General features: G+C 36.9%; 54 protein-coding genes, 1 tRNA gene and 1 riboswitch (1 of these 56 running past the window's edge). Of the genes, 28 read left to right on the plus strand and 27 right to left on the minus strand.

Annotation, left to right across the window (positions count from 1 at the left end; genetic code table 11):
- Nucleotides 1–535: 535 nt before the first annotated feature.
- From BLR27_RS13865 to BLR27_RS13890, 6 genes are all read right to left on the minus strand, one after another.
- A tRNA-Ser gene (locus BLR27_RS13865) sits at nucleotides 536–625 on the minus strand.
- Between the two features lie 111 nt (nucleotides 626–736).
- Nucleotides 737–1,726, minus strand: a complete 990-nt coding sequence (locus tag BLR27_RS13870) for a YihY/virulence factor BrkB family protein (protein WP_090705848.1) — start codon at nucleotides 1,724–1,726, stop codon at nucleotides 737–739.
- 9 nt (nucleotides 1,727–1,735) lie between these two features.
- Nucleotides 1,736–2,143 (minus strand): acyl-CoA thioesterase, encoded by a 408-nt coding sequence (locus tag BLR27_RS13875; protein WP_090705850.1) that lies wholly within the window; start codon nucleotides 2,141–2,143, stop codon nucleotides 1,736–1,738.
- Entirely contained in the window at nucleotides 2,143–3,198 is a 1,056-nt protein-coding gene (gene mltG / locus BLR27_RS13880) for an endolytic transglycosylase MltG (protein ID WP_090705851.1), read from the minus strand. The genes BLR27_RS13875 and mltG overlap by 1 nt, the downstream gene beginning before the upstream one ends.
- A gap of 24 nt (nucleotides 3,199–3,222) precedes the next feature.
- A complete protein-coding gene (locus BLR27_RS13885) occupies nucleotides 3,223–3,495 on the minus strand; it encodes a rhodanese-like domain-containing protein (protein ID WP_245704525.1) in 273 nt (90 codons plus the stop codon).
- Nucleotides 3,496–3,526: 31 nt separating this feature from the next.
- The gene (locus BLR27_RS13890) at nucleotides 3,527–4,291 is read right to left on the minus strand and encodes a PASTA domain-containing protein (protein WP_090705855.1); all 765 of its coding nucleotides are present in this window, start codon (nucleotides 4,289–4,291) and stop codon (nucleotides 3,527–3,529) included.
- Between the two features lie 186 nt (nucleotides 4,292–4,477).
- Between BLR27_RS13890 and BLR27_RS13895 the strand changes: the two genes are divergently transcribed.
- A complete protein-coding gene (locus tag BLR27_RS13895; RefSeq protein ID WP_090705857.1) occupies nucleotides 4,478–5,473 on the plus strand; it encodes a D-alanine--D-alanine ligase in 996 nt (331 codons plus the stop codon).
- A gap of 5 nt (nucleotides 5,474–5,478) precedes the next feature.
- Here the strand turns inward: BLR27_RS13895 and BLR27_RS13900 are convergent, their stop codons facing one another.
- Nucleotides 5,479–5,901, minus strand: a complete 423-nt coding sequence (locus BLR27_RS13900) for an acyl-CoA thioesterase (RefSeq protein ID WP_090705858.1) — start codon at nucleotides 5,899–5,901, stop codon at nucleotides 5,479–5,481.
- Nucleotides 5,902–6,305: 404 nt separating this feature from the next.
- On the opposite strand from BLR27_RS13900, the gene rpsO reads away from it, so the two are divergent.
- The 3 genes from rpsO to BLR27_RS13915 all read left to right on the plus strand — a co-directional run bounded on the left by rpsO (nucleotide 6,306) and on the right by BLR27_RS13915 (nucleotide 9,132).
- Nucleotides 6,306–6,584, plus strand: a complete 279-nt coding sequence (gene rpsO / locus BLR27_RS13905; RefSeq protein WP_090705860.1) for a 30S ribosomal protein S15 — start codon at nucleotides 6,306–6,308, stop codon at nucleotides 6,582–6,584.
- A 122-nt stretch (nucleotides 6,585–6,706) separates the two neighbouring features.
- On the plus strand, nucleotides 6,707–8,854 hold the full coding sequence (gene pnp, locus BLR27_RS13910) for a polyribonucleotide nucleotidyltransferase (RefSeq protein ID WP_090705862.1): 2,148 nt from the start codon (nucleotides 6,707–6,709) through the stop codon (nucleotides 8,852–8,854).
- A 95-nt stretch (nucleotides 8,855–8,949) separates the two neighbouring features.
- A complete protein-coding gene (locus BLR27_RS13915) occupies nucleotides 8,950–9,132 on the plus strand; it encodes a hypothetical protein (protein WP_090705864.1) in 183 nt (60 codons plus the stop codon).
- A gap of 262 nt (nucleotides 9,133–9,394) precedes the next feature.
- On the opposite strand, the gene BLR27_RS13920 is transcribed toward BLR27_RS13915, so the two are convergent.
- On the minus strand, nucleotides 9,395–10,498 hold the full coding sequence (locus BLR27_RS13920; RefSeq protein ID WP_090705866.1) for a Fic family protein: 1,104 nt from the start codon (nucleotides 10,496–10,498) through the stop codon (nucleotides 9,395–9,397).
- Between the two features lie 325 nt (nucleotides 10,499–10,823).
- On the opposite strand from BLR27_RS13920, the gene rpe reads away from it, so the two are divergent.
- From rpe to BLR27_RS13945, 5 genes are all read left to right on the plus strand, one after another.
- Nucleotides 10,824–11,495, plus strand: coding sequence for a ribulose-phosphate 3-epimerase (gene rpe, locus BLR27_RS13925; protein ID WP_090705868.1), 672 nt, complete (start codon nucleotides 10,824–10,826; stop codon nucleotides 11,493–11,495).
- Between the two features lie 13 nt (nucleotides 11,496–11,508).
- Nucleotides 11,509–14,004, plus strand: coding sequence for a TonB-dependent receptor (locus BLR27_RS13930; RefSeq protein ID WP_143007752.1), 2,496 nt, complete (start codon nucleotides 11,509–11,511; stop codon nucleotides 14,002–14,004).
- 87 nt (nucleotides 14,005–14,091) lie between these two features.
- Nucleotides 14,092–15,159, plus strand: a complete 1,068-nt coding sequence (gene serC, locus BLR27_RS13935) for a 3-phosphoserine/phosphohydroxythreonine transaminase (RefSeq protein WP_090705871.1) — start codon at nucleotides 14,092–14,094, stop codon at nucleotides 15,157–15,159.
- A gap of 92 nt (nucleotides 15,160–15,251) precedes the next feature.
- On the plus strand, nucleotides 15,252–16,211 hold the full coding sequence (locus tag BLR27_RS13940) for a D-2-hydroxyacid dehydrogenase (RefSeq protein ID WP_090705872.1): 960 nt from the start codon (nucleotides 15,252–15,254) through the stop codon (nucleotides 16,209–16,211).
- Nucleotides 16,212–16,257: 46 nt separating this feature from the next.
- Complete coding sequence (locus BLR27_RS13945; protein ID WP_090705874.1) at nucleotides 16,258–17,493, plus strand: DUF1015 domain-containing protein; 1,236 nt, start codon at nucleotides 16,258–16,260, stop codon at nucleotides 17,491–17,493.
- Between the two features lie 3 nt (nucleotides 17,494–17,496).
- On the opposite strand, the gene BLR27_RS13950 is transcribed toward BLR27_RS13945, so the two are convergent.
- Genes BLR27_RS13950 through BLR27_RS13970 form a run of 5 tightly spaced genes read right to left on the minus strand, consistent with a single transcriptional unit; the run spans nucleotide 17,497 to nucleotide 22,471 of the window.
- The gene (locus tag BLR27_RS13950) at nucleotides 17,497–18,888 is read right to left on the minus strand and encodes an MBL fold metallo-hydrolase (RefSeq protein WP_090705875.1); all 1,392 of its coding nucleotides are present in this window, start codon (nucleotides 18,886–18,888) and stop codon (nucleotides 17,497–17,499) included.
- A 50-nt stretch (nucleotides 18,889–18,938) separates the two neighbouring features.
- On the minus strand, nucleotides 18,939–20,807 hold the full coding sequence (locus BLR27_RS13955; RefSeq protein WP_090705877.1) for an ABC transporter ATP-binding protein: 1,869 nt from the start codon (nucleotides 20,805–20,807) through the stop codon (nucleotides 18,939–18,941).
- A gap of 53 nt (nucleotides 20,808–20,860) precedes the next feature.
- The gene (locus BLR27_RS13960) at nucleotides 20,861–21,400 is read right to left on the minus strand and encodes a hypothetical protein (protein WP_176767709.1); all 540 of its coding nucleotides are present in this window, start codon (nucleotides 21,398–21,400) and stop codon (nucleotides 20,861–20,863) included.
- A 1-nt stretch (nucleotide 21,401) separates the two neighbouring features.
- Nucleotides 21,402–21,695 carry a putative quinol monooxygenase gene (locus BLR27_RS13965; RefSeq protein ID WP_090705879.1) on the minus strand — a complete coding sequence of 98 codons (294 nt, stop codon included), beginning with the start codon at nucleotides 21,693–21,695 and terminating at the stop codon, nucleotides 21,402–21,404.
- Nucleotides 21,692–22,471, minus strand: a complete 780-nt coding sequence (locus tag BLR27_RS13970; RefSeq protein ID WP_090705881.1) for an SAM hydrolase/SAM-dependent halogenase family protein — start codon at nucleotides 22,469–22,471, stop codon at nucleotides 21,692–21,694. The genes BLR27_RS13965 and BLR27_RS13970 overlap by 4 nt, the downstream gene beginning before the upstream one ends.
- 103 nt (nucleotides 22,472–22,574) lie before the next feature.
- Here BLR27_RS13970 and BLR27_RS13975 point away from each other — a divergent pair, with 103 nt between their 5' ends.
- The 4 genes from BLR27_RS13975 to BLR27_RS13990 all read left to right on the plus strand — a co-directional run bounded on the left by BLR27_RS13975 (nucleotide 22,575) and on the right by BLR27_RS13990 (nucleotide 25,899).
- Nucleotides 22,575–23,534: a PhoH family protein gene (locus BLR27_RS13975; RefSeq protein WP_090705883.1), complete on the plus strand. Its 960-nt coding sequence runs from the start codon at nucleotides 22,575–22,577 to the stop codon at nucleotides 23,532–23,534.
- Between the two features lie 63 nt (nucleotides 23,535–23,597).
- Nucleotides 23,598–24,545, plus strand: coding sequence for a phosphoribosylaminoimidazolesuccinocarboxamide synthase (locus tag BLR27_RS13980; protein ID WP_090705887.1), 948 nt, complete (start codon nucleotides 23,598–23,600; stop codon nucleotides 24,543–24,545).
- A 43-nt stretch (nucleotides 24,546–24,588) separates the two neighbouring features.
- A complete protein-coding gene (locus BLR27_RS13985) occupies nucleotides 24,589–24,966 on the plus strand; it encodes an STAS domain-containing protein (RefSeq protein WP_090705888.1) in 378 nt (125 codons plus the stop codon).
- Nucleotides 24,967–24,987: 21 nt separating this feature from the next.
- Entirely contained in the window at nucleotides 24,988–25,899 is a 912-nt protein-coding gene (locus tag BLR27_RS13990) for a ribonuclease Z (RefSeq protein WP_090705890.1), read from the plus strand.
- A gap of 73 nt (nucleotides 25,900–25,972) precedes the next feature.
- On the opposite strand, the gene BLR27_RS13995 is transcribed toward BLR27_RS13990, so the two are convergent.
- Together BLR27_RS13995 and BLR27_RS14000 are read right to left on the minus strand one after the other, a co-directional pair.
- Entirely contained in the window at nucleotides 25,973–26,917 is a 945-nt protein-coding gene (locus BLR27_RS13995) for an MlaD family protein (RefSeq protein WP_090705891.1), read from the minus strand.
- Nucleotides 26,918–26,997: 80 nt separating this feature from the next.
- Complete coding sequence (locus BLR27_RS14000; RefSeq protein WP_245704526.1) at nucleotides 26,998–27,915, minus strand: N-acetylmuramoyl-L-alanine amidase family protein; 918 nt, start codon at nucleotides 27,913–27,915, stop codon at nucleotides 26,998–27,000.
- 5 nt (nucleotides 27,916–27,920) lie between these two features.
- Between BLR27_RS14000 and BLR27_RS14005 the strand changes: the two genes are divergently transcribed.
- The 4 genes from BLR27_RS14005 to BLR27_RS14020 are packed head-to-tail and all read left to right on the plus strand — an operon-like array spanning nucleotide 27,921 to nucleotide 33,901.
- Entirely contained in the window at nucleotides 27,921–30,539 is a 2,619-nt protein-coding gene (locus tag BLR27_RS14005) for a putative LPS assembly protein LptD (protein WP_245704527.1), read from the plus strand.
- 1 nt (nucleotide 30,540) lies between these two features.
- Nucleotides 30,541–31,788 (plus strand): competence/damage-inducible protein A, encoded by a 1,248-nt coding sequence (locus BLR27_RS14010; RefSeq protein ID WP_090705941.1) that lies wholly within the window; start codon nucleotides 30,541–30,543, stop codon nucleotides 31,786–31,788.
- Nucleotides 31,789–31,839: 51 nt separating this feature from the next.
- Complete coding sequence (locus BLR27_RS14015) at nucleotides 31,840–33,180, plus strand: dihydrolipoamide acetyltransferase family protein (protein ID WP_090705893.1); 1,341 nt, start codon at nucleotides 31,840–31,842, stop codon at nucleotides 33,178–33,180.
- Nucleotides 33,181–33,223: 43 nt separating this feature from the next.
- A complete protein-coding gene (locus BLR27_RS14020; protein WP_090705894.1) occupies nucleotides 33,224–33,901 on the plus strand; it encodes a GDSL-type esterase/lipase family protein in 678 nt (225 codons plus the stop codon).
- A 57-nt stretch (nucleotides 33,902–33,958) separates the two neighbouring features.
- Here BLR27_RS14020 and BLR27_RS14025 read toward each other — a convergent pair whose 3' ends face one another.
- The 4 genes from BLR27_RS14025 to BLR27_RS14040 all read right to left on the minus strand — a co-directional run bounded on the left by BLR27_RS14025 (nucleotide 33,959) and on the right by BLR27_RS14040 (nucleotide 39,237).
- The gene (locus BLR27_RS14025; RefSeq protein WP_090705896.1) at nucleotides 33,959–35,191 is read right to left on the minus strand and encodes a homoserine dehydrogenase; all 1,233 of its coding nucleotides are present in this window, start codon (nucleotides 35,189–35,191) and stop codon (nucleotides 33,959–33,961) included.
- A gap of 1 nt (nucleotide 35,192) precedes the next feature.
- Nucleotides 35,193–36,254 carry a homoserine O-acetyltransferase family protein gene (locus BLR27_RS14030; RefSeq protein WP_090705898.1) on the minus strand — a complete coding sequence of 354 codons (1,062 nt, stop codon included), beginning with the start codon at nucleotides 36,252–36,254 and terminating at the stop codon, nucleotides 35,193–35,195.
- A 63-nt stretch (nucleotides 36,255–36,317) separates the two neighbouring features.
- Nucleotides 36,318–37,622, minus strand: a complete 1,305-nt coding sequence (locus tag BLR27_RS14035; protein WP_090705899.1) for an O-acetylhomoserine aminocarboxypropyltransferase/cysteine synthase family protein — start codon at nucleotides 37,620–37,622, stop codon at nucleotides 36,318–36,320.
- A gap of 251 nt (nucleotides 37,623–37,873) precedes the next feature.
- Nucleotides 37,874–37,980: riboswitch (SAM riboswitch) on the minus strand.
- Between the two features lie 126 nt (nucleotides 37,981–38,106).
- The gene (locus BLR27_RS14040) at nucleotides 38,107–39,237 is read right to left on the minus strand and encodes a trans-sulfuration enzyme family protein (protein WP_090705901.1); all 1,131 of its coding nucleotides are present in this window, start codon (nucleotides 39,235–39,237) and stop codon (nucleotides 38,107–38,109) included.
- Between the two features lie 191 nt (nucleotides 39,238–39,428).
- On the opposite strand from BLR27_RS14040, the gene mqnE reads away from it, so the two are divergent.
- Genes mqnE through BLR27_RS14055 form a run of 3 tightly spaced genes read left to right on the plus strand, consistent with a single transcriptional unit; the run spans nucleotide 39,429 to nucleotide 41,964 of the window.
- Entirely contained in the window at nucleotides 39,429–40,622 is a 1,194-nt protein-coding gene (gene mqnE, locus BLR27_RS14045; protein WP_090705903.1) for an aminofutalosine synthase MqnE, read from the plus strand.
- Nucleotides 40,619–41,248: a histidine phosphatase family protein gene (locus BLR27_RS14050; protein ID WP_090705904.1), complete on the plus strand. Its 630-nt coding sequence runs from the start codon at nucleotides 40,619–40,621 to the stop codon at nucleotides 41,246–41,248. The genes mqnE and BLR27_RS14050 overlap by 4 nt, the downstream gene beginning before the upstream one ends.
- Nucleotides 41,245–41,964, plus strand: a complete 720-nt coding sequence (locus BLR27_RS14055; protein WP_090705906.1) for a menaquinone biosynthetic enzyme MqnA/MqnD family protein — start codon at nucleotides 41,245–41,247, stop codon at nucleotides 41,962–41,964. The genes BLR27_RS14050 and BLR27_RS14055 overlap by 4 nt, the downstream gene beginning before the upstream one ends.
- 10 nt (nucleotides 41,965–41,974) lie before the next feature.
- Here the strand turns inward: BLR27_RS14055 and BLR27_RS14060 are convergent, their stop codons facing one another.
- The 4 genes from BLR27_RS14060 to ribD form a co-directional block, all read right to left on the minus strand.
- Nucleotides 41,975–42,838, minus strand: coding sequence for a nucleoside phosphorylase (locus tag BLR27_RS14060; protein ID WP_090705908.1), 864 nt, complete (start codon nucleotides 42,836–42,838; stop codon nucleotides 41,975–41,977).
- A 118-nt stretch (nucleotides 42,839–42,956) separates the two neighbouring features.
- Complete coding sequence (locus BLR27_RS14065; protein ID WP_176767710.1) at nucleotides 42,957–43,559, minus strand: IMPACT family protein; 603 nt, start codon at nucleotides 43,557–43,559, stop codon at nucleotides 42,957–42,959.
- A gap of 5 nt (nucleotides 43,560–43,564) precedes the next feature.
- The gene (locus BLR27_RS14070) at nucleotides 43,565–44,416 is read right to left on the minus strand and encodes an EamA family transporter (RefSeq protein WP_090705911.1); all 852 of its coding nucleotides are present in this window, start codon (nucleotides 44,414–44,416) and stop codon (nucleotides 43,565–43,567) included.
- A 1-nt stretch (nucleotide 44,417) separates the two neighbouring features.
- Nucleotides 44,418–45,467 carry a bifunctional diaminohydroxyphosphoribosylaminopyrimidine deaminase/5-amino-6-(5-phosphoribosylamino)uracil reductase RibD gene (gene ribD / locus BLR27_RS14075; protein ID WP_090705913.1) on the minus strand — a complete coding sequence of 350 codons (1,050 nt, stop codon included), beginning with the start codon at nucleotides 45,465–45,467 and terminating at the stop codon, nucleotides 44,418–44,420.
- 115 nt (nucleotides 45,468–45,582) lie between these two features.
- Here ribD and prmC point away from each other — a divergent pair, with 115 nt between their 5' ends.
- Together prmC and BLR27_RS14085 are read left to right on the plus strand one after the other, a co-directional pair.
- Nucleotides 45,583–46,449, plus strand: a complete 867-nt coding sequence (gene prmC / locus BLR27_RS14080; RefSeq protein WP_090705914.1) for a peptide chain release factor N(5)-glutamine methyltransferase — start codon at nucleotides 45,583–45,585, stop codon at nucleotides 46,447–46,449.
- A 49-nt stretch (nucleotides 46,450–46,498) separates the two neighbouring features.
- The gene (locus BLR27_RS14085) at nucleotides 46,499–47,551 is read left to right on the plus strand and encodes a nucleoid-associated protein (RefSeq protein ID WP_090705916.1); all 1,053 of its coding nucleotides are present in this window, start codon (nucleotides 46,499–46,501) and stop codon (nucleotides 47,549–47,551) included.
- 2 nt (nucleotides 47,552–47,553) lie between these two features.
- On the opposite strand, the gene xerD is transcribed toward BLR27_RS14085, so the two are convergent.
- Complete coding sequence (xerD, locus tag BLR27_RS14090) at nucleotides 47,554–48,453, minus strand: site-specific tyrosine recombinase XerD (protein WP_090705918.1); 900 nt, start codon at nucleotides 48,451–48,453, stop codon at nucleotides 47,554–47,556.
- Between the two features lie 41 nt (nucleotides 48,454–48,494).
- Here xerD and aroQ point away from each other — a divergent pair, with 41 nt between their 5' ends.
- Entirely contained in the window at nucleotides 48,495–48,908 is a 414-nt protein-coding gene (aroQ, locus tag BLR27_RS14095) for a type II 3-dehydroquinate dehydratase (protein ID WP_090705919.1), read from the plus strand.
- On the opposite strand, the gene BLR27_RS14100 is transcribed toward aroQ, so the two are convergent.
- Together BLR27_RS14100 and BLR27_RS14105 are read right to left on the minus strand one after the other, a co-directional pair.
- Nucleotides 48,891–49,919: a glycosyltransferase family 2 protein gene (locus BLR27_RS14100; RefSeq protein ID WP_090705921.1), complete on the minus strand. Its 1,029-nt coding sequence runs from the start codon at nucleotides 49,917–49,919 to the stop codon at nucleotides 48,891–48,893. The genes aroQ and BLR27_RS14100 overlap by 18 nt on opposite strands.
- Nucleotides 49,912–50,802 carry a lysophospholipid acyltransferase family protein gene (locus BLR27_RS14105; RefSeq protein WP_090705923.1) on the minus strand — a complete coding sequence of 297 codons (891 nt, stop codon included), beginning with the start codon at nucleotides 50,800–50,802 and terminating at the stop codon, nucleotides 49,912–49,914. Before BLR27_RS14105 ends, BLR27_RS14100 begins: the two co-directional genes overlap by 8 nt.
- 106 nt (nucleotides 50,803–50,908) lie before the next feature.
- Here BLR27_RS14105 and BLR27_RS14110 point away from each other — a divergent pair, with 106 nt between their 5' ends.
- The 5 genes from BLR27_RS14110 (at nucleotide 50,909) to BLR27_RS14130 (ending at nucleotide 55,840) form a co-directional block, all read left to right on the plus strand.
- Nucleotides 50,909–51,520: a WbqC family protein gene (locus BLR27_RS14110; protein WP_317040491.1), complete on the plus strand. Its 612-nt coding sequence runs from the start codon at nucleotides 50,909–50,911 to the stop codon at nucleotides 51,518–51,520.
- A gap of 2 nt (nucleotides 51,521–51,522) precedes the next feature.
- Nucleotides 51,523–52,647 carry a magnesium/cobalt transporter CorA gene (gene corA, locus BLR27_RS14115; protein ID WP_090705924.1) on the plus strand — a complete coding sequence of 375 codons (1,125 nt, stop codon included), beginning with the start codon at nucleotides 51,523–51,525 and terminating at the stop codon, nucleotides 52,645–52,647.
- A gap of 98 nt (nucleotides 52,648–52,745) precedes the next feature.
- Entirely contained in the window at nucleotides 52,746–54,095 is a 1,350-nt protein-coding gene (mgtE, locus tag BLR27_RS14120; protein WP_090705926.1) for a magnesium transporter, read from the plus strand.
- 76 nt (nucleotides 54,096–54,171) lie between these two features.
- On the plus strand, nucleotides 54,172–55,167 hold the full coding sequence (gene bioB / locus BLR27_RS14125; RefSeq protein ID WP_090705928.1) for a biotin synthase BioB: 996 nt from the start codon (nucleotides 54,172–54,174) through the stop codon (nucleotides 55,165–55,167).
- A gap of 16 nt (nucleotides 55,168–55,183) precedes the next feature.
- Nucleotides 55,184–55,840: a DsbA family protein gene (locus BLR27_RS14130; protein ID WP_090705929.1), complete on the plus strand. Its 657-nt coding sequence runs from the start codon at nucleotides 55,184–55,186 to the stop codon at nucleotides 55,838–55,840.
- Here BLR27_RS14130 and BLR27_RS14135 read toward each other — a convergent pair.
- Nucleotides 55,837–57,671, minus strand: the 3' portion of a protein-coding gene (locus tag BLR27_RS14135; RefSeq protein WP_090705931.1) for an FUSC family protein. The gene runs 280 nt beyond the window's last position; 1,835 of the gene's 2,115 nt are visible here — the last part of the coding sequence; its start codon lies off the right edge, out of view; the stop codon is at nucleotides 55,837–55,839. The genes BLR27_RS14130 and BLR27_RS14135 overlap by 4 nt on opposite strands.

The following is a 57,671-nucleotide window of genomic DNA, read 5'->3' on the forward strand; positions in this document are numbered from 1 at the left end:
CGAGGGTTTGGTAAGTGTCTTGCAATGTGATGTTCGGTTGAGTAAACACAAAGCAACTCTTTTTTTATTTATCCCCCAAGAATTATGCTTGATCCGGAATCTGATTAATAATTACCGTCATCTCGAATATGCGAAGCATAATTAGTAGTTAAAAACAACTATGACGCATGGAGAGATCTGTTGATCATAAAATTGCTTTTATTAATGAGATTCCTCTTCGTACCTCATTAGGAAAGACATTTGCTCAATAATACCCTTCTGAAACATCGCTGGTGCACGCGTGCCGCTTGTACCTCACTTACAAACAGAAATCCTTAAAACAAAAAAAGCTACCCACTTTACGTGGATAGCATTTTAACTGGCGGAGAGTTAGGGATTTGAAACACAGATCCCAAAAGGGGGAGGCTTCATTTAAAATGCTGAATCCTCCGCGGGAGGATTCTACGCTTTTTTTGTTTTTTGGCTCCCCTGCATCTTTGATGCAGTCGCCTTAAAACAAAAAAAGCTACCCACTTTACGTGGATAGCATTTTATCTGGCGGAGAGTTAGGGATTCGAACCCCAGGAACCTATAACAGTTCAACAGTTTTCAAGACTGCCGCAATCGACCACTCTGCCAACTCTCCGCTGCAAAAGTACAAACTCAGTCTCAAACTGCAAACCAAAATGCTTTTTTTTTGAATTATTCGACCTAACTCACAGAAAGTGAATGAGAAAGAGTTGAAAATATTAAAAAATTAGTGCTTTTGTTCCAGTTTTTCCTCAACTGGAGCTGATTTAAAACTGTTGAACTTAGGCTTTATGATCTTGATGCTCCTTTTAGAAAGGTCTATGCTCGCATTTAATTCAAAGCCAACCAATATGATCAGAGAATTAAGGTAAAGCCAGATCATTAACACGATCAGCGTACCAATGGAGCCATATAGTTTGTTGTAATTACCGAAATTGTTGATGTAATAAGAAAATCCCCAGAAAGTAAAAACTGCAAGAATGGTTGCCATCCATGATCCGGCACTAAAAAACTTCCATTTTTTAGCATTTGCAGGTCCATAGCGATATAATAATGAGATGGTTACAAAATACACCGCGATCAGAATTGTCCACCTTCCGAGATTAATAACATATAACCAGAAGGAATCTTTAAAACGAAGTTCCGTTTTTAAATATTCAAAAACATATTCACCGATCGTCATAATAACCAAACCAAAAATCAGAGCAAAAGAAATCAAAAGCGTTAAATATATTGCGACAAGCCTTTGTTTTACCCAGGAACGGGTCTCAGTGATCAGTGAAGATTTATTGAATGCTTCCATAAGTGTATTAATACCATTAGTCGCAAATATCAGGGCAAAGACAAAACCGAAGGACAACAGCTTTGAATTTTGGTTTTTTACAATATCCAATAAGGTAGTATTCACTGCTGCATATGCCTCAACTGGCAAGATCAAAGCGATCAGGTTCATTAACTGATCCTGAAAATTATCTATCGGCACATATGGAATTAATGTGAACAAAAATATGATGGCCGGAAAAATGGCCAGCATGAAATTGTAGGAAAGTGATGATGCCTTATTGATCAATTCATCCTTGCCGATTTCCTGAAAGAAAAATGAAGCAACTGTAAATAGGGGCAAAGGACTAAACCCAGGCAATATCATCACCTTCGTCCATTCAACGAACAAAAAATATGGCTTAAATCTTAAAAGTACTTTATGAAGCCAGTTCATTTAATAAACTTAATTAAAGTAAGGTCTTAGTTTGTCAAGAAAATCTGTTGAAGGCAGACAGGGTCTGTTCTTAACCTTATCTATAAATACGAGTGTCGTCTCACCGATATGTATTAAATCTTCTTTTTCGTTAAAAAGTTCATAACGGAAGTGAATTCTTACAGATGGCATTTTTTCAATGATCACTTTCACAGTGATCTCTTCATCGTACAAAGCAGGCTTTATATATTTACATTTCATTTCTGTTACTGGCATAATAATACCTGAATCTTCCATTGATTTATAGGTCATATCCAGACTTCTGAGCATTTCAACCCGGCCAACTTCAAAGAATGCAGCATAGTTACCATAATACATATATCCCATCTGGTCGGTTTCAGCATATCGAACCCGTATTTTTGTGGTATTGCTAAACATTATTTTTTAATATTTCGTTCATTTAGAGCCTGCTGAAATTTCTTTGCATTGATCAAATGTTGGGAAAGTGTAGATGCATAGTTATGGTAACCTGAGAAATCTTCTTTAGCGCACATATAAATGTAATCATGCTTCTCATAGCTGAGCACTGCATCAATTGCATTGATGCTTGGCATGGAAATAGGACCTGGAGGAAGGCCGGTATTCAAATAAGTATTGTATGGAGAATTGATTCTTAGATGCTTATTTAAAACCCTTCTTATGGTGAAATCGTTTGCTGCGAAAATAACTGTAGGATCTGCTTCAAGTCGCATTCCTTTTAAAAGCCTGTTCATATATAAACCTGCGATTCTTGGCATTTCTTTATCATTCAAAGCTTCACCATCAACAATTGAAGCAAGGATACTAACTTCAATCGGCGTAAGGTTAATATTTGCAGCCTTCGCCTTTCTATCCGCATTCCAGAATTTAACGTACTCTTCATGCATTCTTATGAAGAATTTCTCTGCATCCGTATTCCAGTAGATCTCATATGAATTAGGGATGAACATGGTATACACATTATCAGTATTGAAGCCATATTTTTGGACAAACTCAGTAGAATCAAGCAATTTTGAAATGGAGACGGAATCAGATTCGATCTTTTTTGAAACCATCCCCGCCAGGGTATGCTTTAACCTGACATTTTGAAAAGATATCTTTACCGCTTCCTGATTTCCTGCTTTCAGCATATTGATAAAAGTCCGATTACCCATTCCCTTAGTAAGGCGATATCTGCCTGCTTTTACCTTTCCAGCATATTCCATATTCTGTGCTGCATTATAAAAGGAAATTGAATCCTTAACTACATTATCTGATTTAATGTTTGCATAAACATCATTAAAGTCAGAGCCTGTTTTAATATATAGATATTCTATACTTCCGGTAACGTTGGGCTTGAAATATTTCAGGTAATAACTAATGCCGGTTCCGGCAAGTATTACAATCAAAAAACCACCAAGTGCCAAAAGCATTTTAGCTTTAAAACTTAACTTATTTGTCTTTTTTTCCACCATTCTATTTTTGCAGATATATTATATTTATAAATCTAATCGTCTGATAGCCAGTATTCCACCGGTTAAATTTCTAACATTATTAAAGCCATGACTAACTAATGTCCGCCGGGCAGTTTCACTTCTTAGTCCCCGTTGGCAAATAACTATGATCTCGCTATCCTTTTCATATTCAAGATCATCAGCTTCAGTTAACAGCTTTCCCAAAGGTATATTATCACCGCCAAGATTAAATGTTTGATATTCAAGTACTTCCCTTACATCTATAATTTTAAATGGTAAAGGTTCTATGTTTCGCACTTTAAATTCAGCAGCAGAAATGTCTGTCAAATTAATTCCCTCCTTTAAGTACTATATCAATAGGTGTACCAATACTAACCTTATTCAGTGTATCACTTATTGCAGGGAACTGACTGACAACTTTGGCATTAACAGTATCAGAAGATCCATCGAAACTAATATTACCAAGCATTAACGATGATCCAAGCAAGGCCATCCTGGCTTCATTCAGGTTTAGACCCAATAAATTGGGAATGTCAACTTCACTTGCTCCCAAACCATCTCCAAGAATAAGATCAATACGTGATCCTTTAGGTATTTGCTGACCCTTATTTATAGTATTCCCACCAAAAACAGCCTCCAATATCACATCTCTGGCAACATCCGATCTGTAAGTGGTGTCACCTACTTTTAATTGGTAATTATTGAGTATAGAACGTACTTCCAGAAATGTTCTGCCCTCAATATCGGGAAACTTAATATTAGGAGCATCTCTGGTTACAATCAGGTAAATAGTCCTGTTGGCCTTAACGTTTGTGTTCGGATCAGGATCCTGCTCCACAATGATACCAGGTGTCTGATCAATCATATAAATAGAGTCATTTATCTGATATCTTAGACCTTGCTCTTCAAGTAACTGAATTGCTTTAGCAATGGGTAAACCTTTAAGTTTTGGAACCGGCATTCCCTCGCCATGGTGCGTATAAAATCCAAGGCTGTAAAAAAGGAATAATAAGAAGGCAAAAATTGATCCGATTGCTATAAGGAGATTTTTACGAAAGGTCTTGGTCCGTAAGTATTCAATAAATTTACTCATTATATGCAGGCTTTTATTTCAGAGATGAATGGTATGATTAAATAGAACTAAGGTTAACTATCATTTTGGTTATTGCCGGATAGATAAAGGCATTAATGCCTCAAAAATAATCCAATTTAAACAATATCGAAGATAAATATTAGCTGGCTTTATTGTTCAATTGTTTTAAAATTTATCTTTGAGCCTATGAAAAGGAATATAGCATTGGTTACAGGCGGATTTACCGGAGAATCTGTTGTTTCATTCAAGAGCGCTGATTTTGTTGAATCTCAGATAGATAGAAATAAATACAATATATATAAGATCGTTATTTTAAAAGAAGGCTGGTATTTTATGGATGCTGATTCTGTGAAGTATTCGGTTGATAAAAATGACTTTTCTATTTTAATAAACAATACCAGGATCAATTTTGATGCAGCCTTTATTATGCTGCATGGCTCTCCGGGTGAAGATGGAAAGCTACAGGGTTATTTCGACTTGCTTGATCTTCCGTATACAAGCTGTGATGCGCTTACCTCATCGCTGACCATGAATAAAGGCTATTCAAAAGCTATTGTTGATGGGATTCGTGACCTTCATATTGCACGATCCATCCAATTATTTGAAAATTCAGCTGCGGCAGAAAAAGAATTGTTAACCAATCTGGCACTTCCTTTATTTATTAAACCTAATAATGGCGGAAGCAGTATTGGAATGAGCAAAGTAAAAACTGCCGATGAGCTTCCTGCCGCACTTAATAAGGCATTTAATGAGGATGCTCAGGTTTTGGTTGAAGAGTTTGTTCAAGGCCGTGAATTTTCTATTGGAGTATATAAAAACAGTAAAGGAATTCAGGTATTGCCCGCAACTGAAGTGATACCATCGAATGATTTTTTTGATTTTGAAGCAAAGTACACCCCGGGTGCTACCGAGGAAATTACTCCTGGCAGAATGACTGAGGATGAAAAATCAAGAGTAGAACGTATTGTTTCTGATATTTATCTGAAATTGAACTGTAAGGGAATGGTTCGGATAGATTACTTTCTTCAGAACGAAACTTCAAACTTCTATTTCATAGAGATCAACACAATTCCAGGTCAAACAGCACAGAGTTTTATACCACAACAAGTTCGTGCTGCAGGATTGAACATCAGCGAGTTTTACGGAGATTTGATTGAAATGGCTTTGGAAAGCAGGAGCTAGGCTTATCAGATTGAATATTTCAGGATCATTTCATCAGAAACCTTTACACTTTTGCCAGTACTGATGTCGATCATGATGTAATCAAACCAGCCATCACAAGCTACCTTGCCAGTTTTTAGAATTTTGATCTCAAATTTTACTCTGCATCCTTTAGAGTTAATGCTTTCTATTCCGGTTAGTACTGAAAATCTGTCGCCAAGTCCCATAGGACGTTTATAATCGACAAAAGCAGATCGTACAACCCAGCCAAATCCCTGGCTGAGAAATTCCTCCATTGGCATTTTGTAGAATGTTTCCATTTGCTCATACCTGGCGGCCAGCACATAATCAAAATAAGTGCTGTTATGAACATGATTGAACATATCTATATCATCAGGCCTGACTTTGAATTCGCTAGTGAACTGGCTGTACTTAATTGGATTTTCCATTGAGGCGAAATTCGCGCTAAATTGTGAGAAAAGGAAATATTCTGGATGAGGGGTATGAGGTATGAAGTAAGAGGTATGAGGTAGGAAGTAAGAGGTGGGAAGTATGGGATTTTAAAAATTGATTGTTTTTTATAAACCAAGCATTCCTAAGTAAAATATATATTATGAATAATCCAATTTCGGCTTAGGGATAGAAGCGAAAATCCTTTTGCAAAGCAAAAGATTGCAGCGCATAGCCCGGCCAGGCTACCGCCGGGCAAACCCCCAAATAAAAAACCTCAATAATATTCACGGATGAATTAAATAATATCCGATACTGTGATTCATTCTTTGAAATTAACTGATAAACTTCTATCTTTGCAGCTAATTGTTTATTTATTAACAGCTTTAATATTATTCACGTAATGTATTTAAGTACAGAGTACAAGGCAAACATTTTTGCCAAGCACGGAAAAGGTGCAACAGACACCGGTTCTGCAGAAGGACAGGTAGCATTATTTACCGCACGTATTGCTCATTTAACCGGGCATTTGAAAAAAAACAAGAAGGATTTTTCTACACAATTATCTCTTCAGAAACTTGTAGGTAAACGCCGCGCCTTGTTAGCTTATCTTTTCAAAAAAGATATCAACAGGTATCGTGCTATTATCAAAGCATTAGAGTTAAGAGATATTATAAAATAATCTTAGCAAAATTTTGCGAAGCCATCCTCAATATGCGGGATGGCTTTTTTAATTAAAAAAATAAAAATCAATATAAAAGAAGATGTGCTCTAAAGAGGAAAAGTACGTCGCAAACAAAGCAAATGAGTTATAACGCAATTAAAAAAACATTTGATCTGGGCGATGGCCGTATGATCGAGATCGAAACAGGAAAACTAGCCAAGCAGGCTGATGGTTCGGTTGTAGTTAAAATGGGAGACACGATGCTTCTTGCCACTGTGGTATCAAGTATTGGTGCAAAACCGGGAACTGATTTTTTACCGCTGTCAGTTGATTATCAGGAAAAATATGCAGCTACAGGACGTATCCCTGGTGGATTCCTTCGTCGTGAAGCAAGGCTTTCTGATTACGAGGTATTGATATCCCGTTTAGTTGACCGTGCATTACGCCCGATGTTCCCTGAAGATTATCACGCAGATGTACAGGTTATGATATCTTTAATATCAGCCGACAAAAATATTATGCCTGATTGTCTTGCAGGTTTAGCGGCATCAGCAGCTATTGCAGTGTCAGACATTCCTTTTAACGGTCCTATCTCTGAAGTTCGTGTTGCTAAAATTGATGGTAAATTAATTATTAACCCTTACCTGAGTGATCTGGAAAGAGCTACTATGGATCTGCTTGTTGCCGGAACAGAGAATGATATCGTAATGGTTGAAGGTGAAGGCGATGAAATTTCTGAAGAAGAAATGGTCGAGGCAATTGAATTTGCACACAAAGCCATCGTTATTCAGGTTCAGGCTCAAAAAGAACTGGCAATTTTAGTTGGCAAAACTGAAAAGCGTGTTTACAGTCATGAAACTCATGATACTGATCTGAAAGCTAAAGTTTTTGCTGCTACCTATGATAAAGTTTATGCTATTGCAAAATCAAAATCTGCAAAGCATGACCGTACAGATAAATTTGCTGAAGTAATTTCAGAATTTATTGCTGATCTAGGTGAAGGTGTTGATGATACAACAATCTCTCTGTCTAAGAAATATTTCCATGATGTTCAGTATGATGCAATCCGTAACCTGGTTCTTGATGAAGGAATTCGTCTTGATGGTCGTGATTCACGTACAGTTCGTCCGATCTGGTCTGAAATAGGTTACCTTCCTACAGCACACGGTTCAGCTATTTTCACACGCGGAGAAACTCAGTCTTTAACAACCGTTACTCTGGGTGCTAAATCTGATGAGCAGCTGATCGATGGTGCTTTCTTTAATGGATACCAGAAATTCTTATTACACTATAACTTCCCAGCTTTTTCTACAGGTGAGGCTCGTCCGAACCGTGGTACAGGCCGTCGTGAGATCGGACACGGAAATCTGGCAATGCGTTCTTTGAAAAAGGTATTGCCCGGTGATGATAATCCTTATACTATCCGTATTGTTTCAGATATTTTGGAATCAAATGGTTCATCTTCTATGGCTACAGTTTGCGCAGGTACACTTGCACTGATGGATGCCGGTATTAAGATTAAATCTCCGGTTTCAGGTATTGCAATGGGATTGATCTCTGATGAGAAAACTGGTAAATACGCAATTTTAACTGATATCCTTGGTGATGAAGATCATTTAGGAGATATGGACTTCAAAGTAACCGGAACTGAAAAAGGTATTGTTGCCTGTCAGATGGACTTGAAGATCAATGGTTTGAAATGGGAAGTGTTAACTGCAGCTTTAAAGCAGGCTAACGAAGCTCGTCTTCATATCTTAAATGAAATGAAGAAAACTATTGCTGAGCCACGTGAGGATTACAAACCACATGCACCAAGAATCGTTACCCTTAAAATTGATAAAGAATTTATCGGTGCTGTTATAGGCCCCGGTGGTAAGATCATTCAGGAAATGCAGCGTGAAACTGGCGCAACCATTGCCATTGAAGAAAAAGACAATTTAGGTATTGTTCAGATCTTCGCTGACAATAAGGAAGCGATCGATAAAGCTGTAAACCGTATTAAAGCAATTGCTTCAAAACCAGAAGTAGGCGAAGTTTACGAAGGAAAAGTGAAAACAATTATGCCTTTTGGTGCTTTTGTTGAAATTATGCCTGGAAAAGATGGATTACTTCATATTTCCGAAATTGACTGGCAACGTTATGAGTCTATGGACGGGGTGTTGAATGTTGGCGATATCGTAAAAGTTAAACTTCTAGAAGTTGATAAGCAGGGTAAATTAAAACTTTCCCGCAAAGCTTTACTTCCACGTCCTCCAAGACCAGAAGACACAAAGCCAGCAGCTGAATAATTCTTTGAATTTTATACTTGCAAAACCTGTCGTGCCTCTGCACAGACAGGTTTTGTTTTTTACTGCCTGATTTATTAAATTGTGTATATCAGATTATGAAAAAGCAAGAAAAACACATCGTTCAGGAACCTTCATCAGATTATGAAAAGGCTGAACTTGATTTGCTTAAAACAGCTTTGAAAAGATCCTATACAGAACGATTTCATTCAATGACCAAACTTAAGAAAATGAATATCATGTTCAGACAGGCTCATATTAAACATAAATCTTCGCATTAAATAAGTATCCAGGCTGGACATATTTTCATCTTGATAATGGACTTAGGCTAGATATAATGAATCAGTTAAAGGTTTGGATAATTCAAAATTTGATTCATTGCTAAAATCTGCATCTATTGCAACTATCGGTAGGCAATATGGTTAGTTGCCGATTTGGAAGCACTTTCCTATCAAGTTACAACTAATTTTGATATGAGCTGTGCCGCTCGAATACGTACTGAACCGGCAATTAACTATACCGCGTTTTAGTGGCTGGGGTTTGTCATTTATCTGTTTTCAATTCATAAATTGTACTACGCCCTCCTTTCGAACTTTTTTCCAAAATTCCTTTTTCAATCAGGTCTTGAATGTCTCGTAAAGCCGTGTCCTGAGAGCATTTTCCTATCTTTGACCATTTAGTAGTATTTAATACTCCTTCAAATTTATCCATAAGCATATTCAGTATTTTTCTTTGTCTGTCGTTTATGTTAACTTTTGAATGGTGTATCCAAAACGAGTGTTTATAAATTATTTTTTCAAGAAGTTTTTCTGAATTCTCAATTGAATGAAGTAAGCAATTCAGAAACCATTCGAGCCAATTTGTAATATCTAATCCGCTTTTTTGAGTCTTTTCCAATATATCGTAATATGAATTTCTTTCCTTCCGGATTTGTGTTGACATACTATAAAATCTAAACGATTGCTCGTCAGAACGGGCTAGTAACATATCACTTAGTGCTCTTGAAATTCTTCCATTTCCATCTTCAAAGGGGTGGATTGTCACAAACCACAAATGTGCAACAGCAGCCTTAATAACCAAGTCCGTATTTTTCTCCAAATTAAACCAATCGAAGAAAATTCGCATTTCTTTTTCAATTTGAGCAGCTGGTGGTGCTTGGTAATGAACTTTTTCTTTTCCCATGACTCCTGAAACAACTTGCATTGGGCCAGTTGAATCGTCACGCCAGTTTCCTGCTATGATTTTGTACATTCCACTTTTTCCAATTGGGAAAAGTGATGCATGCCATGTAAATAATCTTTCTTCAGTAAGTTCTTTATCATAATTCTTTGTTGCATCTAACAATAAATCAACAATTCCGTCAACATTACGTTCGGAATATATTAACCCTGATATTTCTAATCCCAACCGTCTGGCTATTGATGACCTTACTTGTTCTCTGTCAAGAAATTCACCTTCTATTTCAGTCGATTTTATAATTTCTTGCGTTAGTATTTCGAGGTTGGCTTCATTGCGAAGTTCAAATCCCAAAGCCCCCATCTTACCAATTAACCTGCCTTGTCTATTCCTTACATAGGAAAGCAATGCTAAAAGTTTATCACTATTCCATTCGAAGATTGGCCAATTATGGTTGTTGTATAAATACATATTTTTATTCTCCGCTAATTATGCGGTAAAAATAATATTTATTCTCCGCATATTAAAATTATCTCCGCATATTTTGCGTTTATATATATGCTTATTCTCCGCATTTCCGTTTTTTCCACTTGCCATTAATTATAGAGTTGAAATACCATTTCTACATTTAAATGCATTGATTTTAACAAAAAAAACGGCAAATAGACCTAAGGTCCAGCTTGACCTTATAGAATTTGGAAAAAATATGAAAATCATTGAGGAAGAAGGCCCCAAACAATAATCATATAGCTGCCATTAAAACTGAATATTACAATCAAAATTGTAATTTTACAAAATGAAACATCTTATTGCCCCTTCCGTTTTGTCTGCTGATTTTGCCAATCTTCAGAAAGATATAGAAATGATCAATCGCAGTGAAGCTGATTGGTTTCATATCGATATTATGGACGGAGTATTTGTTCCGAATATATCCTTTGGCTTTCCTGTTCTGAAAGCAATTCAGAAATATGCTGAAAAGCCACTGGATGTACATCTGATGATCGTTGATCCTGATCGCTACCTGCAGGATTTTAAACTGGCCGGTGCAGAAAATATTACGGTTCATATTGAAGCATGTACTCATCTTCACAGAACGTTGAGTGCCATAAGGGATCTAGGTTGTAAAGCAGGAGTAGCAGTAAATCCTCATACCCCTGTAAGTTTACTGGAAGATATTATCGAAGATATGGATGTGGTATGTCTGATGTCTGTTAATCCAGGTTTTGGAGGTCAGAAATTTATTGAAAATACTTACAAAAAGATAAGAGAACTACGATCAATGGCTTCCGGCCGGAATGACGGACTTTTAATTGAAATTGACGGAGGTGTATCCAATCAGAATGCACTGAAATTACTACAAGCAGGAGCAGATGTACTTGTTGCTGGTAATGCGGTCTTTTCTGCTGCTGATCCGGTATTGGAAATAGCTGCACTAAAGAATTTAAATCCCGATATTTTAAGAGCATGACATTATTTTGAATGTGAAGAAAAAACAACGACAACTCTTAATTTTTCACTCCATAAAGCCAAATTTCAGGTATTTTGTCGTTTTACTTCGCTTTTTTCTTTTTCTGCCCTTACTTCTTTTTTCAAACAAAATAATAGCTCAGGATCTTACGGTAATCAAGGGAGTCATTACTTCTGAAAAGGGCGAATTATTAAGTGGAGTTACCATTCAGGTTAAAGATACCCGTTTGATAACTCAAACTAACAGAGAAGGCGAGTATCTTCTAAACAAGGTTCCGTTAAATGCCACATTGATTTTTAGCAGATTAGGTTATAAAGATCTAAGTCTGGATTTTGGTCTGCTTTCAGACAAAGATAATATTCAAAATATTATATTAATTACTGATATACAATCACTTGACGAAGTTCATATTACTGAAAGGTTTAATTCAAGTAATTCTATTAGTATTGAGGCTGCCAAGTTTTCATCCTTCCCTCAGACTTCAGGAAGCTTCGAAAGTTTTATAAAAAATTTGCCCGGGGTCTCCGGAAATAATGAGTTAAGTTCTCAGTATTCAGTCCGGGGTGGAAACTTTGATGAGAATCTGATCTACCTGAATGATGTGGAAATATTCAGGCCAATGCTAATCAGATCTGGTCAGCAGGAGGGGTTAGGTTTTATCAATCCGGATCTGGCATCGAGTATATTTTTTTCAGCAGGAGGCTTTGAAGCCAGATACGGAGATAAATTATCATCAATTCTTGATGTCAGATACAGCAAGCCTGATAGTTTATCACTTGAAGCACAGGCAGGTTTTCTTTCAAGTTCAGCAACATTAAAACTGCCATTAAAGAATGGTTTCTTTCTTGCAGGAATAAGAAATAAGAAAAATCAAAGTTTTTTAGGCAGGCAAAATATTGAGGGCGAGTATCATTCAGGATTTTCTGACTATCAGTTTCTATTAAGACAAAATATCTCTTCAAAGCTAAATTTATCTCTTTTTGGTTTGTATAATGGGGGAGAAGTTAAGATAAGTCCGGATAAGAGAATAACCGAATTTGGTACATCTGATGATGTATTAAGACTTTTCGTAAATTATGAAGGAGAAGAAAGCAGCAATTATAATGCTTTAAACAGTGCTCTTACATTTTCGTATAATGCGAGTAATAGTCTGAATTTTAAATGGATAAATTCAATTGCTTCCATTAATGTGGAAGAGCAGGCAGATCTCCTGGGATGGTATTCATTTAATGAGAAGGAAGGGGGGGGGCTGAATCCCTCGAATGGTGGTAGTTTATTAGGAATGGGTTCGAATCAGACATTTTCCAATAATTATTTAAAATCGCTGATATACAACACTGAATTACGAATGTATAAGCAGGTAAAAAGCTCTTTTTTCGAAATGGGTGTACGATTTCAGTCAGACCGTATAGATGACCGTATAGATGAATATACTGCAGTTGATACCAGCGGATATGCATTTCCTGATCAGGGAAACTGGATGTATTCAGGGCTTATTGATCAGCAAAATCTGGTAAAGATCCGGCGATTCAGTGGTTTTGTTCAAAACACCTTCAGCTTAAGACCTAACTTAATGATGGCAGCAGGAGTAAGGCTTAATTATAATACTTATTCTAAGGAAAATATGATTAGTCCACGGGTATCCTTAATGTATAATCCCGGACACAGAGATCACTTACTCATTAGATTTTCTGCCGGCACTTATAATCAGGCACCTTTTTACCGGGAGATCAAAAATTACAATGGAAGTCTGAATGCTGCTGCAAGATCTCAAAGATCTTTTCAATTGATCACCGGTACAGATTATAAATTCAACGGACTTGGAACCCGTTTGAAATTCAGTTCTGAAGTTTACTATAAGATACTAAGCAGAATTACTCCTTATAAAATTGAAGACTTGAAGATCAGGTATCTTTCAGATAAAATGTCAAAGGGATATGCTGCAGGAGCAGATCTGAGTATTAGCGGTAATTTTGCTAAGGATCTTGAATCTACATTCCGAATTTCAGTTATGAAAACTGAGGAGGATATCAAAGATGATTTTTACCTGTCGAAGGATGCACAAGGCAATCAGATCACCATTAGGCCGGGATACCTGAAAAGACCAACTGACCAATTGTTTAATATAGGAATGATGTTCCAGGATCGCTTAATACAAAACCCAACTTATAAAGTACACCTGAACTTAATTTATTCTTCCTCATTACCTGTTGGTCCTCCGGGACCAGACCGGCATACTGATCAATTTAAAATTCCTGCCTATAAGCGAGCCGATATAGGTTTTTCTAAAGATCTGGCAGATCCTGAAGGCAAAAGGTCTTCTGTATTTATTAAAAAATATTTTCAGGCGCTAAGCCTGCATGCTGAACTATTTAATCTGCTGAATTTCAAGAATACCACTTCCTATTTGTGGTTAAATGATAAAATGGCCAATCAGTACGCTGTGCCAAACTATCTAACTTCCAGAATGTTTAACTTCCGGGTGATCGCTAAGTTAAAAAGCAGGTAAACATTTGTCATCTAATCTCAATAAGGGTTCAAAAACCTATCAGGTGTCAAATTATTCTGTTATTTTTGCGGCATAAATTTAAAGAGTATGACACATAATTTTGGTGCAGGTCCCTGCATTTTACCTCAGGAAGTTTTCAAACAGGCATCTCAGGCTGTTCTTGAATTTAATGGTACAGGTTTATCTATCTTAGAGATATCACACCGTACTCCTGAGTTTGAAGCTGTAGTTGATGAAACAGTTCGTTTAGTTAAGGAACTTTTAAATGTTCCTGAAGGTTATTCGGTTGTTTTATTACAAGGAGGGGCAAGTTTACAATTTGCAATGGTTCCCATGAATTTACTTGCTGAGGGGGAGACTGCCGCTTATCTGAATACAGGAGTTTGGGCAACCAAGGCTTTGAAAGAGGCTAAAATATTCGGAAATGTAAATGTTGTTGCTTCATCAAAAGATGATAATTTCACATTTATCCCTAAAGATTTTGAAATACCGTCAGATTCTGCATATTTCCATTACACATCAAATAATACGATTTATGGAACTGAATTAATGACAGTTCCTGAAACTTCAGTTCCGGTTGTTTGTGATATGTCTTCTGATATATTCAGCAGGGTAATCGATGTATCTCAATTTAGTTTGATATATGCCGGCGCTCAAAAAAATATGGGGCCTGCCGGATTAACACTTGCTATTGTAAAGGACGAAATATTAGGAAAGATCGATCGTAAGATTCCTTCAATGCTTGATTATAAGGTTCAGATCGATGGTGGATCTATGTACAATACACCTCCGGTATTTGCCATTTATGTGTCCATGTTAAATCTTCGCTGGTTAAAATCAAAGGGAGGAGTAGCAGAAATTGAAAAAGAAAATATTTCCAAATCTGAAGCTCTTTATAAGGAAATCGACCGCAATCCATTGTTTAAGGGTACATGTAGTATTGAAGATCGTTCAAGAATGAATGTATGTTTCGTGATGGAAAATCCTGAACTCGAGAAGCCTTTTCTAAAGTTTGCAGAAGACCGTGATATCATCGGAATTAAAGGACATAGAAGTGTTGGAGGTTTCCGTGCATCCATGTACAATGCATTACCTATCACAAGTGTTCATACTCTTATCGATGCGATGCAGGAATTTGCAGAAAAGCACCGTTAAAAATTGATTGATCTTATGCTGATGGGCAGTATAATTCATTTCTGTTTATTTTAAAATATTAATAATTATAGCATCAATAAATTCAATAATTTATGTTTCGTATACTAGCCAATGATGGCATTGATCCAATCGGTAAAGAATTATTAGAGAAAGCAGGTTTTCAGGTTGATACCAATCATATCCCTCAGGCAGAACTTTCAGAAGGTTTAAAAAACTATGATGCAATTACCGTTCGTAGTGCAACTAAAGTTAGAAAAGACCTGATTGATGCTTGTCCGAATATTAAATTGATCGGTCGTGGTGGTGTCGGTATGGATAATATTGATGTTGATTATGCCCGGGAAAAGGGACTGGCAGTTGTCAATACACCTGCGGCCTCATCACTTTCTGTTGCTGAACTAGTTTTTGCCCATCTTTTTACCGGTATTCGTTTTTTACAGGACTCTAACCGTAAAATGCCTGTTGAAGGAAATACCAGATTTAATGACCTGAAAAAAGCATATGCTAAAGGTATAGAGCTTCGTGGGAAGAAAATCGGAATTATTGGTTTCGGACGAATAGGACGTGAGACAGCCAAAGTAGCATTAGGTCTGGGTATGGATGTTCTTGCTTATGATCTTTTTGAAATTCCTAAAGAACTTGAACTGGTACTTGGAGGAAATGTACGTGTAAATTGTCCGATTAATGCTGTTAGTGTAGAACAATTAATAAAAGAATCTGACTTTATAAGTCTGCACGTTCCCTTCTCAGAAAAGCCTGTTCTGGGAAAAGAAGAGTTTGCATTAATGAAAGATGGTGCAGGAGTAGTTAACTGCTCACGCGGAGGTACGATTGATGAAGATGCTCTATTAGAAGCCTTAAACTCTGGCAAAGTATCCTTTGCTGGCCTTGATGTTTTTGATAATGAACCAACTCCTCGTCAGGATCTCTTATCTCATCCAAATGTTAGCTTAACACCGCATATCGGAGCTTCTACCAATGAAGCTCAGGAGAGAATAGGTACTGAGTTGGCAAATCTTATCATTGATTTTTTCAAAAACGTTAAAGCCTGATCTATGATTAATCAGGCAGGTTTGGTAATTGTATAATTTTTATTGAATGCCAAAGATCAAACCTTTCAGAGGAATACATCCCAGTCAGGCAAATGCAGGACAGGTTGTAATCAATCTGGAGAATTTAAGTATATCTGATGCAAAGGTTATTCGGCAGGGAAATCCATATTCTTTTGTGAATATGCTTGTCCCTAAACTGGATAACCTTTTTTTAATGGGTTCAAAAAATGAACTTGCATTTAAAAAGATCAATGAGAATTTCGAGGACTTTTTAGAAAAGGGAATATATGTAAGGGATGCTAAGCCTGCCATTTATGTGTATCAGGTGGTTCGATCGGGACTTGTTCAAACAGGTATATGGACAATTACATCAATTGATGATTACCTGAATAATGTGGTTAAAAAGCATGAACTAACAAGCGCTGACCGCGAACAATCTCTGATCGATTATCTTCAGCAGACAGGTATAGATGCCAATCCGGTACTGATCACTTACCCTGCCGTTGAACAGATCGAATCAATTATCAGGGAGACAACTATTAAACAGGCCGAAATTCACTTTTCTAAAGAAGAGTCAGAACATCGCTTATGGAAAATTGATGATGAGGTCACTTTAAATAACCTGCTGAATGAATTTTCAAAGCTTTCAGCTACCTATATTGCTGATGGACACCATCGCGCTGCGGCCGCCTCCTTATTAGGCATACAGCGCCGCAAGCTCAATCTAAAACATAAGGGAAATGAAGAGTATAATTTCTTTACTTCTGTTTATATGAGTACTGATCAGCTTAGAATCTATGGATTTAACAGGCTGGTTAAAGATTTGAATGGTTTATCAACAAATGATATCTTAAAATCTCTTGAAAAAAACTTCCTTATTAAGGAATCAGGCAAACCTGTAAATCCTGAAGATATACATGAATTTGGTATGTATCTTGAAGGTAACTGGTATCAAATAAGGGCAAAATCTGAAATTATTCAGACAAACAATCCGCTTGCAAAGCTGGATGTTTCTATCCTCCAGGATTATATCTTATCTCCGGTGTTAAATATCTCTGATCCCCGTACAGATTTAAGGATCAGTTATAGGGGAGGGAAATTACCATTAACTGACCTGGTGAACGAAGTTGATACCGGCAAATTTGATGTTGCATTTATTCTGTATCCTACTGGTATTGAACAACTTCTGGAGGTTGCAGATGAAGGTGAAGTTATGCCTCCAAAATCTACCTGGTTTGAACCTAAATTTGATGTTGGATTATTGATCCACCAAATAAACTAAGCTTCAATCAAGCTGATAGGTGATACCTTTCTTCGCAATTTCAACCTGGTAATTCTCTTCAATTAAGGATGTACAAAGGCTTTCCATCGAATTTATTTCTCCATGTACCAGGAAAACCTTCTTTAATTTCTCCTGTGGCTGTTGCTTCACAAAATTCACCAGGTCTTTATGATCACCATGTCCGCTGAAAAGGTCTGTTTGCCTGATGGTTGCAAAAACCGACAATTCTCTGTGTCTTAAATTAATAACAGGATCTCCGCGTAGCAGTCGATGCCCTAGCGTTCCTTTAGCACAATATCCGATGAAAAGGATGGTACAATAGTAGTTTGAAATATTGTAATACAAATGATCCTGTATCCGGCCGCCCTCCAGCATCCCGGCAGAAGAAATAATGATACAAGGTTCATAGTAATTTGATATGGCTTTACTTGCATTCATATCCTGAATATAGTCCAGATTCTCAAACTCAAACTCATCGCCGGAACTCCTGTAAAATTCCTGAGCTTCCTGATTCACCAGCTGGTGATGTTTTCTAAATATATCGGTAGCGTAAGTAGCCATCGGACTATCCACAAACACCTTGATCCTTGGGAGCAGGCCTTTACTGAATATCTTGTTAAGTGAATAAACCAATGCCTGGGTACGACCCACACTGAATGCAGGAATAATTAGTCGCCCGGGTGATTTTACACAAGCCTCATTGACAGTTTCAGTCAATAATTCTTCAACACTTTGAGTTGATTTGTGCAATCTGCCGCCATATGTTGATTCACAAATAAGATAATCAACCTCCGGAAGTGGTTCAGGGTCCTGTAGAACGGGATAATTCTTTCTTCCAATATCTCCGCTAAAGGCTATAGTTTTCTTCACCCCATTCTCCTCAATAGTGAATACCGCAGCAGCTGCACCCAAAAGATGACCAACTGGTATAAATGTCAGACTGATCTGTCCATTGATTCGAAATGGTTTATTAAAAGCGATCGTTACAAAACGATCGACAGTTTCCATCACATGCTTTTGAAGATATAGAGGTTTTGGACCTGTAGAAAATCCCCTTTTCCCTTTGCGGGTTTTCCTTTGCCTGCTAAGGAAGATGTTGACAGAATCAAGTAGAAGCAATTCCGTCAGGTCAGCAGTAGGAGCTGTGCATAAAATCTGTCCTTCAAAACCTAAACGGACCAGTGTAGGTAAATTTCCGGAATGATCTATATGTGCATGTGTAAGAATTACAAGATCTATTTCAGAAGGAGAAAAAGGAAATTGCTCGTTCTCCTCAACCCAGGTATCCTTTTCATAATCTAATCCACAATCAATCAGGATGCTGTAATTTTCTGTTTCTAGTAAATGCATACTGCCTGTAACTTGTCTGGCAGCACCCCAAATGGTTAACTTCATATATTATTCAGAATTTTTGAATATAGATATATATTAAAAAACAGAGGTACTTATTCAGACTTTATTTCCTGGCTTTCCAGCTGTAACTGACTAAGGTAACGGTATAAACCTTCCTGGTTTTTCATTAACTCTGAATGATTGCCGCTTTCCACTACTTTTCCTTTCTCCAGAACAACGATCTTATCTGCTTCACGGATAGTTGAAAGTCGGTGAGCAATGATGATCGAGGTCCGGTTTTTCATTAATTCTTCAAGAGCCTCCTGTACCAAACGTTCTGATTCTGAATCCAGAGATGATGTTGCTTCATCCAGTATTAATAGGGCAGGGTCCTTTAAAAGAGCTCTTGCAATAGCAATACGCTGACGTTGACCTCCTGAAAGTTTTACCCCTCTTTCTCCAACTAAGGTGTCATAAGCCTCAGGAAAACCAATAATAAAATCATGTGCATTTGCCCGTTTAGCAGCAATAACTATATCTTCCTCACTTGCGTTTAATCTACCATATGCTATGTTTTCACGTATTGTACCTCCAAATAATAGAACATCCTGTGGTACGATGGCCACCTGGTTTCGAATATCTGTCAATGAAAAATCAGTGGATGGTTTCCCATCAAATAACAAAGAGCCACCCTGAGTTTCATAAAACCGAAGGATAAGTCCGGCTATGGTTGATTTTCCTGCACCACTAGGACCAATTATAGCCACTTTTTCACCTTTTTTGGCTTCAAAGGATACCCCATTCAAAACGGTTATTTCTTTTCTGGAAGGGTATGCAAAAACTACATCTCTGAATTCCAGATTACCTTGAATATGATTAATAACAACATTTTTTTCATCATCCATCGATATCGGTTCATTCTCTTCAGCCAGAATTTCCAATACCCTTTCACTTGCTCCAAATGCTTTCTGCATTGTTGCATATAATTCGGGGAAACTGCCCATTGCTGCACCAACAAATGTGGAAAGCAGGATGAAGGTAAACATACTGGCAATGCTTATCTCTCCGGCCTGCACCAAATGAGATCCATACCAAACAACAGAAACGATGGTTCCAAATAAACAGAAAACGATAAAGGAGGCAAATACACCACGGAATTTCGCACCACGCATTGCGATCTTAACAACCTCGCGAATACTTTTATTGTATCTCCCTACTTCGAATGCTTCATTTACGAATGCTTTTACATTAGAAATTCCCTGAAGTGTCTCCTCAACAATCGTATTTGATTCGGCAAGTTTATCCTGTGCTTGTCTGCTTAGTTTTCTGATAAAACGACCAAAAACTACTGCCACAGCCACCAGAACAGGTAATACAGCGAGCAGCATTAATGTTAATTTCCCTGAAACTAAAACCAGGAAAATAATACCGCCGGTAAATATGATCACCTGCCTGATCATTTCGGCCAGGGTTGTAGTTATGGCATCCTGAATCTGAGAGAGATCTGCAGATAGCCTGCTATTTAATTCTCCAACTCTCCGCTGAGAGAAAAAGTTCATCGGAAGCGTGATCAATTTATGATAAGTGTCTCTTCGTATGTCTGCAAGTCCCTTTTCAGCTACTTCTACGAACCAGTTTATCCTGTAAAATGAAAAAATGGCCTGAATGAATAATACGCCAAGCAGAGTAAGAGCTACGGTGTTTATATCTGTTGGAAAAATATCAAGAATTTCATTGGGCACCATTTTCCCGCCCTGAGCAGCCTGAGCACCTGTACCGATCAATCGTCCCATAAGTAATGGGAAAAGAAAGGAACTGGCACTGGAAAAGATAAGACAGGCAAGGCCCAGGAAAAATTTAGTACGGTATGGTTTGAGATACAGTAATAATCTCATTACCTGCTTTAAACTTTCCTTATTGATCTTAGCTTTTGGAAGTTCTTCAGCCTGAGCGTTACCGCTATTTAATCGAGCACGTGCCATGTTTGTTTAAGGGATTGTTAGCCAAATTATGGCGAAGGCAAAAATAGCTTTATTTAGATATTCTTTGATCCTTTGGTATCACCTTTAGGTAATTTTTTTTGCTTATAAATGTAAAAAGCAGATAGGGCTAAAGCGATGATCAGAAGTATAAGATAATTAAATTGTTTCTCCTGATAGGCAATATGCTTTTCTGATTCTATCCGTAATTTCTGATTCTCCTGCTGAAGACGGGTAATGGTAGACTGATACCTTTCAATACGGCCTTCCACAGTTTCTGCACGTGTTTGCACTTCAGTTTTTTCAAGATCTTTATAATCAAGCAAGACCTTTAATTCAGAGAAAATATCATTGTCTGTCAATACGATCTGTCGCAGAATATCATTTGATGCCTGCATATCTCTTTTAGTTTTAAGTCCGAATATGCCACTGCGCGCTCCAAGACTGCTCTCATATTGACCAAAGCTTTCACTTCGCTGATCAAGAAGCTTATTTATCTTTAATCTTTGTGTTTGATAAGCTGAACTATCGTTTTGGGCAAGTAGTTCAGTTCCTGTCAAAAGTAAGGTGAAAAGGGTTAATAGGGCTATCCTCATGCTATTTCTGTTGATCAGGGGATAAACTCCATGCCAGCGCTCTTTCAGAGAACAATGGTTTTACCTTCGACCATGTATTTTTGAAAAGATAAGAATCTCTATAGGTATTAAGGCTTTCCTCATTTTCCCAATGACTAATAGTAAAAAAAATGCATTCGTTGCTGATATCTTTCATAAGTTCTAAACGAATACAACCATCGAATGCCCTGATTAGTTTTTGAGATTCGTAAAATATTTCCTTAAAGCCTTCAATGTTACCGGGCAGGAATGTCATTTTAACGATTCTTGTAATCATGATTTGAACTCTATTCTGACAATATCTCCCAGGTGCAACCCTAATAATCCGCTTGCATTTCCCTTATTGATCGCAATCTCAAGATGATTACTAATCCCGAATAGACAAAGCTTTTCACCCTCCGGAACTTCATTATAATGCCAGCTCAACTGAGAAATAGATTCATTTCTCTTGAAAAACAGAGTAAAGTCACGGTTCCGCTGAACAGTTGTAAATATTTCTTTGGTGATATTGGTGATTATATTTTGGAATGAATCAATGTATATAACACTGCCTCTTATAATATCGCGCTCAATTACTGGCTGAATGGTCATTTTTTCTTCTATTCCGGAAACGGGCAAACCAATCTCAGTTAGTTTTCCACCTTTAGCTAAATGACTGACTGCCTTTGGGAAAATATCTGATAAAGGAAAATGGAGGTACTTTAAATCCTGCATGATGTTTAACTCAACGATCTCAGAAGGTTCTTCGTCAAAAAGAAGTGAGAAAATCCCATTATCTGAGCCAACAAAATAATGTCCACGGTAACTTAATGCCAGATAACGTGTTTTTTCATTGAATACTGAATCAATTCCTATTAAATGTACCGTACCCTTAGGAAAATAATAAAATGCATTCTTTAAAATAAACGCTGCCTGAGGAATATTAAATGCAGAAACATCATGACTGATATCCACAATATTGGCTGTAGCAAGCTGGCTCAGGATACTTCCTTTCAGAGCAGCCTGATAAAAATCTTTATGTCCCAGATCGGTCGTTAAAGTTATTATTGCCATTTAAAATGTGAATATTTATTGTTATTCTTGCTATAGATAATGTTGTTGCAAATATTCAACTTTAATCTCAAATAAATACCTCTCTACTAAAAATAAGCACAACTTGAACGAACTTATTATAACGATCGAAAATGTGAACCCGGTAGTAATTTGGGGTTCAAACAATGAATATTTTGAGGTAATAAAAAGAAATTTTCCAAAGATTAAAATTGTTGCCAGAGGCCATGATGTAAAAGTACTTGGTGATGAAGCAGAGATAAATATCTTCAAATTAAAATTCGAGGAAATAATCAATCATATTGATAAGTTTCAATCACTGAATACTAACGATCTGGAGCAAATCCTTGGAACCACTATTCCTCAAAATCCTGAAACAGATAATCCATCATTAAAGGGAGGAGGAGGTGAGCCTATTGTTTTCGGACCCAATGGCATTGTGATCAAGGCAAGAACTGCCAATCAGCGGAAAATGGTGGATAGTATCATTAAAAATGATATAATTTTCGCCATAGGTCCGGCAGGTACCGGAAAAACTTATACAGCTGTTGCATTAGCTGTTAGAGCACTGAAAAACAAGGAGATAAAGCGTATCATATTAACCAGACCAGCAGTTGAAGCAGGTGAAAATCTTGGTTTTTTACCAGGAGATTTAAAGGAAAAAATAGATCCATACCTCAGACCATTGTACGATGCGCTGGACGATATGATTCCTGCAGAAAAACTCAAAATTTTTCTTGAGAACAGAACAATTGAGATTGCACCACTAGCATTTATGAGAGGTAGAACTCTCGACAATTGTTTCGTAATTCTGGATGAAGCTCAAAATGCAACAGATCTGCAACTCAAAATGTTTCTGACCAGAATGGGGCCAACTGCCAAATTCATTGTAACCGGTGATGTGACCCAGATAGATTTACCAAGGAAACAACAATCAGGCTTAAATACGGCGCTCAAGATTTTAGGAGAGATAAAAGGTATTGATATCATTTATTTAAACGGAGATGATGTTGTGAGACATAAGCTGGTTAAGAACATACTGAGGGCATACGGAGATATCCAGTAATTAATTTTCGGTGGTAATTTTATTTTTCTGAATTTTACAACCAAATACAAAAAAGCTATTTAGATGAGCGCGATCAAAGAAACACACTTCAATTTACCAGGGCAAAGTCACTTTTATAAAGGCAAAGTTCGTGACGTATATACAATAGGAAATAAGTTCCTTGTTATGGTTGTTACAGACAGGATTTCCGCTTTTGATGTTGTTTTACCTGAACCCATTCCATTTAAAGGCCAGGTATTAAACCAAATAGCTGCCAAATTTCTTCAGGCTACACTTGATATTGTTCCTAACTGGGTAATTGATGTACCTGATCCGAATGTCACCATAGGAAAGATCTGTGAACCATTTAAGGTTGAAATGGTGATCAGAGGATACCTGGCAGGACATGCATGGCGTGAATATCAAGCTGGGAAACGCACGGTCTGTGGAGTTACTTTGCCTGAAGGCCTGAAAGAAAATGATAAACTACCGGAACCGATCATAACTCCAACCACAAAGGCATCAGTAGGGCATGACGAAGATATTTCAAGAGAAGAGATCATCAGCAGGAAGATTGTAGCTGAAGAAGATTATTTATTGCTTGAAAAGTACACGAGAGCTTTATTTCAACGAGGTACTGAAATGGTTGCCGAACTTGGATTGATCCTGGTAGATACCAAGTATGAGTTTGGAATGGCTGATGGACGTATACATCTGATCGATGAAATACATACACCTGATTCTTCCCGTTATTTCTATAAGGAGGGATACGAAGAACGTCAGGCAAATAACGAGCAGCAAAGACAGTTATCAAAGGAATTTGTTCGTAAATGGTTAATTGACAATGGATTCCAGGGTAAGGAGGATCAAATGATCCCGGAAATGACTCCTGAATTCGTTAATTCCATTTCTGAACGGTATATTGAATTGTATGAACATATCACAGGCGATAAGTTTATAAAAAATGATCATTCCGATGCCCTTAAAAGAGTTGAAAATAATATTATAGAAGCATTGAACAGACTTGCTTAATTTATTTATGCAAATAAGAATTGTTTAATTATCTTTAAGCACCATGAAATTCACTGTAGACAAACACGAAAAATATGTTCTGATAAAACTAAATGAAAACAAGCTGAATAGCTTGATTTCACCACAGCTTAAATCTGAACTAATCCTTTGTAATTCTGAAGGACAAAGAAATATTATACTTGATCTTACTAATGTAAAATATTCTGACTCTTCCGGCCTTAGTAGTTTACTGGTTGGACATCGTATATGTAAAAACTCTGATGGTTCATTTATTCTAACCAGGATCAATGAAAATATAGCCAGATTAATATCTATTTCCCAGCTTGATAATATCCTGAATATTGTGGGAACTGTTGATGAAGCAATAGATCTTATTTTTATGGAAGAAATTGAAAAAGAATTAAAAAGAGAATTAAAATAAGATAGTTCATATTTACTGCACATGAAATTTGAGGTTACAATTTTAGGTAGCAGTTCTTCAACCCCAATATTTAACCGAAATCCATCCGCTCAACTTCTTAATGTTAATGAGAAGTTTATGTTAATTGATTGCGGTGAAGCCACTCAAAATCAATTGTTGCATTTCGGCCTTAAAGCGAATAGGATAGACCAGATATTTATTAGCCATCTGCATGGCGATCATTATCTGGGACTTGTCGGCTTACTTTCCTCATTGCATTTAAATGGTCGAACCAAACCAATGGATATTTTTGGTCCGGCTGATTTATTAGAAATTATTGACTTGCAATTCAAATTATCCCAAACTGTACTGAAATATCCTATTAATTTCAAAGCAACAAATTCTGAAAAACCTGAAATGATCTTTGAGAGTTGGGATGTACATGTTGAGACATTTCCTCTTGATCATCGAATTCCCTGTACCGGTTTCAAGTTTACCGAAAAGCAACGCCTGAGAAAAATTATTAAAGAAAAGATTGAAGAATTATCTATACCTACAGATATGATCCCTCTCATTAAAAAGGGACAAAGTTTTACAGATAAAAAAGGGATTATACACGCTGCTGAAGAATTAACTACAGATGCTGATCAACCTAAAGTCTATGCATATTGCTCCGATACTGTATGCAGCTGGAAATACATCGATCATATTGCAAACGCTGATTTGCTCTATCATGAGGCAACTTTTATGAATGATATGCTGGCAAGAGCAGAAGAAACTTTTCATACAACAGCTTTACAAGCAGGTGAAATTGCTTTAAAAGCTAATGTGAAGAAATTATTGATAGGACATTTTTCTGCCAGATACAGAGACCTGGAACCTCTTTTAGAAGAAGCCAGCAGCATCTTTACTGAAACATCTTTGGCAATTGAGGGTAAAACTTTCGAAATCTAATCAGACAGATAGGTAATCCATTACTAAATCAGAATCTTTTCAGCTAAGTTGTATTTCTATATTTTACCGGATGTTAATCCTTTTTACCACCAAAAACTGAGAAGCTAACATAACGTTTTGGGTTAGCCTTAAGATCGATCATTAGCTTATCAAGATTTTCTGCCGCATTATTCAGGTTATTGTACATCCGTTCATCATTAATTAATTGACTTAATGTACCAGTTCCGGAATTAACCTTGTTTACAATTGCCTGCAGATCAGCAACCGCCTTATTTGCTTCTGTAATAGTTTGTGCGAAATTAGCTTTTGCAACATCATCTGAAACCTTTTCAAAATTATCCATGATGTTATTGATCTTACTGTTATTGTTCTTGAAATTGGCTGAAATTGACTCAAGATTGGTCATAATGCCAGATATTTTGGAACTCTGATTAGCAACTAAGCCATCAACAGTTTTTGTTGTTTTCTCAAGTGTTTCAAGTGTTCTAGCTATACTTGCAAAACTCCGGTCAAAATTTCTCTGAAACTCGGGGCTAAGTGTACTATTTACCGAAGTAAGTACCGAATCCAATCTGGCAATGATCTGCTCTGCCTTTTTCTGGACTGGCTCAACCTGATCCATTAAGCCCTTTTGGATATTAGCATTTAAGGTATCTCCATCCTCTGCAAAATCACTTCCTGTACCTAACTCAAAAACTATAGCTTTACCACCTAAGAGGTCCGTGCTTTCTAAACGGGCGATTGTATTTTTTGGAATAGCATATTCAGGATCAATTTTAAATTGAGCGAGTATTTGCCCCGTAGACAATAAAGTAAGTTTAGATACCCGGCCTATCTGGTAGCCGTTAACCATAACAGGTTTAGATGTTGCTAAACCATCAACACGGTCGTATTTAGCATAAAATTCATTTTCTGTTGAAAATACATCATTGCCCTTTAAAAAACTATAACCTACTATCAGGATGGTAATGGCTACTGCGGCTAATACACCAACTTTGGTTTCATTTGTAATTTTCATCAATATTTTAAATTTCGTTATCCTGATCCAAGATCAAAAATTTGTTATTTGACCATTTTAATAGTCATGTTCTTATCTGATTATTCCAGTTCAGCCTGTTTTTTATACGTTTGTATTGCTTTTAATAAATTAGCTACTATCTCGTTTTGACCTGAATCAGAATTCATATATTCTTCTTCTTCAGGATTTGATACAAATCCGATTTCAGTTAATACAGCAGGCATTCCTGCTCTAGCCAGTACCGCCAGACTTTGTTCCTTTACTCCACGGTCAATTCTGCCACTCTGAATATATTCATCCTGCATAAAGGATGCCAGTTTAATACTTTGCTCTCTAAAAGCATTTTTCATTAAAGATAAAAGGATAATACTCTCCGGATCTTTGGGATCATAACCCTCATAATTATCCTTATAATCCTTTTCCAATAGGATTGATTCATTCTCACGCATCACAACATCCTGCTCATCAAGTCTGCCAAAGCCTGACACAAAGGTCTCAGTTCCCCTGGTAGATGTACTTTGAACAGTTTTGTAGATCGGAATTTTACGGCCTCTGCTATCTTTTCGGTATCCGCTGACAACCCTTTTAATTGGCATCGAATTACAATGTATTGATATGAAAATATCTGCTTTGTTACGATTGGCAATCCCTATGCGCTCGTATAATGGGATAAAAACATCCGTTGTTCTGGTATAAACAACTTTTACATCTTTTAAATTTTCTTCAATCGCTTTGCCTAAACGTAGGGCAACCTGAAGGGCTATATCTTTTTCTCTTGAAAATACTCCCTTTGTTGCCCCGTCAGTGCCTCCATGGCCGGCATCAACTACAATTGTCTTAATTCTATAGGGTGTGTCGTCAAGATTATTTGCGTGAGAAAATACAGATGTAAAAAACAAGACCGTTAGTAATACGTATTTGTATCTGATCAATGGTATATTTTTCATTAATTTTGAGGGCATATTATTATCTATCATTGCAAAAATAGTATTCATCATCGAATTTGAAATTTATTAGACCCATTTTTATCGTTTTTTCTTTAGCTGCTTTGATAGCTATTGCCGTAAATGGGTCTGTTTATGCTCAGCGGCCTGTTTTACGACCTGATAACGCAGTTAAGGCAACAACATTGCCATCAGATACCATAAAACTGGATACTGTAACAAAAAAATCAACCGGTTCAGGCACCTTTACTTCAAAAGTAACTTACTCAGCTGAGGATTCAATAAAAGCAGATATGACTAACAATATAGTCTTTTTGTATGGAAAAGGGCGTGTGAAGTACGAAGATTTTGAAATCGAAGCTGATTATATCAGGCTTGACCAGAAGAACAATAGCCTGTTTGCCAGTGGAATTACGAATCCAAAAACAAAGGTATATACAGGTAAACCTCTTCTTACACAGGGGGCTGAACCTCCTTTGTCAACTGATTCTCTGTTCTTTAATTATAAAACAAAAAAGGGTAAATCATTTGGCGTTTTCACAGATGTAGAAGGTGGATACTTACAGGCAGCACAATTCAAGAAGAATCAATACGATGAGGGTTTCTTCAAAAGGGGTATTTATAGTACCTGTAATTTGCCACATCCGCATTTTGGAATACATATCACCAGAGGTATAGCAACTGATAAACAGATCATCACAGGACCTGCATATCTGGTAATTGAAGATGTACCATTGCCATTAGGCGTACCTTTTGGCTTTTTTCCTAAACCCAACCGACGATCCGGTGGTTTACTTTTTCCAACATTTGGTGAGGATACCAGAGGTTTTTTCATGCGTGATCTGGGTTATTACCTCGGTTTGAACGATTATTGGGATCTTTCAACACGGGGTACCTTATATTCCAAAGGATCTTATGAATTAGGTACCGCAGCACGATACCGAAAGAATTATAAGTATGACGGTGGACTGAACTTCAGATTTGCATCAACCAAAAATGGGGTAGAAGGAACCCCATCTTATAAAACACCAAACAAGGATTTCAACCTTACCTGGAGTCATTCACAAAGTCCCCTGGCTAATCCCGGGACAACTTTTAGTGCTTCTGTTAATGCCGGAACCGGTTCATATTTTTCCAACACCGGAGCTGCCGGAACTTATAACCCTACCGAAATAGCCAGAAACACACTTTCATCCAGTATAAGTTATGGGAAGGTATTTGCTAACGGGCTCTTTAATTTCTCCTCAAGCCTTTCGCATAGTCAGGACATTCAACAACAAACTGTATTCCTGGATCTGCCGCGTTTTAGTTTAAACATGACCACTATTAACCCCTTTGATACAAAAGATCGTGCAGGGGAGCAAAAATGGTATCAGAGACTAAGTTTAGGTTATAGTATGCAGGGAAGCAATTCAATTAATACTAAAGAATACAAACTTTTTAAGAAAGAATCCATAAAAGATTTCAGAAATGGAATTCAACACGATATTCCAATAAGTCTTTCACTAAACATCTTAAAATTCTTCCAGTTTAATTCAGGACTGCAGTACAGCGAGAAATGGTATATGCAAACCATCCGCAAAAGGCTGGATCCTGTTGCCTCAGGATTCGCCCTGGCCACCGATACTATTCAGGGATTCAGCAGAGTATATGAATACAGCCTGAATTCAGGCCTTTCAACCAAATTATATGGAAAATTCAATTTCAAGAAAGGGAAACTGATGGCTCTAAGGCATATTATGACCCCTTCTGCAAATTTTAATTACCGTCCTGATTTTGGAACAAATAAATTTGGCTATTATCGTGATCTACAGGGTGATACAGCCAAAATAAGTAGCCGCTATTCTATCTATGAAAACCCGGTTTTTGGCGCGCCTACACCTGGAAGAATGGCAGGAATAGGGTTTAGCATAGATAATAATATTGAGGCTAAAGTGCGATCTGATGCTGATTCAACAAAAAGCTCCGTAAATATACCTATACTTCAAAGTCTTTCATTTTCAGGTAATTATAACTTTGCGGCAGAGAATTTCAAACTTTCAACGATCGGATTTTCAGGACGGACAGCATTTTTCAAAGAGAAGATCGGAATAAATTTTTATGGAACATTAGATCCTTACAAAATAGATGCTGCAGGAAACCGGATCGATAAGTTTACTATTGAATCAGGCAAACTTGCCAGGCTGACTAATTTCGGCTTATCCACCGACTTTAGTCTTAACTCGAAAGCAGCCAAGAACAGAAATGAAAATCTGAATGAGATCGATAAAGCCAAACAGAACTTATCAAGACAACAGCAGGATGAATTAAATGCAATAAGCCGCGATCCAAATGCTTTTGTTGATTTCAATGTGCCCTGGAATGTTAGTGCTGCATATAGCTTCAACTATTCAAAAAATGGACTTGAGTCAAGTATTTCAAACACGTTGAATATTTTTGGAGATTTTAATGTTACGCCAAAATGGAAAGTTCAATATACCTCGGGTTATGATTTCCAGGCCAATAAACTTAGTTTAACTCAGTTTTCCATTTACCGCGACCTGCATTGCTGGGACCTCTCTTTCAGATGGTCACCAATAGGTACATATAAGTTTTATAGTGTTGATCTAAGAGTTAAAGCTTCGATACTTCAGGACCTGAAACTTAGTAAACGCCGGGATGCGTACAATAACTTTTGATATGATAGCTGAAATTATAACTATAGGTGATGAAATTCTAATAGGGCAGATCGTGGATACGAACTCTGCATGGATGGCTCAAAAACTAAATCTGGCCGGAATCAGGATAAAACAAATAACATCAGTCTCAGATGATCGTCAGCATATTCTGGATACTTTACATCAGGCCTCTCAGCGAGCAGATTTAATATTAATTACTGGTGGTTTAGGTCCGACGAAAGATGATATCACAAAGAAAACATTGGCTGAATATTTTCAAACAGGGCTAAGGACTGATACCGATGCTCTTGAAAATGTAGAACGTATTTTCGCCCGGTATAAAGTCCCGGTATCCGATATTAATAAAAAACAGGCTGAAGTTCTTGAAAATTGCACCACACTGCTGAATATGAACGGTACAGCTCCCGGAATGTGGATTGAAAATAATAATAAGATCTATATATCAATGCCCGGAGTTCCGTTTGAGATGATGTATATGATGGAGGAGCTGGTGATCCCTAGAATAAAGGGGGCATTTAAGCTGCCCAATATCTATCATCATACTATTTTGACTGCAGGTATTGGTGAATCAATACTGGCAGAAAAGATTTCAGATGTCGAAGATTCACTTCCTGAGCATATTAAATTGGCATATCTGCCTAAATTAGGTATGGTAAGATTAAGACTAAGCGGCAGTGGTCAGGATGCTGAAAAATTGAATGCAGAAATACTTTCCTATTCTAAAAAAATAATTGACCTTATAGGTGAATTTGTTGTCATTGAAAGTGATACAGCCCTTGAAAAAGTGATCCTTGATCTGATGGAATCAAAAGGATTAACTTTATCTACAGCTGAAAGTTGTACAGGTGGCTATATTTCTCATCTGATCACTCAGCACCCGGGAAGTAGTAAAGTGTTTGTAGGAGGAGCTGTTTCTTATTCCAATCAGCTGAAAAAGATCATGCTTGGTATATTAGATCAAACACTCAGTACTTTTGGTGCAGTAAGTGAAGAAACCGTAAAGGAAATGGCTATCGGCGCCAAATCTGAATATAAATCTGATTATTCAATATCAGTTAGTGGAATTGCCGGTCCCGATGGCGGAAGTACTGAAAAACCAGTCGGTACTGTCTGGATTGCGGTAGCCGGAAAAACTAAAACGGTCAGCAAAAAATTCAACTTTGGAAATAAAAGGATCCAAAATATTGAAAGAGCTTCCATAAGTGCTCTGACATTACTTTTTAAATTACTAAAAGAAGAGCAGGCTTAAGTTAAATTTTTAATTTTGCGCTGAGAAAACCAATTCTTTAAATAATCGACTATGGCTTTATACGAATTAGTGCTTCCAAAAATGGGTGAAAGTGTTGCTGAGGCTACAATTATAAAATGGGTAAAGCAACCAGGTGATCTGATAGAAATTGATGAATCTGTTTTGGAAATCGCAACAGATAAGGTTGATTCTGAAGTACCATCACCAGTGGCCGGAAAGCTTGTCAAGATCCTGTTTAATGAAGAAGACGTAGTTCAGGTAGGAGCTGTTATTGCTGTAATTGAAACTGATGCTGATTCAAAAGTTGAAATTTCAAGCGTTCAACCTCAGGAAGTAAAGGCTGAGCAAGCTGTTAAAGTTGAACCTGTTCAAACTACTGTTGTTCCTGAAGTGAAAGAAGAAATTAGTCAGGAAAAGCTTAAACCTGTAGATTTTAGTAATTCTGAACGTTTCTATTCGCCATTAGTTAAAAGTATGGCTGCAGAAGAGGGAATAAGTCTTTCGGAATTGAACTCCATTACAGGAACAGGTTCAGAAGGCCGTGTGACCAAGCAGGACATACTCGATTATATCAAAATAAATAAAACACAAGTATTACAGGCAGCTCCCATACAAACCATTGTTTCTGAACCAGTACAAACTATTGTATCCAAACCTTCAGCACCAATAACTTCTGTTTCCGGTGGTGATGAGATCATTGAAATGGATCGCATGCGTAAGCTTATTGCCGATCATATGGTAATGAGCAAGTCAACATCTGCACATGTTACATCTTTTGTGGAAGCCGATGTGACCAATATGGTGAAATGGAGAGAACGTGTTAAAAGTAGTTTTGAAAAGAGGGAAGGAGAGAAGATCACTTTTACACCGATCTTTATAGAAGCTGTTGCAAAGGCGATCAAAGACCTGCCAATGATCAATATTTCAGTTAATGGAACTCAGATCATAAAAAAGCGTGATATCAATATCGGAATGGCAGCTGCACTTCCAAGTGGAAATCTGATCGTTCCGGTTATTAAAAATGCAGATCAGTTAAATCTGCTTGGAATAACCAAAGCTGTAAATGATCTTGCCAGCCGTGCGCGTCAGTCAAAGCTGAAGCCTGATGAAACTCAGGGCGGTACTTTCACACTTACAAATGTCGGTACTTTTGGAAATGTCATGGGAACTCCGATCATCAATCAGCCACAAGTTGCTGTATTGGCTGTAGGAGCGATTAAAAAGAAACCTGCCGTTATTGAAACGGAATATGGCGATGTTATTGCTATCAGACATATGATGTTCCTTTCCCTTTCTTATGACCATCGGGTGGTCGATGGTTCTTTAGGTGGATCATTTGTACGGAGAGTAGCTGATTATCTTGAGGCCTGGGATCTTAATCGGGAAATATAACTTAAATTAATGTTTTTAATTATTTCAATAAATATTTAACTAAATGAAAAGGATCAATCTATTAATTCTGGGTTTGTTGTTTGTACAAGTCTTCAGCAAAACCGTAATTGCCCAGACCAATCCTCCATTTTTTAAAGAAATTGAGGCATTTAAAACGCAGGACAAGATAAATCCTCCTGAAAAGGGTGCTATTTTATTTGTAGGGAGTTCATCATTTACCATGTGGAAAGATGTACAAAATTACTTCCCTGGATACACTATTATTAACCGTGGGTTTGGCGGATCAAGTTTGCCTGATGTGATTCGCTATGCACCTGACGTCATATACCCATATCAGCCTTCTCAGGTGGTTATTTATTGTGGAGAGAATGATTTTACTACGTCGCCAAATGCCAATGCAGATACGGTTTTTAACCGTTTCAGTAAATTATTCGGTATGATCAGGAAGGAAATTCCCCGTGCTCATATTCTATTTGTGTCAATAAAACCAAGTCCGAGCCGCGCAAAGCATATGCCCGAAATGGTAAGAGCCAATGAAATGATCAGAAAATACATTAAAAGAAGATCAAGAACCGGTTTTGCAGATGTTTATAATAAAATGCTGCTGGAAGATGGTAGCCCGATGCCGGATATCTTTTTAGGTGATAAACTTCACATGAATAAAAACGGCTATGCAATATGGCAGAAGGCGATATTACCTCATTTAAGAAAGAAAGGTTAATTACCACAAATTTTCAATTTAATTGGTAATTAACCTTATTTAGTCTTTTAATAGAGCTTAGATTTTTTCAAACTTAACTCGTTTCAGTTCCTCAAATTTTTCAGTCAATGCACTAGCCTGAGCTAAAAATGCACCATCATCCAGTATATCTTGTTTCTTCAGGATCAATTCACTGATCTTAATTCCTCCAAGAACATACTTCAGATCAAGACTTTTATGCTGTTCTGCAATAAACTCAAAATGTAAACTATTTATCAGGTCTTCATTATTATACCGGATATAAACAGGGATAACATGATCATTTTGAAGCTTTAGTTTTGAATCATGATTGAATTTCTTGTATTCATAGCGATAATCATAACGTAATGCTGCCACATCAGAAAGTACAGCAGAACCAGTAGGATGGCCCCCGGCACCTTTTCCATAAAATAGTTGCTGATCTGCAAAAGCTGCCTTCACAGACACTGCATTGTATTCATTCTCAACATTATAAAGGAAATCACTTTTCGGAACAAGCTTGGGTATAACATACATGGCTAGTTCTTTATCATTCAGCTTTTTGGCTGTCGGAACCAACTTTATTTTAAGCTGATGCTCTTGTGCAAATTGAAGATCTGCATTTGAAAAGTTCTGAATACCGATATTCAAAACTTCTTCAGGTCTTACAAATAAACCATAAGCATGTGCCGCGGCAATAACCAGTTTATATTTCGGATCGTATCCTCCTACATCAAGAATAGGATCTTTTTCTGCAAATCCAAGGTCCTGGGCTTGTTTGAGTGCATCTGCATATTCCAAACCTTCATTGGCGATCTTTGAAAGAATGAAATTTGATGAGCCGTTAAAAATTCCACTGATAGAATGCAATAATTCATTGTCATAATATTCTTCCAGATTTCTGATGATTGGAATGCTACCACAAACAGATCCTTCATAAAGTAATGAAGTTCCATATTTTTCCTGTAGCTCAACTAATTCATCCAGATGCTCAGCTATCATTTTCTTATTGGCAGAAACGACATTTTTTCCGCTTTTTAAAGCCCTGGTAACAATTTCATAGGCAGCGTCTGCATCATTGATCAGCTCAATTATTGTATTGATCTCCGGGTCATTTAATATTACGTTGGCATCTGTTGTAAATAACTCATCCGGTAGACTGCGTTTCTTGTCCGGATTTTTAATGGCAATCTTTCTGATCTCTATGTTAAGATCTTTAGTACTGATAATATCATACAAACCCTGTCCCACAACTCCGAATCCAAATAATCCAATTGTTAATCTCTTACTCATTCTATGCTATTTTATGCAGACTGATCACTGAATTATCAGAATCTGCGCTTTTAATAAAATTTCCAATCTCTTGTGTTAATATCTCTGTTTCGATCAAAAAACCGTCATGCCCGTAAAAAGAATTTAGTTCCGTAAAACGTGCATTAGGTATATTTTTGGCTAAAAACTGTTGTTCTTCGATTGGGAAAAGAACATCGTTCAAAATTCCGATCACTAATGTTTTGGCTTGTATCTGTTTTAAAGCATCTTCAATTGAAGCTCTTTTTCTGCCAACATGATGACTGTCCATTGCCTTAGTCAGATACCAGTAACTATAGGCATTAAAGCGATTAACCAGCTTCTCGCCCTGATAATTCTGGTAGGAAGCAGCTTTGAAGTCGGTAATTTTATCGCTATTTACCTCAAGCTGGGTAGCAGCGTATGTTCCGTAGGTTCTGTAGGATAACAGAGCAATACTTCTGGCAACTTTTAAACCTTTACTTCCACCGGAGGGTGCTTGAGCATAAAATGTACGGTCGGAAGTGATGGCAAGTCGCTGGCTTTCGTTAAATGCAATCCCCCAGGCTGAATGCTGAGCATTGGTAGCTATCAGAACAAGCTTTTTAATTCTTTTAGGTTCCAAAATAGCCCACTCCATAGCTTGCTGACCACCTAATGATCCACCGATCACCAGGCCTATCTGAGTCAATCCCAAATGATCTGCCAGCAACTGATGTGCTGCCGCAAGGTCGCGAACAGTAAAATCTGGAAACGAAAGATAATAGGGTAGTCCTGTAGCTTTGTTCAGACTCAATGGATTTGTCGTTCCATAATTTGAACCCAGAATATTCGCACATACAATAAATTGTTCTTCCGGATTGAACAGACAATTATCACCAAAAAGACCTTTCCACCAATCAAACACGTCTGAATTAGCTGTCAGGGCGTGACAAACCCAGACAACATTATCCTTCCTGGAATTTAAGGTACCGTAGGTATGATACGTTATTTCCAGATCCCCGATCTTTTTCCCGCTCTCAAGGCTGAAAGGCTTTTTATGCTTATAAATATTTACAGTATTCATAGTTTATATTGACCATTCCTGAACATTCAATATTCTTTCAGGAATGATAAAACAATAAATTAATTATTTTACAGAAGCGAACGCTTGCTCCAAATCTGCCTTAATATCATCGATATGCTCAATACCAACTGATACTCTTAATGAAGCTGGATTTACACCCGCAGCAATTTGTTCTGCATCACTTAATTGCTGGTGAGTAGTAGCACTAGGCTGAATGATCAAGGTTTTTGTATCTCCTACGTTTGCCAGGTGACTGATCAGTTTTAAATTATCAACAAACTTAATAGCTGCATCTTTTCCACCCTTGATCTCAAAAGAAAGGACAGCTCCAAAACCATTTTTCAGATATTTCTTGGCAAGAGCATGATTAGGGCTGCTGCTTAATCCGGGATAAACAACTTTATCAACCTGCGGATGGTTTTCAAGCCATTTTGCCAGTTCCAGAGCATTATCCACATGACGCTGAACGCGAAGCGACAGGGTTTCTATGCCCTGCAACAACAAGAATGAATTAAATGGAGACTGAGAAGGTCCAAAATCACGTAATCCTTCAACACGTGCACGGATGATGAACTGAATATTTCCAAAAGGACCGCCAATTCCGAATACACTATTGAAAACCAAACCATGATATCCTTCAGAAGGTTCAGTAAATTGAGGAAATTTGCCATTACCCCAATTGTAATTTCCTCCATCAACAATCACACCTCCAATACTTGTACCATGACCACCGATCCATTTTGTAGCAGATTGAACAACAACATTGGCACCATGTTCCAAAGGACGGAACAGGTAACCTGCTGCACCAAAGGTATTATCAACGATCAGTGGCAGATCGTGCTTTTTGGCAACTTCAGAGATCTTCTCGAAATCAGGAATACTAAAACTAGGATTACCAATTGATTCGACATAAATAGCTTTAGTTTTATCATTGATCAATGATTCTATGCTTTGTGAATCATCACCTTTTGCAAAACGAGCCTCAATACCAAGACGCTTAAATGCTACCTTAAATTGATTATATGAACCTCCATATAAATAAGATGAAGTCACAAAGTTATCTCCTGCCTGCAGAATATTGTTTAAAGCAATAAACTGGGCAGCCTGACCAGAGGAAACAGCCAGAGCGGCAACGCCGCCTTCAAGTGCAGCAATACGTTTCTCGAACACGTCAGTGGTCGGATTCATTAAACGAGTATAGATATTACCGAACTCTTTCAGAGCGAAAAGGTTTGCACCATGCTCAGAACTTTTAAAGACATAAGAGGTCGTTTGATAAATAGGTACTGCCCTGGAACCTGTTGTTGGGTCTACTTCCTGACCTGCATGTAATTGTAGTGTTTCAAATTTTAAGTTTTGTGCTGACATAATACTATGTTATTAGATATCGTGAATAATATTTTTTAGAAAAACAGGATATGAGTAAAACTCATCAATTGTTGTTTAAAGGGATTTCAAGAAGGTTTTTTGAAATGAGTACCTTAAAAACAATACATAGGGGGCATGCACATACAACAATATATCGTATCTGATAACCGGGAAAGATTTTGGGATTTGATTTTAATTTCCGCTTTGGGAAATACAGTGACTGCAGACTTTTCTTTTTTCATTTCAATATGTATTTATAGTTTCCCTCTCGGGACAGGAATTGGCACCTTCCCCGAAACCGATCGGGGGGTTGTCAGTGGGTCAAAGAGCCTGATCTCTCGCCACTTCTGTATAAATCAATAAAGCAATTTTATTGAAGACAGATTGATATTGCTACCAAATAATGTTTCAAATATATAGGGATATTCGTATTGAAACCAAATTAAATTTTTATTGAAAATGTAAATACTTGTATTACAGCATATTAATTTTTATTTATCTGACCCAAAGCCTGATTCAAATCTTCAATCAGATCCTCTGAATTCTCCAATCCAACAGAAACCCGAATTAAATTTTGAGGTGTTTTGGTATCCGGGCCTTCAATAGATGCTCTATGTTCAATTAAACTCTCTACACCTCCAAGGCTTGTGGCCTGAGTAAATATTTTTACTGAATTAACAACTTTACGGGCTTCATCAGATCCTCCTTTTACCAGAAAGGACAACATGCCGCCAAAAGAGCTCATTTGTTTTTTTGCGATCTCATGACCCGGATGATCCTTTAATCCCGGATAAAAAACCTTTTCAACCAGCTCATGCGAATCGAGGAAATTTGCCACAAGACCAGCATTCTCGGTATGAGCCCGCATTCGATAAGGCAAAGTTTTAATTCCCCGTACAGTCATGTAACAATCAAATGGGGCAGGTACAGCGCCTGAAAGTACCTGAACATTTTTGATCTTTTTCCAGAAGTCGTTATTTTCCCTGGTAGCTAAAGCACCGCCGATAACATCACTATGTCCGCCCAGATATTTAGTCGTAGAATGCATTACCAGATCACAACCCAGTTCAAGAGGACGCTGCAGCATTGGAGTACTGAATGTATTATCACAGACCACCATTATTCCATGTTCCTTTGCAATGTCAGTGATCGCTTTTATATCACATACCTTTAATTGAGGATTTGAAGGAGTTTCAATCCAGATTAACTTCGTATCAGTTTTAATAGCGTTTTTGACATCTGCTAAATTTGACAGATCAATAAAATCTACCTCGATAATTCCATTAAAAATCTGTAATAGCTGGTTACGAAGACCATGATACATATCATCAGGAGCAATTATATGTGCCCCAGGCCCCAGAGCCTGAAACACAGCGCCACCAGCAGCATTACCTGATGAAAATGCAGCTGCCTCTTCGGCACCTTCAAGTTTGGCAATTACATTTTCAAGTGATTTTCTATTTGGATTATCTGCTCTTGAATACATAAATCCCCCAGGATATCCACCATCTTCACCACGCTCAAAGGTGGTAGATAAAGTAATAGGCTGAATCGCAGCTTTGCTATGCTCATCTATTGTATTACCTGCGTGTATAGCGATGGTCTCGATCTTCATAATCAATCAATTTTAATATTATTTTCTTTAATTCAGGAGCAAGATAAATAAAGAATAAAAAATGATACCTGATTTTACCATTTTATTACAAATGAATGTATTTGCAGGGAAGATCAGTGCAAAAATAAATGCTTTTACAAGCAAATGATATTGAATGATGTACAATATTGTACTTTTACACAAATATTAAAATGAACGCTGAGACAAACTTAGACCTGCTAATACATGATTCAAATCTTTCTGCAGAACTTATAAATATTGCAGAAAAGGTAAGATCAAACCAACGTATTTCCTTTGATGAAGGTGTTTTACTTTATGAAAAGGCCGAATTAGGATATTTAGGTGTACTTGCCAACCATATACGCGAAAAACGTCATGGCGATAAAACCTATTTTAATAGAAATTTTCACATTGAACCTACCAATCTATGTATCTACGATTGTAAATTCTGTTCTTATTCAGTCCTGATCAAAGAAAGGTCTGAAGGTTGGGAATATACCATGGCAGAAATGCTTGATATCGTCAAAAAATACGATGGGCAACCAGTAACAGAGGTACATCTGGTTGGGGGCGTATTACCTCAATATGATCTGAAATTTTATTCAGAACTATTTACTGCGATTCATAAACACAGACCTGAACTTCATGTAAAAGCTTTAACACCTGTTGAATATCACTATATATTCAAAAAGGCTAAGATTGATTATGCTACAGGAATGAAATTAATGAAGGAAGCTGGTCTTGATTCCATTCCTGGTGGAGGTGCTGAAATTTTCGCTCCGGAGATCAGAGAAATAATTGCAAAAGATAAATGTACCGGCGAGCAATGGCTTCAAATTCATGAAGAATGGCATAAATTAGGGATGCGATCAAATGCCACCATGCTTTATGGGCATATTGAAGAATTTAAACATCGTGTTGATCATCTTGAGCAATTAAGGGCATTGCAGGATAAGACAGGAGGTTTTCAAACATTTATTCCATTAAAATTCAGAAATCAGGACAATCAAATGTCACATGTACCTGAAGTTTCGGTAGTTGAAGACCTAAGAAATTATGCCATTTCCCGAATATACCTTGATAATTTTGAACATATCAAGGCTTATTGGGCGATGATCAGCCGCAGTACAGCGCAATTGTCATTGAATTTTGGTGTAGATGATATTGATGGTACCCTGGATGATACCACAAAGATCTATTCAATGGCAGGTGCTGAAGAACAGCATCCGGCTATGAGTACCCAGGAATTGGTGGAGCTGATCAAACAAATTGGAAGACATCCTATGGAGCGGGATACTTTGTACAATGTGATAACAGACTACAACGATTTTCAATTCCCGGTAGAGGAAAAGCCTAAATATTATCAATTACCTGTAATCAATTGAAGAAAACAATCTATATAATCCGTCATGGTGAAACAGATCTGAACAAGCTTGGTATTGTTCAGGGCCGTGGGATGGATTCTGAATTAAATGAAAAGGGGAGAGAACAGGCCGAGGCATTCTACAGAGCCTACAAGCATATCCCATTCGACAAGGTCTATACTTCCACATTAAGACGAACTCATCAAACGGTTGAAAAGTTTATTGAGAATAATATTCCATGGACACAATATCCCGGATTGGATGAATTAGGTTGGGGAATCCATGAAGGACAAGAAAGTACTGAACAAATAAGATCTGATTTTCATAAGATCACTCAGGATTGGAAATCAGGTGAGCTTCATCACAAGTTTGAACGTGGTGAGAGTCCGCTGGATGTCAAAGAACGACAGTTAATAGTACTAGAGAAGTTAATTGAAGAAAATAATGATAAGAATATTTTGATCTGCATGCATGGTCGTGCCATGCGATTATTTCTTTGTCTATTGACCAATCAGCCACTTACCGAAATGGATACTTTTCCTCACTCAAATACAACCCTCTATAAGGTTGAATATGATGGAAAAGAATTCCATATTCTTGATTTTAATAACACAAACCATTTAGATTACCCATTCGATCAGTTTTGAATAAGATAAAAGTATCAGCTGTTTCCTATACCAATTCCAAACCTTTTGTATACGGAATAATGCATTCAGGCATCCTGAACCAAATTGAACTTAGTTTAGATATTCCTTCAGATTGCGCTATTAAACTCATTGAAAATAAGGTCGATATAGGTTTAGTTCCTGTTGCAGCTTTGCTTCATGTTCCTGATTATCATATCGTCTCAAATTATTGTATAGGCGCAGTTGGAGCAGTTGATTCGGTCTTCGTTTTTAGCAATAAACCAATATCTGAGATTAAAACATTACAATTGGATGCACAGTCACGTACCTCTAATAATCTTGCTAAAGTACTGCTCAAAAACTTCTGGAAAATCAATCCCGAATTTGTAGATCATGATCAGGCTGATGCTTTTGTATTAATCGGCGACAGGACTTTCGGAAAGAAAGAACAATTTTTATATCATTATGACCTTGCTGAAGAATGGTTTAATTTTACAGAATTACCTTTCGCATTTGCTGTTTGGGCATCCAATAAACCAATCCCGGAAGCCTTCAAACTGGCATTTAATACCGCATTAAAACTTGGACTTGATCATAGAGAAGATGTTTTAAAAACCCTGAATAAAGTAGAAAACTTTGATCTGGATGATTATCTGATGAATAAAATTGATTTCAATCTGGATGAAAATAAATTAAAAGCCATCAGTAAATTCCATCAGTTGATCAGAGAATTATAAAAACTAAACCTTAAAGTTTAGCTAATACCATTTGAATTGCCCCATCAATTATTTTGGCTGGATTAGAGGAAAATTCGAATTTTACTCTGCTGGCTAATATTGCATTAACGGATATAGCTTTATGACCCAGAGCCTTAGCCAACGCATAAATTCCTGCAGTTTCCATCTCCAGATTTGTAATTCTTTGTCTTCCGGAACTAAATGTTCTGAAAAGATCCACTAAACCGGGAAAGGCAGTTTTTGCCCGTACCTCTCTGCCCTGTGGAGAATAAAAGCCAGGTGCAGTAACTGTAATGCCTTTCAATAGATCTTTACCAATTGTTTCCAATAAACCATGATCAGCTGCCGTGATATAGGGTGTAATACCCTTTAAATGATGAAAATGTGACTTAACAGCATCGAGTAGTATACGCTCATCACCTGAAACCTCATGTACATAATACTGCATCAGGGCATCAAGTCCCAAACCAAATTCTGAAACTATAATACTTCCCATTGGTATATCTTCCTGAACTGCTCCCGAAGTACCAATTCGTATAATATCCAGGCTCTTCAACATATTATTTACCTGCCTTGTCTTAAAATCAATATTAACAAGTGCATCTAGTTCATTGAGCACTATATCAATATTGTCTGTCCCAATACCAGTTGAAAGCACTGTAATGCGTCTGGAACCTAGGTAACCTGTATGTGTAATAAACTCACGCTTACCTTTTTTTAGTTCAATTCGATCAAAATACCGGCTGACTTCAGAAACCCGGTCAGGGTCACCAACAGTTATCACAGTGTCAGCGATATCTTCAGGCAATAAATTAAGATGGTAAATGCTACCATCCTGATTTATAATTAAGTCGGCATTTGAGATTTGATTCATGCTTTGTTAATAATATTTAAACACAAATTTACCTGTATTTATCTTTATGAGCTAATCAGATTGTATTATCGGGGTTTTTAAACAAGTTTTATAGAAGAATATTTTGAAGGCTCTAAACTTAACCCTTCCACTTCAAACCTTCAATTTTTTCAAGTCTGCCAATAATTTTATTGACATGAGACTGCCTGATCTCTAGTTCAAAAGAACATTTAAGATCAAAACTCTGATTAAAGATCTTAAGATTTTCCTCCTTGATCACTTTCATAACTTCATTCATCGCTGGATGCCCAAATTCGATTTTAAAAATGAGGTCAACTGTCTTTTCCACAATCTCTGATTGATTAATGGCCTCAACAGTGGCAGTTTTATAGGCGTTTATCAATCCTGGAACACCTAATAAGGTGCCTCCAAAGTATCTTACTACAACAGCAAGGATATTTGTCAGATCATATGATAACAAGGTATTCAGAATTGGTCTTCCGGCAGTTCCTGATGGTTCTCCATCGTCATTAATACGAAAAATAGTTCGATCAGGGCTTAACCGCATAGCCCAGCAATGATGTCTTGCTTTAGGATGCATCGACTTTAACTCTGCAATAATATCTTTGATCTCAGCTTCTGAATGAATAGGGTACAGATAGGCAATGAACCTGCTGCCTCTATCTCTGAAGATTCCCTCAGATGGATTTAAAATAGTTTTAAATGTATCGTCAAACAGCATTATCCTTATTGGGCGTAATACAAGAAAAGAATGGATACCAGGGCAAATAGGATACCTGCGTAATTCAGGCGGCTAAGTTTCTCACGAAATATGAATACACCAACAGCTGATCCTAAGAGAATAACACCAATATTCATTGTTGAAAACACAAGAGATGGTTGTTTGGCCAAATCCTGATGTGCTTTCATGTAAAAAAGTATATTTCCAAAATTAGCGATCCCCAATATCCATCCACAGATCAAATTGATCAAAGTAAACTTCAATTTCCTGAAGAAATACAAATAAAGCAGATAAGAAAATGATAATACAAAGGCAATAATAAAAACAAGCAACAGCGATGAGGTGAATGGAATAGTCGTTGTTTTGGCTATTTGCTTGAATAAAGTGTCAATTATCCCCATCCCAATAAAAACAAGAACAGGATAGATCCAAAAGTTTTTTTTAGCATCAGTATCCTTTTGCCATGGAATTGAAAAAATAATGGCCAGGAAAGCAATGGAAATGCCAATGATCTTCATTACCGATTGTTCCTCATTAAATATCAGAAACGAAGCAAGAACCGGAATAAATAGCGATAATCTTTGTGCAATATCCGTTCTTACTATTCCAGTATATCTTATTGATAAAGCAAGAATTACAAAGAGAGTGGGCAGCAGAATTCCTAACATTACATAAACAGGGACGATATTTTCGCTCAACGAAGGTATTTCCGGCCTGTAAATTATCCAGGTAAGTAATCCGGCAATGGAGTAATTCCATGCTATTGCCTGCCTGTTATCAATATCATATCGCTTGGCCAGTTTAAGCAGAACTGAAACAAAAACACTAAAACAAACACTTATGAGTATAAAGATCATCTTATGTTTTATTATGCCAGATCTTTAAAATATCCGGACCAATATTCTGTACTTCACTTGCATTCCCCTTTAATTCCGGAGCTAAGATGCCATCCTCCCAGGTTTGCGGAGAGATAAATACTCTGGCCTCGTCCCATAAGCCAGACGCTAGGAATAAATTAAGCGTTTTACTGCCGCCCTCCACTATAAGTGACTGAATATCCATTAGATACAGTTGATAGGCGATAAGTTGTGGAAGTAAATTGTCAAAATCTTCAAGCTCCAGGTATTTTATCTTACCAACAATATCTGTTTTAATATTATTAAAAATGATGGTATTCTGGGTTTGGTCAAAAACATTTAGGTCTGTGGGTAATTCAAGTCTCCGGTCAATTACAATTCTCACCGGATCCCTGCCTGACCAATCACGGACATTCAACTTTGGATCATCTGCAAGAGCGGTATTCTTTCCAACCAACACAGCATCTTCCTCAGATCTCCAGCGATGGACCAATTGCTTAGCCTCCTTAGAACTGATCCATTTTTGAGATTGGTCTAAAGGGGAGAAGTATCCATTTGTCGTTTGTGCCCATTTCAGGATAATGTAAGGCCTCTGTTTTTGTATTCGTGTAAAAAAACGTTTATTCAGATCAAGGCATTTATCTGTCAATATATTCTCTATTACCTCAATACCGGCGTTCTTTAACTTTTCAATACCCTTACCATTTATCTGATCAAAGGGGTCCCTGCAACCAATTACAGCTCTTGGTATTTCATTGGAAATGATCAGATCAGCGCAGGGGGGTGTTTTTCCGAAATGAGAGCAAGGCTCAAGATTGACATAGATCGTAGATCGTTTGAGAAGTTCTTTTGCATTTGCATGGTTTTCAAATACATTTCTTATTGCATTAACTTCAGCATGTGCCTGACCGTAAGCCATATGATATCCTTCACCAATGATCTGATCATCACACACGATCACAGAACCTACCATTGGGTTTGGACTAACTGAACCTGCACCTAGTCGGGCCAATTCAATGCAGCGCTTTAAAAAAAACTGGTGTTGAACCATTCAGCAAAAATAGATATCAATAACAGAATTATGTCGTGCTTTGCAATTTTTAATTCTGTTATATAGAAAATGCTAAATCTGTGAAATTTTCAAGCTAATTGGTTTACTTTGCCCCATGACTTTCATAGAAGCAGAAAGAAAATTTATTGATGCATTATCTCCAATTTACGGACCTGAAGAAGCAAAAAGCCTTACATGGCTAAGCATCAGCTTTGTATGCAAGCTGGAGAGGGCAAAATATTTGAGTATAAAACAGGAGGAAATTCCTGCTGATGATGCCGAACAATTGTTTAAAATACTTGAACAGTTAATACAAGGCAGGCCATTGCAATATATTCTGGGTGAAACAGAGTTTTACGATCTGATATTTAAAGTAAATCCTGATGTACTTATTCCAAGGCCTGAGACAGAAGAATTGGTGGATTGGGCACTAATTACGATTCGGGCTATAAATGGTGAAACAGAAGTATTAAAAATCCTTGATATTGGAACAGGTAGTGCATGCATTCCTGTCTCTATTAAAAAATATATCCCTCTGGCTGATATTACAGCAATTGATATCTCTGAATCAGCCTTAAATACAGCCAGACAAAATGCGGATTTAAATCAAACTGATATTAATTTCGTTCATGATGATATTTTAAAACCATCCAATCTGGAATTGATCAATACAAAATATGATCTGATCTTGAGTAATCCACCATATGTAACAAATTCTGAAAAGGAACAAATGTTGGATAATGTACTAAAGCATGAACCTCATACCGCTTTGTTTGTACCTGACATTGATCCACTTTTATTTTATCGTGCTATCGCTGACTTTGCATTAAATCATTTAAAGAAAAATGGCTTTCTCTTTCTGGAAATAAACGAAAAATTTGGTCAGGAAACAGTAAAACTATTAAATGAGAAAGGTTTTATTGAGGTTGAGCTACGCCAGGATATGGGTGGGAAAGACAGAATGATCAGGGCAGTTTTATAATTCTATTCACAAGGTTTTCAAACCTAAATAATTCTATTGCATTTTAATTATGGTTACATATTTCGAAGCTACTCTGGCACAACTTTCTGTACATAGAGTAGGAAACAAAGGTTTAAATGAGTTTTATAGTTTGTCTGACAACACACTTCGTATCGAAGATGAGACCTTAAGGCGACTGCTAATGCAGTATTTTCTATCGCCTTTTGAAAAGGCCTATGAAGTATTTCGATTTACGCATTCAAGTGACGACCTGAACTTAAACGAGCTTTTTCACTTCAGTTCCATGATCTTTGATGATCAGTCTGCTTTTCATAACCTAAGCGGGCAGATCACAAAGCATTTGTTTAATATTTCCAATCACCCTAAAATTAAGTCAGGAGAGCTTTATATTGCTACATTCAGAGATATCCAGCTGGAAGGAGAATTGGTTGATGCGATCGGGATATTCAAATCTGAAACCAAGGAAAGTTATTTGAAGGTAAACCCTGAAGAGGGAGGCTTTGCACTATCTTATGAGGAAGATGCAATCAATATCACTAAACTTGACAAAGGCTGCCTGATCTTCAATTCTGAGAAGGAAGAGGGGTATAAAGTAATAGTAATTGATCAAACCAACCGTACTGACGCTGCATACTGGAAGGATGAATTTCTACAGTTAAAGATCAGAAATGATAGTTTCAATAAAACAAATATAACATTAGGGGTTTGTAAAGATTTTATCACTAACAAAATAGATGAAGATTTCGAGATATCAAAAGCTGACAAAATAGACCTTTTGAACAAGTCAATGAAGTATTTTAAGGAAAAAGGTAGTTTTAATTTAGATGAATTTTCAGAAGAAGTTATAGGAAACCCCAAAGCTATTGAATCCTTCAAAAATTTCAGCCGCGAATACAATGAAGAATTTGATGCAGGACTTGATCAGCCATTTGACATCTCAGGAGCAGCAGTAAAGAAGCAAGCAAAGGTCTTTAAAAGCATTTTAAAGCTTGACAAAAACTTTCATATCTACATCCACGGTAATAAAGATTTAATCGAAAAGGGATTTGATGAAGATAAATCCATGAATTTCTATAAGGTCTATTTTAAGGAAGAACAATAAAATTAGCTCCTTGGATGAAATTGGATGATCGTTTCTCTTAGATAATCGCGGTCTAAATGGGTGTAAATCTCCGTAGTAGTAATACTTTCATGCCCAAGCATTTCCTGAACAGCCCTTAAATCGGCTCCGCCTTCGATTAAATGGGTGGCAAATGAATGCCTGAAGGTATGCGGACTAATATTCTTTTTAATCCCTGCCTTTTCAGCCAGATCCTTTATAATAAGGAAAACCATGACCCTGGAGATTGGATTGCCTCTTTTATTCAGAAATACAAAATCTTCCTTTCCAGGCTTTACTGCTATATGGATGCGAATATCATCGATAAATAAACGCAGGAACTTGATCGCATCAGACCCAATAGGAACCAAACGCTCCTTATTACCCTTTCCCAGTATCTTGATAAAATCAATGTCGAGATAAAGATTGGATATCTTTAATCCGGTTAATTCAGAGACCCTTAAACCACAGCCATACAAAATTTCAAGCATGGCCTTATTTCGCATCCCTTCAGGCTTGGACAGGTCAATTGCCTCAATCATGCTGTTGATCTCCAGAATATTTAAGGTATCAGGCAATTTTCTGCTTGTTTTGGGACTTTCCAGCAGTGCAGAGGGATCGATGCTAATAATATTTTCAAGAACGAGATATTTAAAAAATGCCTTCAGACCTGATAAAACCCTTGCCTGAGTGGGAGGGAGCATACCCAGTTCATTTACCCAAACAAGGAAATCCTTCAGATCATTGCTTGAAATAGTTTTTAGTTCTTTTTTTACTGCCTTGCTTATAAAAAACTGCTGAAGTTTATCCACATCATGCAAATACGCTTCAATCGTATTTGCAGATAATGAACGCTCCAATCTTAAATATGATTTAAAGCCAGTAAGTCCTGATTGCCAGTCCAAAATATTTTTTAAGTTTGATTAATCTTTAAGAATAACGATCCATGAAAATACAGATAATTAACGGACCAAATTTAAACTTACTTGGCGTACGTGAGAAATCAATATACGGAGATAGTAGTTTCGAAACATATTTTGAAGAATTAAGATCCAAATACAGCATCATTGAGCTCGAGTATTTCCAAAGCAATGTAGAGGGAGAGATCATTAATAAACTGCATGAAGTTGGCTTTTCTTATGATGGAATTATTTTGAATGCCGGTGGTTATACCCATACTTCCGTTGCAATATCAGATGCAATTGCAGGCATCAATACACCTGTGGTAGAAGTACATATATCCAATATTTATGCCCGGGAAGAATACAGGCACATTTCACTTACCGGAAAAAACTGTAAAGGTGTATTAACAGGATTTGGACTGAACGGCTATCGCCTGGCACTAGAAAGTTTTCTTTAAACTGATAAAGGTTTTCTTCTTTCTAACAAAATACTGCCAGACTATACTTCCAGGATATAATCCCGCTTGATTAAGGCTTTTTTTAGAGATTTTCCTTGCTTTTAGGATGTTGCTGAATAAATTTCGAATGAAATAAACATGCGCCTTACTGATAGCGATTGCATTTTCAGGCTTTCCATCCATTAAATATTTTACCAAAGAAAGAAGATCCAACCAGAATCTGATAAAAATAATCAGGACAGCTCGTCCTGAAGGAAGGTTTTTCTGAAGTAATACAAGGTTGTTTCTGAAATTGAGATAGGTTTTAAAGGGACTTTCAGCATTTAAGGTGCCTCCACCGACATGATATACAGTCGATTCAGCACAGTACATGATCTTATAACCATTATTCTTTAAACGCCAGCACAGATCGATCTCTTCCATATGCGCAAAGAAATCTTCATCCAATCCATCCATTTCAAGCCATTTAGATCTTTTTATGAAAAAAGCAGCTCCTGATGCCCAAAAGATCTCTGAACTGTTGTCATACTGACCTTTATCCATTTCAACCGAATCAAATATTCTTCCTCTGCAAAAGGGGTAACCAAAAATATCTAGAAATCCACCGGCAGCCCCTGCATATTCAAAAAGCTGTTTATTGGCCTGGGATAGAATCTTGGGCTGTGCAGCTGCAATAGTGATGTCATTCTCCATTAAACGGATCACCGGCTCAATCCAACCCGGCTCCACTTCCACATCAGAGTTGAGCAATACAAAATATTCCTGATCAAGAGTACTCAAAACCTTATTATAACCACCGGCAAATCCATAGTTCTGATCATTAATGATGATTTTAATCTGTGGATAATTCTGCAGCAGATAGTCTACTGAATCATCAGTTGAGGCATTATCACCAACAATGATATCCAGATTAGGATAAGTACTGGCACAAACCGAGGGAAGGAACCTGCTTAAAAAATTCAATCCATTCCAGTTGAGAATCACTACAGCAACTCTTGGAAGATCAGTCATGTTGCATTTTTAAATTATCCGGACTAAATTTCCACCTTTTATGTGACCATAACCAATATTCCGGACTGATCCGAATAATATTCTCCAATTGACGGGTATGAATATTGGTAATTTCAAATTCCTGAGTTTGATTTGGAACCTCTACTAAATGTTTAATTGAACATTCATAATAACCTCTTTTAATTTTATTTATACTGAAATATATTACAGGATCATTTGTTCTGACAGCAATTTTTTCGACACCCAAAAATATTGCAGTTGGCTGATTCAGGAACCTTGTAAAATAATGTGATTCCTCACGTGGTGGAGTTTGATCGCCCACAAGAACCAATACATGAGGCTGACTTTTGTGTTCTATTATTTTTCTGAGGGTATGTTTCATTGGAACCATTATAGCACCAAATCTGGATCTCATTGAGTTGATGAGCTGTTCAAAACGCTTATCACTTAATGGCTTGTAAACAACAAGAACTTTCTGTTTCAATTCATATGCAGCTGCTAAAGGCCCCCATTCCCAGTTTCCATAATGACCTGAAACAGCTATTACCGATTTACCTGCATCGAAATAATTTGTCAATTCAGTTAAATTAGAGAACACAAAACGCTTCCTCAAAGTTTCCGGACTAATAGTAATTGTTTTTATTGATTCAAATATCAGATCAGCCAGGTGTTTGTAAAATCGTTTTTCAATTTTAAAACGTTCTTCTACTGTTTTTTCAGGAAAAGAATTTAAAAGATTTCGTTCAACAACCTTTCTTCTATATTTAAACACATAAAATAACAAAAGGTATAGAATGTCTGAAAGCAGATAAAGTATCCGGAACGGAAGTAATGATAGGAGGTATAGTAAAATTGAAATGATCTTGAAAAAAACTAGATTCATCTGATTATTTAGCTATGCGATATAATAGGTAAAGTTCATCAAGAACATTATTGCTGTATGAGTGTTAAATACTTAATTTCGGCATCTTTGCACAAACTTAACTTATATGATGGAAAAAGGCGCTGTATTCCCTTTATTTTATCTTCCTCCAATTGAATATTTCAGCAATCTATTAATTCATAAAGAAAATATTCTTTTTGAGAATGCTGAAAATTTTCAGAAACAAAGCTATCGAAACCGGGCAACGATTCATTCTCCAAATGGGAAATTAGATCTTATCGTACCTGTCATAAAAGGTTCTAAATCACATACTAAAGTAAAAGATGTTAGAATAAGTTATGACTTTCAATGGCAGCGTATGCACCTAATGAGTTTGCAGACATCCTACAGAAGTTCTGCCTATTTTGAATACTATGAGGACGATTTAAGTATATTTTTCGAAAAGAAATGGAATTTCTTATTTGACTATAATGAAGAAGTTATGAGTTTAATATTAAGATTCCTCAAGCTAAATATTCAATTTAAATACACTGAAACCTTTGAGAAATCTTATCAGGATCTTACTGATTTCAGAGATATCATTCACCCTAAGCATAATTCTCTAATACATTTCAAACCTTATTTTCAGGTTTTTGAAGAACGTAACGGCTTTTTTCCTAATTTGAGTATAGTTGATCTCTTGTTTAATCAGGGGCCGCAAAGCATAAAATATCTATAGAGATGTCAAAAATCAGGCGAATAAGGTTAAAAACAAAAAAATATATACCTGTTCCGGGTACTAGTCCTGGTTCAATTCAGTTATATGAAGATGCATTAAAGCCACAGATTACAGTTTATTCCTATAATTCGGATGAGTTTTATTCTGAAAAAATAAATAGTATCGATGAACTTGAAATACAAATTGAAAAACACAAAGAGCTACACAGGTGGATAGAGGTCAAAGGAATTGGTGATGCTGACCTGTTAACCTACATTGAAAAGAAGTTTAGTATTAATAAACTTGTAATAGAGGACATTGCCGACTGCAGGCAGAGACCTAAATTGGATGAATACGAAGATTATTTATTTGTAGTTAGCCGAATGCTCTATGTTGATGAACAACTTGAAATTGAAAATGAACAGGTTTCGTTTATATTATTTCCCAAATTACTGATCAGTTTCCAGGAAAATTATTCTAATAATATCTCACCTGTCATAAATCGATTAAAAGGAGGAAAAGGAAATATCAGAAGTGCTGGATCATCCTACTTGTTATATGCACTAAATGATCTCATTCTAGACAATTATTTCACTCTCATCTATAAACTTGGAGATGAACTTGAAACAATTGAAGAGTTATTATACCGAAGAGCTGATAAATCACTCATGTTTCAGACTCAAAACATTAAAAGGGAGATGATCAGCATTAGAAGGGCTGCTTGGCCAGAACGAGATAAGATCAATGACATGATCAGGAGTGATTCTAAACTTATTGGTAAAACTTCAAGAACCTATCTAAAGGATACTTATGATCATACCATGCAGATCATTGATTTGATTGAAAACTATAAGGATCTCACAACCAGTCTTATTGATATGAACTTAACACTCATAAGCCAGCGTATGAATGAGATCATGAAAGTACTTACAATTATTTCATCTATTTTTATACCTCTAACATTCATTGCAGGTGTTTATGGGATGAATTTCGCCATTGAAGATCCCAAAACAGGTAAATTTCTGAATAATAATATGCCCGAACTGTACAATGAAAATGGATATCTGTATACAATGGGAGGGATGCTCATCATTGCCATTGCACAAATGATCTATTTTTGGCGTAAAGGATGGCTTAATAAAAGCTGATCTATAAAACAGGTAGTTTTCAAGATTTTTCTGCAATTGGATGATCTTCAAAAGACAAAAATCAATCATTTCTCATCTCAATTTCCTACTTTTAACAAATGCAGTCTTTTGAGCTAGATAAATCAGATCTTTTAAAGATCAAGCGTGCCCTGGAAGAGGACGATGCTGCTTTGAAAGAACTTATTTCTGAATATCACCCATCAGAAATTGCAATTCTCTTCGAAAGTTTATCCCAGGAATCAAGGGAAAGAATAATCAGCATTTTACCTGCTGAATTAGCCTCTGAGGTTATTTCCGAGATGGATTCTGAATTTCATCCCGAGAAGCTTCTGGAAAACCTGCATCCGGAAAGACGTTCAGAAATAGTTGAAGAACTGGATTATGATGATGCAACAGATATTATCAGCCAGTTGCCTGAAGAACAGCAGCGTGAGATCCTTCAGGAACTTGATGAAGAAGATGCTTCCAATATTCGTTCTTTACTAAAGTACGAGGAAGATACTGCCGGTGGTTTGATGAATACTCAGGTGATCAAGATCAATGAGTATTTAATAAAAAAAGACGCCATAGAAGAGATTATCCACCAATCTGAAGAGATGGAGGAGTTCTATACCATTAATGTAATTAATGATCAGAATATATTACTTGGTATTGTATCCTTAAAGGATATTATTAAAGCCCGTAACAATGTCAGAATCAAAGAATTAATTAAATCCGATTTTGTTTATGTTAAAGCCGATACTGATCAGGAAGAAGTAGCCAAATTAATTTCTCAATATAATCTTACCAGTATTCCGGTTGTGGATGATGAAATGCATCTATTGGGACGAATAACCTTCGATGATGTGATCGATGTTATGGAGGAAGAAAATACCGAAGATATATTAAAGATATCAGGGGTATCAGAGGATGAAGAACTTGCAGGAAACTGGAAGGAAGCTGTTAAAAGTCGTTTACCATGGTTGGTTTTAAATCTTGGAACTGCTTTTTTAGCAGCATCGATCATTCGTTATTTTGACAGCACAATTGCAAGCTTGGGAGTCCTTGCCGGCTACATGGTAATTATAGCCGGTATGGGAGGAAATGCAGCTACACAGGCTCTTGCAGTTACGGTAAGGCGTATTTCATTGAACGACCTTTCTGATAATCAGGCTTACAGAACAGTTTTGAAAGAATTTACAGTTGGGTTGATCAATGGTGCAACAATTGGCTTTATCGTATTTTTATTTGCCTTATTTTACGATCAGAATCCAATGCTGGGAATTGTTATTTTCATCGCCATGACAGGAAATCTGATCATTGCAGGGATAGCTGGATCTGCTATACCTCTGGTTCTTAAAAGAGTTGGAATTGACCCTGCAATAGCTTCATCTATAATAATAACCACTTTTACCGACGTATTTGGATTTCTATTACTCTTAGGTTTAGCCAGTAAGCTTATCTTATAATTTATTGAACCTTTGATTTTCAGCCTTACTATTTTATTTTAAATTTGCTCATCGTTTTAAAAAGCGGAATAACTCTATGACTGAGATCAGAAATAACTGGACAAAAGAAGAAATTGCAGAAATATATCATAGTCCTCTGCTCGATTTAGTGTATCGCGCAGCAACCGTACACAGAGAGAATAAAGATTACTCTGAAGTTCAGATAAGCAGTCTTTTGTCCATAAAGACCGGCGGTTGCCCTGAAGATTGTTCGTATTGCCCGCAAGCAGCAAGATATCATACAGATCTGGAGGTTCAGGCCTTAATGTCAGTTGAACAGGTAACAGAAGCCGCTAAAAAAGCCAAAGATGCCGGTGCCTCTCGTTTATGTATGGGAGCAGCATGGCGTGAAGTAAGAGATAATCGTGATTTTGACAGAGTAATTGAAATGGTTAGTTCTGTAAATGCCCTAGATATGGAGGTTTGCTGTACCCTGGGTATGCTTACAGAATCTCAGGCCCAGCGATTAGCTGATGCAGGACTATATGCTTACAATCATAATTTAGACACTTCTGAAGAAGATTATAAGCGTATTATTACTACCAGGACTTATGATGATCGTTTAAAAACTATTGATAATGCACGAAAAGCGAAACTTACAGTTTGCAGTGGAGGTATCATCGGATTAGGAGAAACAGTTGAAGATAGGATCTCCATGCTTAAAACATTATCAAATATGTCAAAGCACCCGGAATCTGTACCTGTTAATGCGCTGGTTCCGGTAAAGGGAACACCTTTAGCAGATCAACCTCGTGTATCTGTATGGGAGATGGTGAGAATGATTGCAACAGCAAGAATTATAATGCCTAAAACAGTGGTACGTTTATCCGCTGGCAGAACTGAAATGAGCCTGACCGATCAGGCATTTTGTTTTATGGCAGGTGCAAATTCCATATTTGCCGGCGACAAGTTATTAACCACGCCTAATCCTTCATTTAATGAAGATATGCAGATGTTTGAATTACTGGGTTTAAAGCCCCGTGAAGCATTCAAAAATGGGCGTCCTGTAAAAGAGGCTATACAAACGGTATAATTCTATTAAAAAGGCCATGAATAAGCCATTAAGAATCATTTATGTATATGACGCATTATGTGGCTGGTGCTATGGATTTAGCCAGGTTATAATGGAATGTTTCGATAAACATAAAGATGATTTTGAATTCGAGGTCCTCAGTGGTGGTATGATGATAGGGGATAAGGTTGGATCAATTAATAAGATCGCTCCATTTATTAAATCAGCTTATCATTCAATTGAAAGAACTACGGGAATTAAATTCGGAGAACCCTATCTGAGACATTTGGAAGAAGGCGCTATGATTCTTGACTCAGAAAAGCCCTCTATCGCACTTTCCGTCTTTAAGCTTTACCTTCCGGATCTGTCAGTACCATTCGTCCATGATCTTCAAAATGCTATTTATTTTGATGGGAAAAACCCAAATGATTATGATTTATATCGATATCTGGCAGTCAACTTTGGTATTGATCCGGACGAATTTGAAGCGAAAATGAATCTGGATACATCAAAAGAGGCTGCATATTATGATTTTGCATTAGTAAAGCAATTGCGGGTTGAATCTTTTCCAGCAGTTTTGATACAAACATCTGACACAGGATTTTACCTGATCGCAAAAGGATTTACTGATTCTGATACACTTGAATTAAGAATAAGTAATGTATTAAAAGAAATAAAGGAATCAGAAAACTAAGCCTGACTTAGTTTTTGAATATCCAAAATGAGCTTATGAACAAGTTCCAATTGTTCTGATAATAATTTTGCTTCACTTGACTGAATTATCTCTGATTTCACTTCAGTGACTGAGATTTCCAATTCATTAAAATCCGGAGAATCCATCTTTTTAATTACTTCAGATAAAGTATATAAAGACTTACGAATCAATTTAATATGATTAGAATCTACCTCTAATGAATTTGCCTGATGGAGATTGGTCATCAATGTTGCTATGTAGGATGATAGCATATGGTTGAGAACCACAAACTTGTGATATTCCTTAATATTTTGCTGCTTACTTTTTGGCTCAGTCAACATTCGCTGGAAAGCACTTCCAAGGTTTGCTGAACTTACATACACATCTTTTCGGGCAAGTTTATAAGAAATTACATCAGATTTTTTTCCTGACAGCTCTTCAGCAACATTATGAAGATAATGATAGTTTGCTATCAATACCTCGCGCATAAAATTCTTAAACTGGTAATATTCCCAGTTTGGCAATACTACATAACTTGAAAAGAATGCAATGAATGATCCAATCAATGTATCTACCATTCGTTCTTTTGCAATGTTCAAATTATTTTCTCCAAGAAAACTAAACAGGATCAAAATATATGGTGTCATAAACAGGACACTGACAGTGTAGTTTATACGCTGGGAGCTATAAGTACCTACCATAAAGATCAGGAGAAATACAAACAGGATCGTTTGGTCATCCACATATATTAAAATTAATGCGCCCGCTATTCCACCTATGAATGTTCCTATAAGGCGTTCTACATTTCGTTGCCTGGTAAGGCTATAAGCAGGCTTTAAGATAACCAGAAGGGTTAAAAGTATCCAGTAACTGTGATGTCCAACAGGAAATAGCTTAGAAACCAAAAATCCAATCAAAAACATCAACGAAACCCGCACTGAATGACGGAATATAGATGATTTGGGACTTAGGTTTTCATTTAATTTATGAAGATCAAAGTCTTCATGAGAAACAAATTTGCTATAATCCACATCATTCTGACCGGAAAGCTGTTTTTGATTGAAATAACTATATATTTTTTCAACCCGGTTGATCATATTCCTTACATTGATCAGGATCTTTTTAAGTACCAAACCATTAATACCCAGTTCTTCAACCTGGTCAATGCTCGATTTTAATTTTTCAAGTTCAGGTTTAAAATCGTGCAGCCTGATGGGTTTTTCATTGCTAATTATGTAATAGCTTAGGTTTTCCAGTTCTTCAGCAAGCTTTAGTATTATTTTATTGAACTCATTAAGCGACTCTGTTTTACCGAATGTATTGCGAATGGCCTGATAATCATAATGTGTGGCCATCGTCTGTTCGAATAGATCAACAATATCTACAAAAACAAGAATGAGCAGTCTGCCCAAATGAGTCGACTCCCTGATCATTAATCTGGTCTTAAAGAGGAGTTCTCTTAAAGAATCCTGATGCTCATGTACCAGCACTTGCTGAGAAATAAGCTTTTTATAATTTTCATCAAAATCACTATCCGTATTATAAAATTCGGCTTTCAGTTTCACATATGTTGAAACATCCCTTATACATTCACCCAAAGCCTGTTGTGTTAACCTGTATGGCCGTATCTGGGATAATGAAATACTCAGAAGCATATACCAAATTCCCCCCGTCAGAATATATAGAGCATGGCCCCAAACTCCATTATCCTTAATAACATCTTCATCAATTGTTAGTATCATGATCAGCAAAGCAGCAGTACCGATTGATGAAGCCCTGTTTCCATAAACTGAAAACATGGAAAAGAAAAAAGATAACAAAACTATCTCAA

It is taken from the genome of Daejeonella rubra (genome assembly GCF_900103545.1).
Lineage (GTDB): Bacteria > Bacteroidota > Bacteroidia > Sphingobacteriales > Sphingobacteriaceae > Daejeonella > Daejeonella rubra.

Coding starts and splice junctions, on each gene's coding strand:
- BLR27_RS13870 (WP_090705848.1), bottom strand. CDS start 1,726: ATGAACTGGCTTCATAAAGTACTTTTAAGATTTAAGCCATATTTTTTG.
- BLR27_RS13895 (WP_090705857.1), top strand. CDS start 4,478: ATGAAAAGGAATATAGCATTGGTTACAGGCGGATTTACCGGAGAATCT.
- BLR27_RS14015 (WP_090705893.1), top strand. CDS start 31,840: ATGGCTTTATACGAATTAGTGCTTCCAAAAATGGGTGAAAGTGTTGCT.
- BLR27_RS13915 (WP_090705864.1), top strand. CDS start 8,950: ATGAAAAAGCAAGAAAAACACATCGTTCAGGAACCTTCATCAGATTAT.
- BLR27_RS14035 (WP_090705899.1), bottom strand. CDS start 37,622: ATGTCAGCACAAAACTTAAAATTTGAAACACTACAATTACATGCAGGT.
- BLR27_RS13960 (WP_176767709.1), bottom strand. CDS start 21,400: ATGAGGATAGCCCTATTAACCCTTTTCACCTTACTTTTGACAGGAACT.
- prmC (WP_090705914.1), top strand. CDS start 45,583: ATGACTTTCATAGAAGCAGAAAGAAAATTTATTGATGCATTATCTCCA.
- bioB (WP_090705928.1), top strand. CDS start 54,172: ATGACTGAGATCAGAAATAACTGGACAAAAGAAGAAATTGCAGAAATA.
- BLR27_RS14000 (WP_245704526.1), bottom strand. CDS start 27,915: ATGATGAATACTATTTTTGCAATGATAGATAATAATATGCCCTCAAAA.
- mgtE (WP_090705926.1), top strand. CDS start 52,746: ATGCAGTCTTTTGAGCTAGATAAATCAGATCTTTTAAAGATCAAGCGT.
- serC (WP_090705871.1), top strand. CDS start 14,092: ATGACACATAATTTTGGTGCAGGTCCCTGCATTTTACCTCAGGAAGTT.
- ribD (WP_090705913.1), bottom strand. CDS start 45,467: ATGGTTCAACACCAGTTTTTTTTAAAGCGCTGCATTGAATTGGCCCGA.
- BLR27_RS14100 (WP_090705921.1), bottom strand. CDS start 49,919: ATGACTGATCTTCCAAGAGTTGCTGTAGTGATTCTCAACTGGAATGGA.
- BLR27_RS14070 (WP_090705911.1), bottom strand. CDS start 44,416: ATGATCTTTATACTCATAAGTGTTTGTTTTAGTGTTTTTGTTTCAGTT.
- BLR27_RS14010 (WP_090705941.1), top strand. CDS start 30,541: ATGATAGCTGAAATTATAACTATAGGTGATGAAATTCTAATAGGGCAG.
- BLR27_RS13940 (WP_090705872.1), top strand. CDS start 15,252: ATGTTTCGTATACTAGCCAATGATGGCATTGATCCAATCGGTAAAGAA.
- BLR27_RS14020 (WP_090705894.1), top strand. CDS start 33,224: ATGAAAAGGATCAATCTATTAATTCTGGGTTTGTTGTTTGTACAAGTC.
- pnp (WP_090705862.1), top strand. CDS start 6,707: ATGAGTTATAACGCAATTAAAAAAACATTTGATCTGGGCGATGGCCGT.
- BLR27_RS14060 (WP_090705908.1), bottom strand. CDS start 42,838: ATGAATCAAATCTCAAATGCCGACTTAATTATAAATCAGGATGGTAGC.
- BLR27_RS14030 (WP_090705898.1), bottom strand. CDS start 36,254: ATGAATACTGTAAATATTTATAAGCATAAAAAGCCTTTCAGCCTTGAG.
- BLR27_RS14110 (WP_317040491.1), top strand. CDS start 50,909: ATGATGGAAAAAGGCGCTGTATTCCCTTTATTTTATCTTCCTCCAATT.
- BLR27_RS13965 (WP_090705879.1), bottom strand. CDS start 21,695: ATGATTACAAGAATCGTTAAAATGACATTCCTGCCCGGTAACATTGAA.
- BLR27_RS14085 (WP_090705916.1), top strand. CDS start 46,499: ATGGTTACATATTTCGAAGCTACTCTGGCACAACTTTCTGTACATAGA.
- BLR27_RS13920 (WP_090705866.1), bottom strand. CDS start 10,498: ATGTATTTATACAACAACCATAATTGGCCAATCTTCGAATGGAATAGT.
- BLR27_RS13950 (WP_090705875.1), bottom strand. CDS start 18,888: ATGAAGTTAACCATTTGGGGTGCTGCCAGACAAGTTACAGGCAGTATG.
- BLR27_RS13980 (WP_090705887.1), top strand. CDS start 23,598: ATGAGCGCGATCAAAGAAACACACTTCAATTTACCAGGGCAAAGTCAC.
- aroQ (WP_090705919.1), top strand. CDS start 48,495: ATGAAAATACAGATAATTAACGGACCAAATTTAAACTTACTTGGCGTA.
- BLR27_RS14040 (WP_090705901.1), bottom strand. CDS start 39,237: ATGAAGATCGAGACCATCGCTATACACGCAGGTAATACAATAGATGAG.
- BLR27_RS14065 (WP_176767710.1), bottom strand. CDS start 43,559: ATGCTGTTTGACGATACATTTAAAACTATTTTAAATCCATCTGAGGGA.
- BLR27_RS13945 (WP_090705874.1), top strand. CDS start 16,258: ATGCCAAAGATCAAACCTTTCAGAGGAATACATCCCAGTCAGGCAAAT.
- mqnE (WP_090705903.1), top strand. CDS start 39,429: ATGAACGCTGAGACAAACTTAGACCTGCTAATACATGATTCAAATCTT.
- BLR27_RS13985 (WP_090705888.1), top strand. CDS start 24,589: ATGAAATTCACTGTAGACAAACACGAAAAATATGTTCTGATAAAACTA.
- BLR27_RS13990 (WP_090705890.1), top strand. CDS start 24,988: ATGAAATTTGAGGTTACAATTTTAGGTAGCAGTTCTTCAACCCCAATA.
- mltG (WP_090705851.1), bottom strand. CDS start 3,198: ATGGTGGAAAAAAAGACAAATAAGTTAAGTTTTAAAGCTAAAATGCTT.
- BLR27_RS13970 (WP_090705881.1), bottom strand. CDS start 22,471: ATGGCAATAATAACTTTAACGACCGATCTGGGACATAAAGATTTTTAT.
- corA (WP_090705924.1), top strand. CDS start 51,523: ATGTCAAAAATCAGGCGAATAAGGTTAAAAACAAAAAAATATATACCT.
- rpsO (WP_090705860.1), top strand. CDS start 6,306: ATGTATTTAAGTACAGAGTACAAGGCAAACATTTTTGCCAAGCACGGA.
- rpe (WP_090705868.1), top strand. CDS start 10,824: ATGAAACATCTTATTGCCCCTTCCGTTTTGTCTGCTGATTTTGCCAAT.
- BLR27_RS14105 (WP_090705923.1), bottom strand. CDS start 50,802: ATGAATCTAGTTTTTTTCAAGATCATTTCAATTTTACTATACCTCCTA.
- BLR27_RS14025 (WP_090705896.1), bottom strand. CDS start 35,191: ATGAGTAAGAGATTAACAATTGGATTATTTGGATTCGGAGTTGTGGGA.
- BLR27_RS13955 (WP_090705877.1), bottom strand. CDS start 20,807: ATGGCACGTGCTCGATTAAATAGCGGTAACGCTCAGGCTGAAGAACTT.
- BLR27_RS13875 (WP_090705850.1), bottom strand. CDS start 2,143: ATGTTTAGCAATACCACAAAAATACGGGTTCGATATGCTGAAACCGAC.
- BLR27_RS14130 (WP_090705929.1), top strand. CDS start 55,184: ATGAATAAGCCATTAAGAATCATTTATGTATATGACGCATTATGTGGC.
- BLR27_RS13900 (WP_090705858.1), bottom strand. CDS start 5,901: ATGGAAAATCCAATTAAGTACAGCCAGTTCACTAGCGAATTCAAAGTC.
- BLR27_RS13890 (WP_090705855.1), bottom strand. CDS start 4,291: ATGAGTAAATTTATTGAATACTTACGGACCAAGACCTTTCGTAAAAAT.
- BLR27_RS13995 (WP_090705891.1), bottom strand. CDS start 26,917: ATGAAAATTACAAATGAAACCAAAGTTGGTGTATTAGCCGCAGTAGCC.